Origin of the sequence: Wolbachia endosymbiont of Anurida maritima (genome assembly GCF_042182995.1) — a bacterium.
Taxonomy (GTDB): domain Bacteria; phylum Pseudomonadota; class Alphaproteobacteria; order Rickettsiales; family Anaplasmataceae; genus Wolbachia.
Genome location: NZ_CP102058.1, coordinates 1,268,770 through 1,326,440, shown reverse-complemented (window position 1 = coordinate 1,326,440; position 57,671 = coordinate 1,268,770). Strand labels below are relative to the sequence as shown.

The 57,671-nt window shown below is 34.6% G+C and carries 49 protein-coding genes, 2 tRNA genes, 1 other RNA gene and 10 pseudogenes (2 of these 62 only partly in view); 35 read left to right on the top strand and 27 right to left on the bottom strand.

Annotation, left to right across the window (positions count from 1 at the left end; genetic code table 11):
* The 15 genes and pseudogenes from NOX90_RS07100 to rnc form a co-directional block, all read left to right on the top strand.
* On the top strand, positions 1-90 hold the end of the coding sequence (locus NOX90_RS07100; protein WP_375604053.1) for a sugar phosphate nucleotidyltransferase. 351 nt of this gene lie to the left of the window's left edge; 90 of the gene's 441 nt are visible here — the last part of the coding sequence; its start codon lies beyond the left edge, outside the window; its stop codon occupies positions 88-90.
* Between the two features lie 20 nt (positions 91-110).
* A pseudogene (locus NOX90_RS07095) lies at positions 111-2,192 on the top strand (IS4 family transposase).
* A 133-nt stretch (positions 2,193-2,325) separates the two neighbouring features.
* A complete protein-coding gene (locus NOX90_RS07090; RefSeq protein WP_375604052.1) occupies positions 2,326-3,555 on the top strand; it encodes a lipoprotein-releasing ABC transporter permease subunit in 1,230 nt (409 codons plus the stop codon).
* Positions 3,548-4,279: a hypothetical protein gene (locus tag NOX90_RS07085; RefSeq protein ID WP_375604051.1), complete on the top strand. Its 732-nt coding sequence runs from the start codon at positions 3,548-3,550 to the stop codon at positions 4,277-4,279. The genes NOX90_RS07090 and NOX90_RS07085 overlap by 8 nt, the downstream gene beginning before the upstream one ends.
* On the top strand, positions 4,276-5,496 hold the full coding sequence (locus NOX90_RS07080; RefSeq protein ID WP_375604050.1) for a tetratricopeptide repeat protein: 1,221 nt from the start codon (positions 4,276-4,278) through the stop codon (positions 5,494-5,496). Before NOX90_RS07085 ends, NOX90_RS07080 begins: the two co-directional genes overlap by 4 nt.
* 209 nt (positions 5,497-5,705) lie before the next feature.
* On the top strand, positions 5,706-6,569 hold the full coding sequence (gene atpG / locus NOX90_RS07075; RefSeq protein WP_375604049.1) for an ATP synthase F1 subunit gamma: 864 nt from the start codon (positions 5,706-5,708) through the stop codon (positions 6,567-6,569).
* Between the two features lie 18 nt (positions 6,570-6,587).
* Positions 6,588-7,922, top strand: a complete 1,335-nt coding sequence (locus NOX90_RS07070) for a TldD/PmbA family protein (protein WP_375604048.1) — start codon at positions 6,588-6,590, stop codon at positions 7,920-7,922.
* A 174-nt stretch (positions 7,923-8,096) separates the two neighbouring features.
* Complete coding sequence (locus NOX90_RS07065) at positions 8,097-8,348, top strand: cold-shock protein (protein WP_006279919.1); 252 nt, start codon at positions 8,097-8,099, stop codon at positions 8,346-8,348.
* A 35-nt stretch (positions 8,349-8,383) separates the two neighbouring features.
* On the top strand, positions 8,384-9,640 hold the full coding sequence (locus tag NOX90_RS07060; protein ID WP_375604047.1) for a DEAD/DEAH box helicase: 1,257 nt from the start codon (positions 8,384-8,386) through the stop codon (positions 9,638-9,640).
* A 264-nt stretch (positions 9,641-9,904) separates the two neighbouring features.
* Positions 9,905-12,209, top strand: a pseudogene (locus NOX90_RS07055) (AAA family ATPase).
* Between the two features lie 64 nt (positions 12,210-12,273).
* Positions 12,274-13,170, top strand: coding sequence for a class I fructose-bisphosphate aldolase (locus tag NOX90_RS07050; RefSeq protein WP_375604635.1), 897 nt, complete (start codon positions 12,274-12,276; stop codon positions 13,168-13,170).
* A gap of 5 nt (positions 13,171-13,175) precedes the next feature.
* Positions 13,176-13,247, top strand: a tRNA-Cys gene (locus NOX90_RS07045).
* A 95-nt stretch (positions 13,248-13,342) separates the two neighbouring features.
* Positions 13,343-14,152, top strand: a complete 810-nt coding sequence (locus NOX90_RS07040; protein WP_375604046.1) for a hypothetical protein — start codon at positions 13,343-13,345, stop codon at positions 14,150-14,152.
* Positions 14,153-14,225: 73 nt separating this feature from the next.
* A complete protein-coding gene (locus NOX90_RS07035) occupies positions 14,226-15,293 on the top strand; it encodes a quinone-dependent dihydroorotate dehydrogenase (RefSeq protein ID WP_375604045.1) in 1,068 nt (355 codons plus the stop codon).
* A gap of 90 nt (positions 15,294-15,383) precedes the next feature.
* Complete coding sequence (rnc, locus tag NOX90_RS07030; protein WP_375604634.1) at positions 15,384-16,082, top strand: ribonuclease III; 699 nt, start codon at positions 15,384-15,386, stop codon at positions 16,080-16,082.
* 370 nt (positions 16,083-16,452) lie between these two features.
* Here the strand turns inward: rnc and ndk are convergent, their stop codons facing one another.
* Positions 16,453-16,872, bottom strand: coding sequence for a nucleoside-diphosphate kinase (gene ndk, locus NOX90_RS07025; RefSeq protein ID WP_375604044.1), 420 nt, complete (start codon positions 16,870-16,872; stop codon positions 16,453-16,455).
* Positions 16,873-16,985: 113 nt separating this feature from the next.
* On the opposite strand from ndk, the gene NOX90_RS07020 reads away from it, so the two are divergent.
* The 3 genes from NOX90_RS07020 (at position 16,986) to NOX90_RS07010 (ending at position 19,688) form a co-directional block, all read left to right on the top strand.
* Positions 16,986-17,777 (top strand): hypothetical protein, encoded by a 792-nt coding sequence (locus NOX90_RS07020; protein WP_375604043.1) that lies wholly within the window; start codon positions 16,986-16,988, stop codon positions 17,775-17,777.
* Positions 17,778-18,791, top strand: a complete 1,014-nt coding sequence (gene hemH, locus NOX90_RS07015) for a ferrochelatase (RefSeq protein WP_375604042.1) — start codon at positions 17,778-17,780, stop codon at positions 18,789-18,791.
* 78 nt (positions 18,792-18,869) lie between these two features.
* Positions 18,870-19,688, top strand: a complete 819-nt coding sequence (locus NOX90_RS07010) for a hypothetical protein (RefSeq protein ID WP_375604041.1) — start codon at positions 18,870-18,872, stop codon at positions 19,686-19,688.
* A gap of 3 nt (positions 19,689-19,691) precedes the next feature.
* Here NOX90_RS07010 and gshA read toward each other — a convergent pair whose 3' ends face one another.
* Positions 19,692-20,855, bottom strand: a complete 1,164-nt coding sequence (gene gshA / locus NOX90_RS07005; RefSeq protein WP_375604040.1) for a glutamate--cysteine ligase — start codon at positions 20,853-20,855, stop codon at positions 19,692-19,694.
* A gap of 115 nt (positions 20,856-20,970) precedes the next feature.
* On the opposite strand from gshA, the gene hslV reads away from it, so the two are divergent.
* A complete protein-coding gene (gene hslV, locus NOX90_RS07000; RefSeq protein ID WP_096617344.1) occupies positions 20,971-21,525 on the top strand; it encodes an ATP-dependent protease subunit HslV in 555 nt (184 codons plus the stop codon).
* 1 nt (position 21,526) lies between these two features.
* A complete protein-coding gene (gene hslU, locus NOX90_RS06995; protein ID WP_375604039.1) occupies positions 21,527-23,017 on the top strand; it encodes an ATP-dependent protease ATPase subunit HslU in 1,491 nt (496 codons plus the stop codon).
* 347 nt (positions 23,018-23,364) lie between these two features.
* Here hslU and NOX90_RS06990 read toward each other — a convergent pair whose 3' ends face one another.
* Positions 23,365-24,216, bottom strand: a complete 852-nt coding sequence (locus tag NOX90_RS06990) for an IS982 family transposase (RefSeq protein WP_375604633.1) — start codon at positions 24,214-24,216, stop codon at positions 23,365-23,367.
* Between the two features lie 41 nt (positions 24,217-24,257).
* Here NOX90_RS06990 and NOX90_RS06985 point away from each other — a divergent pair.
* Positions 24,258-25,139, top strand: a pseudogene (locus tag NOX90_RS06985) (aminoglycoside phosphotransferase family protein).
* 105 nt (positions 25,140-25,244) lie between these two features.
* Positions 25,245-25,517: pseudogene (locus NOX90_RS06980) on the top strand (hypothetical protein); the annotation flags it as partial.
* Here the strand turns inward: NOX90_RS06980 and NOX90_RS06975 are convergent.
* A pseudogene (locus tag NOX90_RS06975) lies at positions 25,474-25,989 on the bottom strand (integrase core domain-containing protein); the annotation flags it as partial. The pseudogenes NOX90_RS06980 and NOX90_RS06975 sit on opposite strands and share 44 nt — an antisense overlap.
* Before the next feature lies 1 nt (position 25,990).
* A pseudogene (locus NOX90_RS06970) lies at positions 25,991-26,254 on the bottom strand (helix-turn-helix domain-containing protein); the annotation flags it as partial.
* Between the two features lie 255 nt (positions 26,255-26,509).
* On the opposite strand from NOX90_RS06970, the gene NOX90_RS06965 reads away from it, so the two are divergent.
* Positions 26,510-26,752: a transposase gene (locus NOX90_RS06965; RefSeq protein WP_375603621.1), complete on the top strand. Its 243-nt coding sequence runs from the start codon at positions 26,510-26,512 to the stop codon at positions 26,750-26,752.
* A 64-nt stretch (positions 26,753-26,816) separates the two neighbouring features.
* On the top strand, positions 26,817-27,275 hold the full coding sequence (locus NOX90_RS06960) for a transposase (protein ID WP_375604575.1): 459 nt from the start codon (positions 26,817-26,819) through the stop codon (positions 27,273-27,275).
* A 356-nt stretch (positions 27,276-27,631) separates the two neighbouring features.
* Here NOX90_RS06960 and NOX90_RS06955 read toward each other — a convergent pair whose 3' ends face one another.
* Entirely contained in the window at positions 27,632-27,796 is a 165-nt protein-coding gene (locus NOX90_RS06955) for a hypothetical protein (RefSeq protein WP_375604038.1), read from the bottom strand.
* Between the two features lie 630 nt (positions 27,797-28,426).
* Between NOX90_RS06955 and NOX90_RS06950 the strand changes: the two genes are divergently transcribed.
* The 6 genes and pseudogenes from NOX90_RS06950 to NOX90_RS06925 all read left to right on the top strand — a co-directional run bounded on the left by NOX90_RS06950 (position 28,427) and on the right by NOX90_RS06925 (position 34,113).
* Positions 28,427-29,614: an MFS transporter gene (locus tag NOX90_RS06950; RefSeq protein ID WP_375604037.1), complete on the top strand. Its 1,188-nt coding sequence runs from the start codon at positions 28,427-28,429 to the stop codon at positions 29,612-29,614.
* A 60-nt stretch (positions 29,615-29,674) separates the two neighbouring features.
* A pseudogene (locus NOX90_RS06945) lies at positions 29,675-29,984 on the top strand (integration host factor subunit alpha).
* On the top strand, positions 29,981-30,307 hold the full coding sequence (locus NOX90_RS06940) for a MerR family transcriptional regulator (RefSeq protein ID WP_375604036.1): 327 nt from the start codon (positions 29,981-29,983) through the stop codon (positions 30,305-30,307). Before NOX90_RS06945 ends, NOX90_RS06940 begins: the two are co-directional and overlap by 4 nt.
* Positions 30,308-30,343: 36 nt before the next feature.
* Positions 30,344-30,949, top strand: coding sequence for a murein hydrolase activator EnvC family protein (locus NOX90_RS06935; protein WP_375604632.1), 606 nt, complete (start codon positions 30,344-30,346; stop codon positions 30,947-30,949).
* A 12-nt stretch (positions 30,950-30,961) separates the two neighbouring features.
* On the top strand, positions 30,962-33,412 hold the full coding sequence (gene leuS / locus NOX90_RS06930) for a leucine--tRNA ligase (RefSeq protein ID WP_375604035.1): 2,451 nt from the start codon (positions 30,962-30,964) through the stop codon (positions 33,410-33,412).
* Between the two features lie 128 nt (positions 33,413-33,540).
* The gene (locus tag NOX90_RS06925; protein ID WP_375604034.1) at positions 33,541-34,113 is read left to right on the top strand and encodes an outer membrane beta-barrel protein; all 573 of its coding nucleotides are present in this window, start codon (positions 33,541-33,543) and stop codon (positions 34,111-34,113) included.
* A 462-nt stretch (positions 34,114-34,575) separates the two neighbouring features.
* Here the strand turns inward: NOX90_RS06925 and NOX90_RS06920 are convergent, their stop codons facing one another.
* From NOX90_RS06920 to NOX90_RS06885, 8 genes and pseudogenes are all read right to left on the bottom strand, one after another.
* On the bottom strand, positions 34,576-35,466 hold the full coding sequence (locus tag NOX90_RS06920; protein ID WP_375604033.1) for a hypothetical protein: 891 nt from the start codon (positions 35,464-35,466) through the stop codon (positions 34,576-34,578).
* A gap of 23 nt (positions 35,467-35,489) precedes the next feature.
* A pseudogene (mdh, locus tag NOX90_RS06915) lies at positions 35,490-36,420 on the bottom strand (malate dehydrogenase).
* A gap of 23 nt (positions 36,421-36,443) precedes the next feature.
* A pseudogene (locus NOX90_RS06910) lies at positions 36,444-37,018 on the bottom strand (NADH-quinone oxidoreductase subunit C).
* Complete coding sequence (locus NOX90_RS06905; protein ID WP_375604032.1) at positions 37,011-37,526, bottom strand: NuoB/complex I 20 kDa subunit family protein; 516 nt, start codon at positions 37,524-37,526, stop codon at positions 37,011-37,013. Before NOX90_RS06905 ends, NOX90_RS06910 begins: the two are co-directional and overlap by 8 nt.
* Before the next feature lie 3 nt (positions 37,527-37,529).
* Positions 37,530-37,883, bottom strand: coding sequence for an NADH-quinone oxidoreductase subunit A (locus tag NOX90_RS06900; protein WP_375604031.1), 354 nt, complete (start codon positions 37,881-37,883; stop codon positions 37,530-37,532).
* Positions 37,884-37,904: 21 nt separating this feature from the next.
* Entirely contained in the window at positions 37,905-38,270 is a 366-nt protein-coding gene (locus tag NOX90_RS06895; protein ID WP_375604030.1) for an HIT domain-containing protein, read from the bottom strand.
* A gap of 3 nt (positions 38,271-38,273) precedes the next feature.
* Positions 38,274-38,528 carry a hypothetical protein gene (locus NOX90_RS06890; RefSeq protein ID WP_182367681.1) on the bottom strand — a complete coding sequence of 85 codons (255 nt, stop codon included), beginning with the start codon at positions 38,526-38,528 and terminating at the stop codon, positions 38,274-38,276.
* A gap of 90 nt (positions 38,529-38,618) precedes the next feature.
* Entirely contained in the window at positions 38,619-39,572 is a 954-nt protein-coding gene (locus NOX90_RS06885) for a hypothetical protein (protein WP_375604029.1), read from the bottom strand.
* Between the two features lie 192 nt (positions 39,573-39,764).
* On the opposite strand from NOX90_RS06885, the gene NOX90_RS06880 reads away from it, so the two are divergent.
* A complete protein-coding gene (locus NOX90_RS06880) occupies positions 39,765-41,141 on the top strand; it encodes a UDP-N-acetylmuramoyl-tripeptide--D-alanyl-D-alanine ligase (RefSeq protein ID WP_375604028.1) in 1,377 nt (458 codons plus the stop codon).
* 50 nt (positions 41,142-41,191) lie between these two features.
* Positions 41,192-42,142 (top strand): complex I NDUFA9 subunit family protein, encoded by a 951-nt coding sequence (locus tag NOX90_RS06875; RefSeq protein ID WP_375604027.1) that lies wholly within the window; start codon positions 41,192-41,194, stop codon positions 42,140-42,142.
* A gap of 8 nt (positions 42,143-42,150) precedes the next feature.
* Here the strand turns inward: NOX90_RS06875 and NOX90_RS06870 are convergent.
* The 4 genes and pseudogenes from NOX90_RS06870 to NOX90_RS06855 form a co-directional block, all read right to left on the bottom strand.
* Positions 42,151-42,224 (bottom strand) — tRNA-Arg (locus NOX90_RS06870).
* 270 nt (positions 42,225-42,494) lie between these two features.
* A pseudogene (locus NOX90_RS06865) lies at positions 42,495-42,750 on the bottom strand (transposase family protein); the annotation flags it as partial.
* Between the two features lie 16 nt (positions 42,751-42,766).
* Positions 42,767-43,150: a transposase gene (locus NOX90_RS06860; protein ID WP_375604573.1), complete on the bottom strand. Its 384-nt coding sequence runs from the start codon at positions 43,148-43,150 to the stop codon at positions 42,767-42,769.
* A gap of 17 nt (positions 43,151-43,167) precedes the next feature.
* Positions 43,168-43,533 (bottom strand): transposase, encoded by a 366-nt coding sequence (locus tag NOX90_RS06855; RefSeq protein WP_375603639.1) that lies wholly within the window; start codon positions 43,531-43,533, stop codon positions 43,168-43,170.
* A gap of 380 nt (positions 43,534-43,913) precedes the next feature.
* Here NOX90_RS06855 and NOX90_RS06850 point away from each other — a divergent pair, with 380 nt between their 5' ends.
* Positions 43,914-44,681 (top strand): IS5 family transposase, encoded by a 768-nt coding sequence (locus NOX90_RS06850; protein ID WP_375603768.1) that lies wholly within the window; start codon positions 43,914-43,916, stop codon positions 44,679-44,681.
* A gap of 36 nt (positions 44,682-44,717) precedes the next feature.
* Positions 44,718-45,566 (top strand): IS110 family transposase, encoded by an 849-nt coding sequence (locus NOX90_RS06845; protein ID WP_375604631.1) that lies wholly within the window; start codon positions 44,718-44,720, stop codon positions 45,564-45,566.
* 127 nt (positions 45,567-45,693) lie between these two features.
* Here NOX90_RS06845 and NOX90_RS06840 read toward each other — a convergent pair whose 3' ends face one another.
* From NOX90_RS06840 to NOX90_RS06800, 9 genes are all read right to left on the bottom strand, one after another.
* Positions 45,694-45,945 (bottom strand): hypothetical protein, encoded by a 252-nt coding sequence (locus tag NOX90_RS06840; RefSeq protein ID WP_375604026.1) that lies wholly within the window; start codon positions 45,943-45,945, stop codon positions 45,694-45,696.
* Positions 45,946-46,059: 114 nt separating this feature from the next.
* The gene (locus NOX90_RS06835; RefSeq protein WP_375604025.1) at positions 46,060-48,972 is read right to left on the bottom strand and encodes a hypothetical protein; all 2,913 of its coding nucleotides are present in this window, start codon (positions 48,970-48,972) and stop codon (positions 46,060-46,062) included.
* A gap of 27 nt (positions 48,973-48,999) precedes the next feature.
* Entirely contained in the window at positions 49,000-51,354 is a 2,355-nt protein-coding gene (locus NOX90_RS06830) for a type VI secretion protein (protein ID WP_375604024.1), read from the bottom strand.
* Positions 51,355-51,398: 44 nt separating this feature from the next.
* Entirely contained in the window at positions 51,399-51,764 is a 366-nt protein-coding gene (locus NOX90_RS06825; protein WP_375604023.1) for a hypothetical protein, read from the bottom strand.
* A gap of 101 nt (positions 51,765-51,865) precedes the next feature.
* On the bottom strand, positions 51,866-53,125 hold the full coding sequence (locus NOX90_RS06820; protein ID WP_375604022.1) for a DUF350 domain-containing protein: 1,260 nt from the start codon (positions 53,123-53,125) through the stop codon (positions 51,866-51,868).
* A gap of 89 nt (positions 53,126-53,214) precedes the next feature.
* Positions 53,215-54,249: an NAD(P)H-dependent flavin oxidoreductase gene (locus NOX90_RS06815; protein ID WP_375604021.1), complete on the bottom strand. Its 1,035-nt coding sequence runs from the start codon at positions 54,247-54,249 to the stop codon at positions 53,215-53,217.
* Positions 54,250-54,254: 5 nt separating this feature from the next.
* A complete protein-coding gene (locus tag NOX90_RS06810) occupies positions 54,255-54,776 on the bottom strand; it encodes a cytochrome b (RefSeq protein ID WP_375604020.1) in 522 nt (173 codons plus the stop codon).
* 826 nt (positions 54,777-55,602) lie between these two features.
* Positions 55,603-56,946 (bottom strand): bifunctional folylpolyglutamate synthase/dihydrofolate synthase, encoded by a 1,344-nt coding sequence (locus NOX90_RS06805; protein ID WP_375604019.1) that lies wholly within the window; start codon positions 56,944-56,946, stop codon positions 55,603-55,605.
* A complete protein-coding gene (locus tag NOX90_RS06800; protein ID WP_375604018.1) occupies positions 56,943-57,533 on the bottom strand; it encodes a phospholipid-binding protein MlaC in 591 nt (196 codons plus the stop codon). Before NOX90_RS06800 ends, NOX90_RS06805 begins: the two co-directional genes overlap by 4 nt.
* A 116-nt stretch (positions 57,534-57,649) precedes the next feature.
* Between NOX90_RS06800 and ssrS the strand changes: the two genes are divergently transcribed.
* Positions 57,650-57,671: non-coding RNA, 6S RNA (gene ssrS, locus NOX90_RS06795), on the top strand; it runs 139 nt beyond the window's last position.

Sequence of the window (57,671 nt, the reverse complement as noted above, 5' to 3'; positions counted from 1 at the left end):
AAAGCGTCTAAGTTAGCCTCTGAAACTAACTCTATAGTCACTTTTGGGGTTAAGCCCATAAGTGTTGAAAGTAACACAAAAAAGACATAAAGAACTATTATTGCAAGAAAATGGAGGCAATAATGGATCAAATAGAAAGAGTACTAAATTTAATAAAAGATGAGGATTTAGAAAGGCTAGGAAAATTAAGTGAAGTAGATAAATGTAATACTAAATTGTTGGGCAAGATTATATTTAAAGGTCTAATGAAGTTAATATTAATGGGGCAAAAAACAAGCCTAAGAGCGCTAGAAATGGTAATAAACAGGTGTATAATGGATAAGAATAGCGATAAAAGTACAGTAACATACAGTGGTTTGTCAAAAAGGTTAAAAGTTATAAATCCAGAATATTTTAAGGGAGTATATATTGATTTGATGAGCAAGATTAAAAAGCTATTACCCCAAAAAACATCAAATAACTTACATAAGTTTGATTCGACGATCATAAATTTATCGGGATATCTCATAAAAGATGGGCTAAAAATAGGCGGTAAAAGTAACGACAGTCAAGTTAAAGTGAGTGTAGGATTAAAGGATCAATTGCCGACAAGTATAAGATTTTGTAAAGGACAAGAAGAAAGTAGTGAAGATATAGCATTAGTGAGAGCAATTAATGAAGCTAAAGTTGAAAAAGAGGATATTTTATTATTTGATAGAGGAATCAGAAAAGTTGGAACTTTTGCCGAATTTGATGAAAAGGAGTACAAATTTATCACAAGAGTTAAAGTGGGAAGAAAACATGATGTTATAAGCAGGAACAAAGTTATAAGAGAACAAAAATCGGATGGATCAGAGATTTTAGAAGATATAATAGTTAATCTTTATCGTGCACGAGGTAAAGTGGCAGAAAAGCATGATCTACGGCTAATAAAAATCAGAAATAAAATTGGAGATGAAATATGGTTTTTGACAAACTTGTTTGAAATGCCAGCTTATGAAGTAACAGAGCTATATAGGCGCAGATGGGATATAGAAGTGTTCTTTAAATTTATAAAGCAAAATCTTGGATATAAGCACTTTTTAAGCCATACTATGAATGGCATGAAGGTGTATATTTACATGATTATTATTACGGCTTTGTTATTTCTTGTTTATAAAATCAAAAATAATCTACATGGGTTCAAAATAGCATTACTGCAATTCACATTGGATCTAAATGACTCTTTTATACGTTCGATTGTTTTACNNTGTCGGGAGGTAATTTACATGCCGTTGATCATCTCATATCACGTTATTTTTGATACTTTCAACACTTATGGGGTTAAGCCTCATGAATTCAATTCTGAATACGGTTATATAAATGCAGTTTATGATCAGAAAGAAAAATATCATATAGTGAAAGATTTTACAGAAAAACCCGAGCATAAGTTAAGCAACGATCATTATTGGAACTCTGGAATATTTGTGTTTAAAGCAAAACGCTACATAGATGAGATCAAAAAATCTGCCCCGAATCTTTACAATTCATGTTTTAAACATTTCACACCGCAAGAGAGATTTCTGTATTTAAAACAACGAGATTTTGCAGGAATTGAAGGCATATCTATTGATTACTTGGTAATGGAAAAAGCAAAAAACGTTGCAATGATAGAAGCTAACTTCGATTGGTTGGATGTTGGAACTTGGAATTCAGTTTTAGAATTGAGTGAGAAGTTTAGCAAAGAACCGGTGTCATTTCAGCATGTGATTAGAGAAAAAGAACCAGTTTCAACGACAGAAAGTAATAAAAATTTATTGGGTGGAGCTTATAAGCAACCAAACAAAAGCCTAATATCGTTTATTAATAAGGTTAAGAAAGCAAAAGCGATAAGAAGAGAAATCAAGCCATGGGGATTTTATAGTATAATTTTAATGAGCGAAAATTTTCTTATAAAATATCTTTTTATAAATCCATTAAGCTGCACTTCTAAGCAATTCCATCACTATAGAGATGAATACCATATAGTACTATAGGGAGTTGGGTATGTTAGTTTAGGCGACAAAGAATATGCTATAGTAAAAGACCATATGATAGAAATCCCAAGGGAAGTTTCCCATAGGATTGAAAATAGAAGCACAAGCTCTCCACTTGAGATAGTTGAATTTCAAATAGGAGAGCATTTATCTGATAATGATATAGTGAGATTGGATGATGTATATGGAAGATTTTGAAATTCTAATGTTAAAGATACTCTATAAGTCTGCTAAATTTAAAGGAGTAAAAATATCTAGTTTTCAAATAAAGAAAAGTCTACACTTATACGAAGTTTCAAGAATATAATGTTTAACCTCAAAATATTTTGTAATGTCCATTGCATTTGAAATTACTATGGCTGCTTGCTATTTGCGAGCGAAAAATGCCAGATTTTGCTCTATAATGACTTTGTTCTCTATTATCGGCATTGCCCTTGGAGTTGCAACACTAATAGTGGTGATGTCTGTGATGAACGGATTCAGAGCAAAGTTGCTTGACTCAATACTTGTCATTGATGGCCATATTAATGTTTATTTTGATAGGAACATAAATTCAGATTACTGCACAGTTTCGAAATCTATTGAGAAAATTCCTGGTATATTAAAAGCTACTCCTATGACCAATGATCAAGTTATTATTGTAGCAAATGGTAAAATTGCAGGTAGCGTAGTGCGAGGTGTGTCAACTAAAGATTTGCTTGATAGTACTACCATTATAAATAATGTAATTATAGGTGATGTAAAAAAATTTGATGAAGGGATAATAATAGGAGCACGATTGGCAGAAGCTTTGAACGTTGACTATGGCGACGAAATTACGTTTATATCATCTGAAGAATTTGATGCATTACTTGGTGAAATGCCGCGAATGAAAAAATATAAAGTTATAGCAATATTTGATATGGGTATGTTTGAGTATGATAATACCTTGATATATATGCCTCTAAAATCAGCACAAGCCTTTTTTAATTATAAAAATAGCATAAAAAATATAGAAGTACTTGTAGACGACGTTACTAGAGCTGATAAGCTGGCAGATGCTATAGAAAAAGAAATAGGAATGAAAGCTGAAAGTTGGCAATCACAGCAAAGCCATTATTTTAGTGCTTTAAGAACTGAAAGAAATGTAATGTTTTTAATTCTTACTTTGATTATAGTTGTAGCAGCGTTTAATATTATTTCAAATTTAATGATGATAGTGCAAGAAAAGAAATCAGCGATTGCAATTATGCGTACATTTGGTGCAACAAGTGGAAGCATTATGCGCATATTTTGCGCTTGTGGTCTATTAATTGGTTTTGCGGGAACTTGTCTTGGCTGTATTATAGGTGTCGTTTTTTCTCTCAATATCGAAAATATTAGAGTATTTTTAGAAAGCATTACTAACGTCAAGCTATTTGATCCTATGATATACTTTTTTTCAAGTTTGCCAGTGATACTATTACCCCAAGACGTAGTAAATATTTCTGCACTTGCATTATTCTTATCATTTTTAGCGACAATAGCTCCTGCATTGCAAGCAGCTACACAAGATCCTGCGGAGATACTACGTTATGAATGATACTCAGCAAAAGTACATAGGTTGGTTTTTAATTATATTATTGTTTGCCAGTTATATTACAATAAATAACATAGTATTTTTTAAAATAAGTCAGCAAGAAAGCGATGATAGTATAAAAGTTTTGACGGAAAACATAGATGAATTAAAAATGTTGCTTGAAGTTAATCAATCTAGAACGGAAAAAAGGATATTTGACTTAAAGAGAAGTCAGCATACTCAATGTGAGCAAGGTGATAATAACTCAAGATGTAAGAACCTTGCAAAATTGCTATTACTTGTGGTTAAAATGAAGGATTCGTTATTGCGAGAAGCAAAATTTGATAATCATATAAATTCAATAAAGCCTTTGATATCAGAGCTTGATGATCCAGAGATAGAAAATGCAATGAATGAATTAGAAAATTTGAAAGAGATAAATACTTTACATGAATTAAAATTATCTTTTGAAGAAACCATTGCTGTTATTAACTACAATAAAAGTACATTGTCTAAAAAAATCATTTCAAACTGGATAAAGGTAGACGACCGGAATGATCCATTAAGAGTAAAGTTTGCAGAAATTGAGGAGTCAATAAACGATAATGATTGGCAAAATATAACTGTTACAGTAAGCAATTTAACGCATTCAGAATTCAAGCTATGGCTGAATAAATTGAATGGTTTTATTGTAGCTTCTAAGAATATTTCAACAATATATCATCACTTATTACAATATATCTCATGATTTATTTTATAATTTTCGCTTTTTCGTTTTTATTTGGCATATGGATCAAGGTAAGTGGTGAAGTAATAAAATTGGAATTAGGCAATTACACTATAAGTATTGATCTATATTTCATTATTTTTACTTGTGTAGTTTTATTATTTTTATTAATTACACTTGTACGCTTTTTTTCCTCCATTTCATCAACATTTGCCAACATAAGAAATAGAAGAAGGGATAGGGAAGAATTGCTTCTCTTTGAAGCTTTCTTTAGCATAGACTTAGACAATATAGAGAATGCCCAAAAACTAGTTAAAAGTCTGAGTGAAGAGAGCGATAGGTTGTCTTTAATAAAGCTCTTTAACTCAGGTAAGACGGGAAATTACAGCTTTTTCAGTAACGGTTTAACAAATATTGCAAATAAAAATCGTAACTTAGCTCTACTTCTAGCCAATAAGCTGATTGTTTACCTCAAACAAGAAAAAGTAGTCTTTCAAAAATTTATAGAATATTGCTCTAGTTCAATTAATGATAAAATGCTATCTATTCTCTTTCAAATAGAGCATTACATATTGAAAGAAGATTGGATTAATGCAATTTTGAGGTTAAAGGAAGCAGTTAAGTTCAATATTTTTCTTCCCTTTGACCATAAAGAAATGTTTGCAGTTTTTTATTGTGCTTTGGCAAAACAATATGAAAGTAAAGGGGATTTTAAAGGGGCTATAAAGTCTTTATTCAGAGCACAAAGTTATTATGCAACTTTTCGGCCCATCAATTATTTAAAGGCAGAATTATATACTAAACTTGGAAAAATCAGAAAAGCTTCTGCAGTGCTAGAAGAAGAGTATACAGTAAATCCTACTCTTCAGTCAGCTAGAATGTACATCAATTTAAATAGTAAAGGTGCTGAAAGACTATATAACTTACGCCCTGATTATTATTTTAGTTACTGTTTACTTGCTTTGTCCTCAATGAGTTCAGGTAAATATGATCTTGCAAGTCAATATTTAGACACTGCTATCAAAAAAGCTAATTACATGTCAATCTACTTTATTGTAATACAGCTCAAGGTTACATTGCAAGAACACGACAAGGTAATTTATTGGCTAAACAAGATGAGCTCAGAAGCTTTGCCTGATCCAGGCTGGAAATGTAAAAATTGTAACAAAGAACTAAAGCAATGGGATCATAAGTGTTCAAGTTGTAATAGTTTTAATTGTGTTTATTATATATTATAAGATTCCACAAAGTGTGATGATAATAATATATGGGAAATTACCATCAAAGACCTCTATTGAACAATTTTTGGAGCAGATCTCTTAATATAACCCTTATTTCAAAATAATAAACCTGCAAGTTTTCTAGTTAGACTTGGTTCTAATGTCAAAAAAACTTGCTTTTAGACACTAACAATTATATATTTTAATAAATCAGGGTTGTATACAAAATGAAGAGCTTAAAGGAATTATCCTTAAAAATTAAGAATATTAAGTCTGTACAGAAAACCACGAAAATAATGCAAATGGTTTCTGCAGCAAAGTTATTACAAAGCCAAAAGAAATTATCAAATTCAAAATTATATATATCTAAGCTGCATAGCATTATTTCTTCATTAATGCTATCAGTTGATCAAGAATTACTGGCAAAAATTCTAAATGTCAGTAACGACGGTTCTTACCTAGTATTCATTGTTGCGTCTGATCGTGGCTTGTGCGGCAACTTTAACTCTTCTATTGTCAAATTTAGTCAAAATAAGTTAATCGCAAATGGCAAAAAAGTAGATATTGTATTTCTTGGTAAAAAAGCTTTTGATGTAGGTAAAAATAGATTTGACTCTAAAAGTATCTTAAAAATTGAAAATAGTAAGGGAATCACGTTAAAGCACGTAGAAGCTTTAGTTGATGGTATAGATTTAAGTAAATACGATAAGGTTAAAGTTTTTTATAGTAAATTCTATAATACCTTCACGCAAAAACCAATGTTGGAAACAATAAAACCATGGAGTGAAAACTCATCCTTGATTGACAATTCTCTGACTGGTCCAACAACAGATTACGGCTATGAGTATGAACCACAAAATATTGAATTTATTTTAAAATCTTTGGTTCAAGATTACGTTGTAATTGCTCTTTACTCTGCTTTACTTGAGAGTGCAACAAGTGAGAATAGTGCTAGGATGGTTGCTATGGAATCAGCAAACAGAAACACTAAAGAGATGCTGAACAAATTAGCATTGCTTTATAATCGTTCTCGTCAAGCAGCAATTACAACTGATTTAATTGAAGTTATAGGTGGTGCAGAGTCTTTATAAAAATCTAAGGAATAGAAAATGAATATATTAAATATTGCAGCAGATATCACTAAATTAATAAAAAAGCAGAATCAAGACGCAGAAGTTACAATATATGAAACTAATAAGACTTCAGTTTCTCAGCGTCTATCAAAAATTGAGCAAATATCACAATCTAAGAATTGCACTGTAGGAATCAGAGCTATAGCAGGTAAAAACAAAGCTGCGTATATTTCTACAAACGATTTGAATAATCTGAGTGATACGGTAAGTCAAGTGGTAGAAATGGCAAAGAATGCACCAGAAGATCCTCACATTAATTTTGCTGCAGATGGTGGTAATTATATCTCTTCTGCAGATTTAAGTATCTCAGATAATAATGTTGTAACCGTTGATAACCTAAAAGAAATTGCTGAAGCTGCAGAAAATTCGGCCCTTGCACATAAGAGTATCACTAATTCTGAAGGAGCCTCTTCTTCATACGCTTTAGTGAATACGGTATTATCAACTGTTTCTGGTTTTATTGGCTCGTTTAGTAAATCAACCTTTGCTAATTGGGTCTCTGTTGTTGCTGGAAGAGAAAGTGAAATGAGGGTTGGCTACGATTATGATATAGCATGTAATTTTAGTGATTTAAAGTCGCCAGAATTAACAGGGAAAGAGGCAGCAAAAAGAGCAGTTGATCAATTGAATTCACGTACAATTAAAACTGGTAAGTTTCCGGTTATTTTTGAAAAAAGAGCAGCAAAGGGGCTAGTAAAAAGTTTCGCTTCTGCTATAAATGGGAGCAGTATTATAAGCAACAGTTCTTTCTTGAGGGGTAGTTTAAATGCTCAGATTTTCAATGATAGAATTAACATTATCGATGATCCATTGTTGCCAAGAGGCATAGCATCGAGACCATTTGATGGAGAAGGGATAATTAGCAAGAAAAATATATTTGTAAAAAACGGAATATTACAAAATTGGATTTTAGACTTATACTCGGCTAAAAAATTAGACTCAGAAACAACCGGAAGTGCAACTCGTGCAAGTAATGCTGCAGTTATTCCTGCAGCTAGTAACCTCTACATTGAGAATGGTAATGTATCGTTTGAAGAATTAATTCAGGAAGTGAAAGAGGGAATATATGTAACTGATTTATTTGGTTTTGGTGTCAATTTAATCAATGGCGATTACAGCCAAGGCGCTTCCGGATTTTTTATAGAAAATGGAAAAATAACGTATCCAGTACATGAGATTACCATTGCTAGCAATTTGAAGGATATGTTTAGCAATTTAGTCGTTGCAGATGATCTAACTTTTTGTGGGCAATTTAATTCACCAACGATTAAAGTTAGCGAAATGACGGTTGCAGGTTCGCTTAACGATTAAAAAATTTATTTGCATCAAGTACAACAATTGTGTATTATTATCATGTAATGTTAAGAATAGACTATGAAGTATAAAGGTTTAGTTTCAATAGCTAAGCTTAAAACATTCTCAATCGTAATTTCAAAGTTTTTCATCACATTAGTAATATTAGTTAATAATTTAGGAGTTGTTTAAATGGAATTTGGTAATGTAAAATGGTTTAATGCCGAAAAAGGCTATGGTTTCATCAAGCCAGAAGGTAAAGGGGGTGACGTTTTTGTACATATTAGCACGTTGGAACGTTCAGGAATAAGGCCTGAGGCACTTAAAGGAGAGAATAAAGAGAAAGGAATAAAAGGGGAAAGGGTGAGTTATGAGGTTAAAGAGGAGCGCGGTAGAAACGGAGAAGATAAAAAATCTGCAATAAATTTAAGATTGGAAGATTAATCTATTATGAAGTCTTTTAATAGGATTAACGTATTGTGAATAATTTTCATGGGATGGGTCTCCCAGCTTCGCTTACACAAGCTCTAGATAAAAATAATCTTTTCGTTCCAACTCCGATTCAAGTACAAGCGATTCCCTTAGCGCTACAAGGTAAAGATATTCTCGGATCTGCTCAAACGGGAACTGGAAAAACTTTGGCATTTGCTATTCCGTTGGTTGCTAAGTTGCTGAATGAGCCTAACACTGGTTCAGCTTTAGTCATCGTGCCAACCAGGGAGCTTGCGCATCAGGTAACAAATGAGATAAGAAAACTCTTATCTCAAAATTCTGCACTAAGGGTCGCTTTGTTGATTGGTGGTGAGCCTATTTTTAGGCAGCTAAATCAGCTTCAGAAAAAACCACAAATTGTAATAGGTACTCCTGGTCGTATTATAGACCATATTGAGCGTAAAACTTTGATTACTCGCAATGTTAGCGTTCTTGTGCTTGATGAAACGGATCGTATGTTTGATATGGGCTTTGGAATTCAAATTGAAGGGATCATGAAATATCTGCCAAAAATACGGCAGACTCTTATGTTTTCTGCAACTCTTCCTAGTGATATAGTTAAACTTACTGAGAAGTACCTTAATCGACCAGAACGTATTTCTGTTGATTGTGAGACTACAACTTCTGTAAAAATTAAGCAAGAGATTGTTTATGCATCAGAATCAGAAAAATATGAAAAGCTTGTTACACAACTATGTCAGCGCGAAGGATCAATCATTATCTTTGTCAAAACAAAGCAAGGAGCGGATCAGCTAGCTAGCAGATTGCACAAAGATGACTATAGCGCTTTAGCAATTCATGGTGATTTAAGGCAGCACAAGCGCGAAAGGGTCATTAATTCTTTTCGTCGTGGCCGCAATCAAATTATGGTTGCAACAGATGTTGCTTCTCGCGGCCTTGATATTCCCCACATTCAACATGTTATCAATTATGATGCACCACAATCGCAAGCTGACTATATTCATCGTATAGGTAGAACTGCACGTGCTGGAGCTGAAGGGCATGCGCTATCTTTTGTTACACCTCAAGATAAGAGAAGATTACCTGCACTGGCAGACAAAGAAGGAGAGCCAAATTTTGATTGTAGTGTGCAATTAAAAAAACGTAACAGCAAAAAGGTCTTTAAAAGGCCAAGTACGTTAAAGACTAAATATGGTAGAAAAAAGATCAATGCATTTAAGAAGAAAAGCAGAGTACTAGAAAAAGCGTATTTAATATACTTTAACTATTCTTCCATTCTTTAAAAACTCCAATAGACTTGCTGCAAAGCAAAGTGATTGGGGAATGGTAGAAAAAATATATAGCTAATCCAAACTGGATTTACCTATAACTTGATAAGCATAAAACTCGTCATTCCGCTACTCATTAGCAGAATCTATCCGCGGCGGTATGACGTAGATCCATAGTGGGAATTCAAATTGGCTACAGCGAACTCCTGGATTTCAATTTTTTTAATAATTGTGTGCTATTGATTATATATGAGTTCCCACTTTTAAAGAGAATAGGAGATGATTTCCAAAAACTTAGAGGCAAGTTTGAATAGAGCACTATTCATTGCTTCTAATTTTAATCTTAAATATGCGAAAGTAGAACATTTATTGCTGGCGTTAACTAAAGACGTGGATGTAAATTACGTTTTATCAAGATGTAATATCAGAGCCGATGAAATCATCAATATGGATAACATTCTATCAAGATGCAATATTAAAGCTAATGATTATAATAAATATAAAAGGGTTTTTACAAAGCAGTTCTGAATTGATTATCAGTGGAGTTAAACCTAGCTCAATGTTTCAATGCATAATACACAGAGCAATAATACGGGCTCATAGCTTGGGGAAAAAAGAAATAAATGGAGCAAGTGTTCTAGTAGAAATTTTGTCTAGGCAAGATTTATACGTTGAAGATCTATTGCAGAAACAAAGTGCGAAAGATTCCAATTTGATTTACCACATATCTAACACGAAATACTCTAACGATATAGATGAATACACCACTAATCATAAAGTAAAACTTGATAAAAATAATGACGCTCCTACTACAGTAAATAAAGGTGAGCTACTAAAAGATGAAGAAATTCTACAAAGTTATTGTAAAAATTTAAATGACTATGCCAGAAGCAAAAAAATAGATTATGTTATTGGTCGTGATTATGAATTAAATCGCACTATAGAAATATTATTGAGGCGTAGAAAAAACAACCCTTTATATGTTGGAGACCCAGGTGTTGGCAAAACAACAATAGTTGAGGGTTTGGTATTAAAGATCATTGAAGGCAGTGTTCCGAGTGCACTCAGGTCCAGTATAATTTATGCTTTGGATTTAGGATCACTCCTTGCAGGGACACGCTACAGAGGTGATTTTGAAGAGAGAATAAAATCTATAATAAAAGCAATTGAGGCAAAACCAGGTGCTATCCTTTTTATTGACGAAATACACACTATCATTGGAGCAGGTTCTACAAGTGGTAGCTTTCTTGATGCAGGTAACCTACTCAAACCTGCGCTTGCAAGAGGTACACTGCGTTGTATAGGTGCAACCACATATAGAGAATACAGCGCTAGTTTTGAAAAAGATAAAGCACTAGCGAGAAGATTTCAAAAAATTAATGTTAAAGAATCTTCTGTTAATGAAACGATAAAGATACTAGATGGTATAAAGCACTACTATCAAGGGTATCATGGAGTATATTATACAAAGAATGCCATTAGGTCTGCGGCTGAACTTTCGCATAAGTATATTACTGGGCGAATATTACCTGATAAAGCGGTTGATGTTATTGATGAGGCAGGGGCATATTGTAAATTGCTAAGAAACAGGGGTAAAATTGTAAATAGTAGAGATATTAAGAATACCATTACTAGAATTACAAATGTGCCTTGCGGATCTGAATCTGATGATTTGCAGAAAGTAAAGTCTTTAAAAGCTAATCTAGAGAAGGTGGTTTTTGGACAAGAGCAGGCAATAGAATCTCTTGTTAGTTCTATTAAAATTGCTAAATCTGGGTTGAGAAATTACAATAAGCCTTTAGCAAATTATCTTTTTGCAGGACCAACTGGTGTTGGTAAAACCGAGCTAGCAAAACAATTAGCAGAAAGCATGGGCATGAATCTTATACGCTTTGATATGTCCGAATATATTGAATCTCATACGATATCAAGGATGATTGGTTCTCCTCCTGGATATGTAGGTTATGATCAGGGTGGATTACTCACAGAGTCTGTATCTAACAATCAATATAGTGTTGTGCTGCTTGATGAAATTGAAAAGGCTCATAGCGATATCTATAATATATTGCTACAAATTATGGATTATGGTTGTATTACAGACACTTACGGACGTAAAGTTAACTTTTCCAATATAATTTTAATTATGACAACTAATGCAGGAGCAGTTGAACGCAGCAAAAGTTTTGTTGGCTTTGGGCATAAAAATTTTAACATTGGTGATAGCGAAAAAGCAATAGAACAGGTTTTTAGCCCTGAATTTCGTAATCGTCTTGATGCGATTATTTCTTTTTCTGACTTAAGTACGGATGTGATTTTGCATATTGTGGATAAATTTGTCTTAGAACTGAAAAAGCAACTGACGCAAAAAGGCATAAACTGCTTAGTAGAGGATGAAGTGAAATCTTATCTTGTACAAATGGGTTATAGTAAGGAAATGGGAGCACGTCCGATAGAGAGACTTATTGAAAAAGAGATAAAAAGTTACTTAGCGGAAGAAATACTGAATCGTAAATTAATAAAAGGAAAGAAATTAAGAATCTATATGAATAAAGTAGAAAATAAAATTGCTTTTGATATAGTTTAAAATCCTTGTATTGAACTTCATCTTTGTTACAATTTATATCTTAAATTTAATTTGAATTATAGTGATAAGTGATAAAGTAAAACAAGTCCTAAGCTACTACGAAAGTGAAAACCCCGGGGTAAAAGCAAATCTTACTCGTATTCTCATGCATGGAAAGCTTGGCGGCACTGGCAAATTAGTAATTCTCCCTGTAGACCAAGGGTTTGAACACGGGCCAATAAAAAGTTTTGAAGTTAACCCTGATGCTTATGACCCACATTATCATTTTCAGCTTGCAGTTGATTCGGGAGTAAGTGCATATGCTGCTCCACTTGGTATGATTGAAGCTGGTGCTTCAACTTATGCTGGAATGCTCCCGCTTATTTTGAAACTTAATAGTTCCAACTCTTTACATTCAAAGAACCTAACCTCTGATCAAGCAATAACCTCTTCTGTGAAAGATGCGCTGCGTTTGGGCTGCTTGGCTGTTGGATTTACTATATATCCTGGTTCTGCTAAGTGTTTCGATATGATGGAAGAAGCCCGTGGAATCATAGCTGAAGCCAAATCTTATGGGCTTGCAGTAGTGCTATGGTCTTATCCACGTGGTGAAGGAATTTCCAAAGAAGGTGAAACAGCAGTTGATATTATTGCCTATGCTGCGCACATAGCAGCTTTACTTGGCGCTAATATAATCAAAGTAAAACTTCCAACTAAATATTTGGAAAGGGAGAGAATAGAAACAGAAAATATTGAATCATTATCTAAAAGAATTGAATATGTTAAAAGATCTTGTTTTGCAGGGAAAAGAATAGTAGTTTTTTCTGGTGGTGAATCGAAGGAAGTAGATGACATATGCAATGAAGCGAAAGAAATTAAGCAGGGTGGTGGTAATGGTTCAATCATTGGACGTAACACTTTTCAACGCAAAAGGGAGGAAGCTTTATCTATGCTAAAAGATATAATGGATATCTACACATAAAAAATGGCTGGGTGGCAGAATGGCTTATGCGGAGGACTGCAAATCCTTTTATACCGGTTCAATTCCGGTCCCGGCCTCTTACTTCAATTAGATCATTTTCTCTTCTGAAACTTTAGCAGGAGGTGCAGATTTTAATGAAATATTTAAGAAGATGAGATATTATATTTAAAATGTGAGTAATAAAATGCCAAGGGGATTAATAAGAGCTTTATTATTAATTAGTTTGCCCTTCTCGCTTACCAGCTGTACCTTCTATTATTTACTAAAGGGCTCATATACTCATCTTGCACCAGAAAAATATCCTTCATCCAACAAACAGCCAGTTTACGTTGGTACAGCTTACAGTGCCCAAACTATGCACGATACATTATTTAATGATTTCCTATTGATAGGCAAATCATCGTTTACAGCAGGACATGAGCGCGTTAGCGAATATATTAACTATGGAAAAGAAGTTGGAGCAGATGTGGTAGTCGTGTCGTTTCAAAATATACAAAAAGTTGAAGAGCATTTTAGCATCACAGAACGATTATTATGGGACACAAGCTTGACAACATTTCATACAAAGACCATTATAAATTTTGACCAGGATGTGCTTTTTCTGAAAAGAATAGGTAATGCAAGAGCTCCATGGGAATATGTCCAAGAGGAATTCGAGCTTGATGAAAAAAACGATACTGATCCATATTTAGGTAGTTGGGTGGGCTATAAAACATGTAAGGTCGAAATACATTCTGCAGAAGGTGAATATCTAGGATTTATAAACGAAGCTAATTGTAAGGAGAAATCTACAATAAATAAAATGCTTGCTTGGAAAAATGGAGATATAAAGTTGCGCATTAATAAACAATCAAAACAGGGGTTTTATTTAAATCGAAATAAGATCCCTATACTAATACGATCTCAAATTAACAAATTTGGCTACCTTGAATTAGTGGATAAAAATACTGATCAAGTTGCGGTTTCCCTTCAGAAAAATTAGTTTTTACTATTCATAGAAACTATATACTTATTATTTCCTCAGTTTAATCAGCTTTCTAAGTTATTCTTGTTGCATGGTAAAAAATAAACTAAAAATAAGCAAAGTGTTTTACAAAATGATATTACGTAATTTATTGTTTTTACTGCCGCCTGAAGTTGCTCACTCTTTGGCAATTATGGCATTAAAGAAAATACCTTATAAGAATCCTATAGAGCTACCAGAATCTTTGAGTGTGAATTTTTTTGGTAATAAGCTCAGAAGCCCCGTGGGCCTGGCTGCAGGTTTTGACAAGAATGCAGAAGTTATAAGGCCTATGCTTTCATTTGGTTTTGGGTTTATTGAAACTGGTACTGTAACTCGTAATCCACAATATGGAAACAAAAAACCAAGAATTTTTCGGTTAATTAAAGATCAAGGGGTAATTAACAGATTGGGATTTAACAATAAAGGAATAGACTATTTTCTTAAACAAATAGATGAAACCAAGCTTGATGACTGCATTTTTGGCATAAATATAGGAAAAAATAGTGCATCGAAAGACCAAATTAGTGATTATGTTGATTTAATAAAGATGGTATATGGAAAAAGCAATTATATAGTGCTGAACATCTCATCCCCAAACACGCCTAATTTACGCAATCTGCACAATAAGCAAGAATTATCGAAATTGTTGAAATCCATAACTCTAACCCGGAAATCAATTGATAATTCCGCAATAATATTAAAAATCTCACCAGATATAGATCAGCAAACGAAAGAAAATATCGCTGAGCTTGCATTGGAATATAAGATTGATGGATTAACAGTAAGCAACACTACGGTAAGTAGAGATAATCTTCATTCCCACCACAACGAGAGTGGTGGGTTGAGTGGCAAACCACTGTTTAAACTTTCAACCGAGTTATTGAGCGATATGTACAAACTTACTAAGGGCAAAATATTGTTGGTAGGATGCGGAGGAATTTCAAGTGGTGCTGATGCATATAAAAAAATAAAGGCAGGAGCCTCTTTGGTGCAGTTGTACACTGCTCTCATATACCACGGACCTCAAGTTGTAAACAAAATTAATCTAGAACTTGCAGAACTAATAAGGAGAGATGGATTTAGTAACATTAGTGAGGTGGTGGGTTGTATACATTAATTTTGGAAGTTGTTGGTATTATTTTAATAAAACAAAACTAATTTTTTGGTATAAAGGTGGTAGGAAGTGCTTTTCTTTTAAATAATGGGTATGAAGAGTTTGAATGATGCAATATCTAAGATCATTGATTATAAATTTACAAATTATGCAATATTAGAAGAGGCACTAACTCACCCAAGCGTAAATAAAAGGAATAGCAAAAACCAGATTGTAAGCTACGAAAGATTAGAGTTTTTGGGCGATAGTGTTTTGAATATGGTCGTATCTGCCATACTGTTTAAACTATTTCCTGAAGAAAAAGAAGGAGCATTGGCAAAAAGAAAGACGGATTTAGTTTGTGGCAACACCATTGCTAATGTTGCTAAAGAAATAAAATTAGGCAGTTTTATCATCATGAATAATAGTGAACGCTGCAATGGAGGAAGATGTAATCTAAAAAATTTAGAAAACTCGCTTGAAGCACTAATAGGTGCAATTTATATTGATGGCGGACTTGAAAATGTTGAAAAATTTATTACCCAATATTGGGAAAAGCTAGCTAAGCGCATGCTTGACCCCCCTCAAGATCCTAAAACCTCACTGCAAGAGTGGACTCAGAAAAACAAATTGCCTTTACCAGAGTATGAGCTTGTAAAACAAACTGGACCAGCGCACAATCCTGAATTTACTATATCAGTTTGCATAGAAGATTATGGTAAAGTTTCTGCATGCGCTTCTAGTAAAAAGATTGCTGAACAAAAAGCTGCTGAGTTGATGCTAGAAAAAATTGGAAAAGACGCTTCAGTTTAGGCAAAATAGGCATTAATGTAAGTTTTAAGGAAGCTAATAGCGTTTAGGGGAAATGGTCAATTTAAGGAGAAGCATAGTAACCAAATCTGTGATTTAAGATATTCTATAGCTAACACAGGTTATTGAAAGACCTCGTCATCCCGCTGCTTGTTAGCGGGATCTAGGCTGAGATACCGCGGCGGTATGACGTAGTTACTTATTATAGCTATAAGTTCCAGTGTGAGCTACTTGGTACAACCTTGTCATTGTCATTTTAATGTCACACTAGTTAAGATTACACCATTTACCATCTTAAAATTACAACGTTCGTACAGATGTATGCTTGACATAGGATCCAGAAAATTTTTATATATAGAAAAATCCGAGTGAACTACACCAACTCACATTCAGCAAAAAAGAAAGCTATTTCCTTACGAGCGTTTTCTGTGCTATCTGAGCCGTGAACTCTATTCTCACTTATGTCATCAGCAAAATCACCTCTGATTGTACCTTTATCTGCCTGCTTTGGATCGGTAGCTCCCATGATTTGTCTGTATTTACTTACTGCATTTTCACCAACTAAAACTTGAACTATCACAGAACCAGAAGTCATAAATTCCACTAACTCCCCAAAAAAAGGTCTATCTTTATGAATTTCATAAAACAGCTCTGCTTGTTTTTTTGTTAGTAACATCATTTTTTGTGCTATAATTTTCAGCCCAGAGCTTTCAATGTATGAATTTATCTTGCCTGTAATATTATTTTTTACTGCATCAGGTTTTAATATCGAAAGTGTCTTCTCAATTGCCATATTGTTTCCTTATATAAAATAGTATATTTATAGATTTATTTTATTGTAAATTTTGATTTGATAAAAGTAGTTTTTTATTTATAGTTAAGGATAAACCATCAAGGAGGTATTGTATGGGTGGCTGTTGTAAAAAGAACACTATCAAACAAGCTGAGCCTACCACTAAAAAACAAGCTGAATCTACTGCTAAAAAATTAGTAAGTAACTTTAAGTCATCACTTTTTTGTGGAACAAAAGGGTTTTTGACTTTTAGTTTGGCATTTTTAAGCTATTTGGAATATAGCTCACATCATAATACAGAATTAAAAAAAGGTGCTGCCTTTGCAATGAAAAGAAATACTATTCCGTTTCTTGAAATGGCTGTCATAGTACCGCTTGTTTGCCTTACATTCACTGGTCTTCTACAATGTGCACTCGTATGTGCTGCTTTAATGATTGCCACATGTTTTATTGTCAGAACTTTTAATCTACGTGAAAAATTATTAGAAAAACAAACAGGTTGCCCAAAAGAAACAGTGAATAAGGAATTTAAGAAAGATACTATAAAATTTCCTATTTTTGATCAAAATAGAAAACACATCGAGTATAATTCGCCTAACTCAGGGCGACCACTGGATGAAACAAGTAGCACCTCTTTTTTCGTTGCATTTTTAGTTTTTCCTCTGAAGATTCTTCAAAGTTGTATCATGCTATCTTTAGCTGCCGTTGAACTTCTTGAAGCAGTGCCAAGTTTTCTTGTTGATAAGGTTTTTGATAAAAGCCTTACATCTACCAAGAGTAACGTACAAAGATCTGGCCATTTATTGTATGCAAGTGTAAGAAATTTAGTGCCTATAACTAGATTTGATAAGTGTGTGGCTAATTTTATAGGCACCCCAGAAGTAACTTGTTGTAGTAGTGCGTAGGTGAAAAAGGCAGTTATCTTATTTAATCTTGGCGGGCCTGACTCACTCAGCGCAGTTCGTCCTTTTTTATTTAATCTCTTTTACGACAGAAGAATAATAAATTTACCAAACCCTTTTCGGTTTCTTTTAGCAAAGTTTATCTCCGCAAAACGAGAAAATACTGCACAAAAAATATACGAGGAAATTGGAGGTAAATCGCCAATTCTGGAGAATACAAAAATGCAAGCTGAAGCGCTTGAACAAGAACTTAACAAACCTGTCTTTTGTCATCCCAGTGCCCAGACACTGGGATTTAGAAAAAAAACTGGATTCCAGCGTCACGCGCTGCAAAACNTAACCAAAGTATTCATCTGCATGCGCTACTGGCACCCTTTTGCCGACGAAGTTGTTAAAAGTGTAAAACAATTTGATCCTGACGAAGTAATTCTGTTGCCACTGTATCCACAATATTCAACTACCACAACTCTGTCATCCATCGAGAATTGGCAAAAAAATGCTAAACGGTATGGCCTAAAATGCAATACAAAAATGATTCACCGTTATTATGATAACCAAGATTTTATTGAAGCTCACGCTAATTTAATAGCTAAGTATTACAAATTAGCCAGCAGAATCGATAAGCCAAGAGTCCTATTTTCAGCCCATAGCCTACCTCTCAGTGTTATTAAAAAAGGCGACCCTTACGCTTCACAGGTAGAAAGAAGCGTAGAGTTAATAGTAGAAAAGCTAGCTATCAATAACTTAGATTGGTCAATATGCTATCAGAGCAAAATTGGTCCCGTAAAATGGTTAGAGCCAAGCACTGAAAGTGAGCTATTACGCGCAAAAATTGATGGTGTACCTGTAGTTTTATCACCTATATCTTTTGTTTCTGAGCATTCAGAAACTCTAGTTGAACTTGATATAGAATATAAAGCAATTATCAAGGATGGATATTACTTTCGCGTGCCAACTCTCAGTACCGATCCCTTGTTTATAAAATGCTTAGCCGATTTGTGCATAAATCTCCCTTAAAGTCCTGATTTATAGGGCTTTTCTTTTAGGATTTTATGTGATATAATAACAGAGAGTTATTATTTTATTAACTATTTCATGCCAAGCAAGCTAAAAAAGGAATCCAACACGCCCGCACAAAAGGTGCATGATATTTATAATCATGATTTCAGGAAGGTAATCTGCATCACAACAGGTTTAACAGCCCTATTGTGTAAGATTTCACTGCAATTTTGTTGTGAGTTTATTGACAATAACAGATCCAATATCTCCCTTATAAAGAATGTTGCCCGATGGGTGAAATTTCCGACATCTACCCTATACATTGCCCATTCTGCATTCATCTTACGGGATTTGGTAAAAGATTATAAAGACCCTAAGGGTAAAAAAGAATTAGCAAAAATTTTGGGTAAATCGGCTAATCTTGCAAGCAGCACCATAGAAGCGTTGATGATGCTGAGAGTCATCCACTTTTGCACTGGAGGCAATGCAGATGTAATAAGTTATATTAGCTTAACATCAACGATCCTATTTCTGTTTATTTCGGAACCTATAAGCTATTATTATACATGCAAGAAATATCTGGATAATAAGGATCCTGAAAAGTCTGCTGAGTGTAAGAAGGACCTTATTATCAGCAGCACATTAATTTTGTCGTTAGGTTTATTAAACTTCACATTAAGAAGGATAGAGACTCCAACTATACCAATAAACTTGGGTAGTGGTATAATCTATAATTTCAACTTAAGTGTAACAGTCAGCATAATATATAGTGCAGTATTTCTTGCAGTTCAACTTGACAAGTTGTTTAATCAACCTGTCAATGACGATCCTTCCACTGAACTTGATGGCGCTAATCATATTAGGCACGATTATGATGGTAATGGTCTCCCCAATGGCGACGTTGTGGGAATGTAAGGGTTAGAGGTGAAAAGATTTTATTTCTACTGCCAACGCTAGTACTGCTAATTTGCTAACAATACTCCAAAGTGACAGAATTTTACCTTCCACAACCTGGCTAACATCATGAAACTCACAGTCAGTGGCATTCAAGCTAGAGTATTCATTTTTCCTGCTATTACATCGGTATAAGTAACATGTTGGAGTATTTCCTATATAGTATATTAGCGGTTCTGCAGAACTGCTTTTAAATACGTCAATGGTTGGTACACCTTCTTGTATAATAACGCTATTGATTGCTATTCCTTCTTTTATCTTTTTCATTTTATGACGCTTTTTTTTATTGAGGTTTAATATTTCCTCTCCACTTGTTACTGTTATAATGCCCATCCCATATGTGCCATTGCTTGCTTTGATAAAAACGTAAGGTTGTGTTTTTATTTCATATTCCTCATATTTTTTTTGCACTAGAGATAATATTTGGTCAACTTTAGTTGCTACTGCTCCTAGTGATGAATCATCATTAAAATTAACTCCATTGCAGTTTTCTGTAAGCACAGAAACAAGCCATGGATCCATTTTAAATTCGCCACAAAATTCGGACACTAATTCTTGATAGATTTCAAAATACTTAAATTTCTGTCTGCTATGCCAACCGTATAGTGGGCTTGGTACTATATCTTGCTTTACGTCTTTTAGCGTGTCTGGAATGTGGCTCGTCATATCACGGTTCAGTATAATAACATCAGGCACAAATCCTGAAGTTGTCTTTAATAGAGAGTTTTCTTTCACAATAGCTTCATACGGTTCTATTAAATTGTACGTTTCATTATGAAAAAGGCCAATCTTAGTTTCAAAACCTGCGAGTTGTAGTACTTTCTCTATAACAAATACGTTTTCTATATACATTTTATTGCGTGTATAATTTTCCGGTATTATAAGAACCTTTTTGTATTGATGTCTTTTAAAGTAGCTTTCTATCAATCTTGCTGCCATCGTTCTTGATTCTTCACTTAAGTTATTGAATCCTGCAGGAAATAAATTAGCGTCCACTGGGGCAATTTTGTAACCAGAGTTTCTAAGGNNATCTATAGAGCTATAAAATGGCAATATAAGGCCATTAAATTTTGCTTCGAACCAATTATTTATACTTTTTTCCAAATTTGGGTGAATTATGTTTTGCATCTGCACTTTAAATGTTATAAGGAAGGTACTATATTATAAGCTATAGTTAAACATATTTAGTAAATTTGACTAGCAGTTACAGTTTAATGAAATTACTATTTAAAGTGACGGAAAAATGATTCAACATGATAACAATAAAATGTACGGAACTACTATACTGTCAATTAGAAAAGATAAAAGCGTAGTAGTAATAGGTGATGGACAGGTTTCACTGGGCCACACTGTTATAAAATCTGGAGCAAAAAAAGTTAGGCGTCTCTCTGGTGATTCTGTAATTGCTGGGTTTGCTGGAGCAACAGCTGATGCATTTACTCTCTTTGAAAGACTAGAATCTAAACTTGATAAGCACCCAGGACAATTAATGAGAGCATGCGTTGAACTTGCAAAAGACTGGAGAATGGATAAATATCTGAGGAAATTAGAGGCTATGATGATCGTTGCAGATAAATCTATTTCATTAGTAATTACGGGAACAGGTGATGTTCTTGAACCTGAAGATGGAATCGCCGCTATTGGCTCTGGGGGAAATTTTGCTCTATCTGCAGCAAGAGCTTTAATTGACATTAAAGGAATATCAATAGAAGAGATTGCAAAAAAGGCTATGAAGATAGCTGGCGATATATGTGTTTATACAAATCATAATGTAGTTATTGAAAAGATAGAGGAGTGATATGTCTTCCAAGCAAAAAACTTTATGCACTAATTTTCCCAATCAGNCTATAACCCTTTCAGAAGGGCAGTCTTGTAGTAGTGACGCCTACGATGAAAAAAATGACCTCTATAAAGATACTAAGAGTGGTTTTGATTCAAATGAAAGCGATGTTCAAGTTAATGACAGTACTCAAGTTTTGTTAGATGAACTGCCGCCACAGAAGATAGTTAAAGAATTGGATAGATTCATAATCGGACAGGATGATGCAAAGCGTGCTGTTGCTATTGCGCTCAGAAATCGTTGGCGTCGCAATCAGGTCCCATTTCCATTGCGTGATGAAATCATACCTAAGAATATATTGATGATTGGTCATACAGGAGTTGGTAAAACTGAAATAGCTCGCCGCTTAGCAAAACTTGCCGGTGCACCGTTCATAAAAATTGAGGCAACAAAGTTTACTGAAATAGGATATGTTGGACGTGATGTTGATTCAATAATACGTGATTTGGTTGATGCAGCAATAGTTTTAGTTAAAGAGAAAGCCCGTAAAGCCTTAGCTGAAAAGGCTTTAAATTTAGCTGAGAAAATAATAGTAAACTCTATGGTAGGCGAAGATGCAACCGAAGAGAGTAAAAAAAGTTTTAGAGAAAAGTTGAGAAATAAAGAGTTCGAAGGCGGAGAAGTTTCTATTAACGTCAGAGAGAGCAAGAGTATGTTCCCTACTTTCGATATACCAGGCATGCCAGGTGGGCAAGTTGGTGTGATGAACGTAACAGAAATAATGGGCAAGATGTTTAATGGGAGCAAAAAATCAAAAATTATTACGGTGAAGGTAAAAGAAGCGCGTGAAATATTAATTAATGAAGAAAGTGAAAAGCTAATGGATGAAGATAAGATAATCAAAGAAGCCATTGATCTTGTTAGTAATGACGGTATAGTATTTTTGGATGAAATAGACAAAATTGCAGCGCGTACAGAAGTAAAAGGTGAAGTAAACAGAGAAGGAGTGCAACGCGATCTGTTACCATTACTTGAAGGAACAACTGTTACAACTAAGTATGGCCATGTAAAAACAGACTATATATTATTTATTGCATCTGGTGCTTTTCATCAGTCTAAACCATCTGACCTCTTACCGGAATTGCAGGGCAGATTACCGATCAGGGTAGAACTTAAGGCACTTACTCAAGAGGATTTAATAAGAATATTAAAGGAACCAGAATCTAGTTTGTTAAAGCAGTACATAGCTTTAATGAAAACAGAAAATGTGACACTTGAGTTCACTGATGATGGTATAAAAACCATAGCTGAAATAGCGTTTACAGTTAATAGGCAAGTGGAAAATATAGGCGCAAGAAGGCTTCACACTGTCATGGAGAAGCTTTTAGATGAAATAAGTTTCATTGCTTCTGAGAAAAATAGCGAAAAATTCATTATAGACAGCAAGTATGTAAAAGATAAACTTGAGTCAATTTCGAAGCAGTTGGATTTATCTAAGTTTATACTTTAGAAAAAACGAGAGTAATCGTTCACGGATCTTCCTCTTATTTCTGTGAACGGTATGCTATAGTGTTTTTAAAACCAAACGATAAACCTTGTCATTGAAAATGTTCTAGATCTCAGTGTTAGCTGCTGCTTGGATGACACCCTCCTTATATGTTGAAAGTATCTGTTCAGCAGAGTGGCAAAATAGTATCCGTTCAGCCAATGGCGTCAACTTAAGAGCCTCCATTAGCAAACTCTCCTAAAGACATGATGGCGTTTGGGCTTATCTACTTTATCACGGCTATACAATCTTCCTGGTCTGATTTTAACTTTAGCACGTATACTCACTCTATCAAAAACCCCAGTTGCGGATTAATCAATATAGTAAAATCTAGAAATAGAGGGCTTTTTAGGCTTCATGGAATATGAAACTAATGTAGAAAAGATGTGCACCAAAAAATTTATTGGAGACCTGTGCCTTGAATGCTCAAGCTCAAGTCTGTCTTTTAGGTAGCCAAAAACTGTTTCAATAATCGACCTTTTTCCTAAAAAAATCTTTTCTTCAAGCAGCATTAATGATNNACCTTTTTTTACTTTGGTAACGAGCNNTCTATCGAAGAGTTTTGCAAAGAGCTCTTTCTTTATATAGCCCTTATCACCAAACAAAAGACCAGTCAGTTTTTCAGTTAATTTTGGTACTGGTTTTCTGTCGTCAACGTTACCTTTAGTCATTGTAACTCGTTGAATTTCGCCAGTTTCATTGATTACCATATGCAATTTGAAACCAAAAAACCAGCCATATGTAGTCTTTCCAAGCTTTGCCAATCCTTTGAAAACTTTGTTTCTTGAGATTCTTTTTGGATGGCAAACAGCGATAGACGTTGCATCTATGTACGAAATTCCGGTCATTTTTGACTGCTCANNCTTTAACAAGAGCACTAAATACCATAAAATCCTCGATTTTAGCCTAATAAATCTACTATATGTTGGCAAATTTTGAAACTCAGATCCATATAGTGCTTTCAAATAATATGTATAGAAAGATTTAAAGTCCTCACATCTAGATTGTTGATAAAGTAAAATTATAGTAAGAATTTTAGAATGCGTAATCCCTGGCGTTCTGGTAGTTTTNTTACTGTTTGGCAGGAGTTTTTCTGCGAGATTTTTGTTTATAGCTTTGCAAAAATCATCTACAAAGCAAAATAATTCTGTTACATTATGGATGAATTTAAATCTCACCCTGTAACGGTGATGGAGGTGACGTTATGAACGAGAAATCAATTATTTTAAACCCCGATCTTGCACGCAAACTCATAGCCGAGCAATTTCCTGAATATGCTGAGTTACCTATAACCGATGTTGAAAAACAAGGACATGATAATCGAACATATAGGCTTGGGGATCACATGCTGATTCGTATGCCAACTGCTGCAGATTACGCTTTAAAAGTGCCTAAAGAACAAGAGCTGTTGCCGCAATTAGCAAAACGTTTAAGCATTAGTATTCCGGCTCCGATTAAAATGGGTAAACCTTCAGCAGATTATCCTTATCCATTTTCTATCTATAAATGGTTGCCTGGAAAAAGTATCAATTTGCTGATGTTAACCGATCAAGACAAAGAACAACTTGCCTTTGATCTGGCTAAATTCTTAAAAGAACTGCAGGCTATTACTGATGTGAAAGGCTCCCCGCCCGGTCAACATAACTGGTGGCGAGGTGATCATGTCAGTGTTTACGATAAAGGTGCCNAGATAGCAGAGGTGGCTGAAATTATAGACGCGGGGTAGCTACTTGCTTTATGGGATCGGGCGTGTGCGACGAGATGGAATAAACAGTCTGTATGGATTCATGGAGATTTTGCTATTGGCAATATGTTGATGGATGGCGGCAAACTTTCATCAGTCATTGATTTTGGCGGTGCTGCGGTTGGTGATCCTGCCTGCAATCTTGTTATCGCTTGGACGTATTTATCTGGCAAAGCTCGTGAGATTTTTATTTCTGAAATGGGTATGGAGCAAGATACGTGGCTTCGCGCACGCGCCTGGGCACTGTGGAAAGCGACATTTGAGTTGTGTCAGATAGCAGATAAGAACAGCTATGAAGCTTGCCTGCAGAAAAGAATTATTAATGAGGTGATGAATGCCTAAGAAAAAATCAGAAAACAGTGAATTAACATTAAGAGAACTGTTAATATCTACAAATCACGAAAAGCTTGTCGATATATTATATGTATAGTCCCAAAGTGTGATGGTATACTATCATCATCATTTAAGGAGTCATTATGGTTACATGGGTGCGCCAGAACAACAGAGACAATTCGTAGAGCAATACAAGATAGTAAAGAGAGCATAGCAAAGCTCGCTGAGCACTATAGCCTCAACCCAAAGACCATTGTGAAATGGAAAAAGCGCTCATTCACCCAAGACATAAAAATGGGTCCAAAGCAGCCAAAGTCAACGGTTTTAACTCAAGAGGAAGAGGCTATAATTGTTGCTTTTCGTAAGCACACGCTTCTTCCATTGGACTGTATGGTCCCAGAGAGTGATGGTGTGGATTTAGTATAAACAAATCAGGAGCANNCTGATAACATATAAATTCATAAGGGGTAAGACCATGAAGAGTTTTGAGACGTTTCGCATAATTGTAGGCCATAACAAAGCTGTAAAGATGTTCTCTAAGTTGCTGGTGGGATCGGTAGTAATACTTCTTAACTGTAGCATCCTTTAAAGTTTTGTTCATACGTTCAACTTGTCCATTTGTCCAAGGATGGCTAACTTTTGTCAAACGATGTTCAATGCCGTTATCTGTACAAACTCTATCAAATATGTGCTTGAAAGCATACTTATGACGCTTCTGGTTGGTAAATTGTATGCCGTTATCTGTTAAAATGGTATGTATTTTATATGGTAAGGTTTTAATCAAATTACGTAGAAACTCAGCAGCTATGGGTTTTGTAGCACTGTTGTGCAACTCAACATACGTAAATTTGGATGTCCTATAATGTATCTTCAATCGATTTTATTATTTTATAGGTCGTACTTTCGCTCATGCCATAACTTCGACCAATGTGGAAATATGTCCGATATTCACGTAAATATTCTAATGCCATAAGTAGCCTATCTTCTGTACAGAGCTTGCTTTTACGCCCACTCTTTGCTTTTTTTCGTCTATCTTCTTCATCCAAAATTTCTACCATTTTATTAAATGTTGATTTTTTTACTCCTGTTAGCCGACGAAATTCCTCTTCATTCAGCTCCTTCATACTTCATTTCTTCTTACCTCAAAACCACTGCTTTAACAGTTTTATTCTAGTTTCGAAAGAAGTCTATTCCTCGAACGGATAATTTCATTATACTTAACTTGGAAACAAAAGGCCTTTCCAAAACCTCTTATCTATTGTCTCTTAAACCACTCTGCTGAACGGATACTGTTGAAATTAAGTTTTTATGAGTACTAAGAGCATGTCTTCAAACTAAGTAGAAAGGAGTTAAGAAGTGTGTTATAAGATATATTTTAAATGTACCCAAGCGATATAAGTGACAAAGAATGGAAGATGATAGAGCAATATTTTGAACCTAAAAAGACCGGCAGACCAAGAAAACACAGTATCAGAACGATTATCGATGCAATAAGGTATGTGATGAGAACAGGCTGTCAATGGAGACAACTACCTAAGAATTTTCCACCATGGAAAACCGTGTATAGTTGTAATTCGCGTTTAAAAAAAGTGGAATATGGCAAGAAATTCATGATTTTCTAGTTAAAAAACTAAGAAAGATAATTGGTAAGAATGAAACTCCATCAGTAGGAATAATTGACAGTCAATCAGTAAAAACCACTCAAAAAGGGGATCCAGAGGATATGATGCTGGCAAGAAAGTAAAGGGTAGAAAACGCCACATCGTTGTAGATACTCTAGGTCTTGTAATTGCTGCTGAAGTACACAGTGCAAGCATTCAAGATCGTGATGGTGCACTAAATCTTTTTGTTCAAGCCAAATGCAAAGCTCCAACATTACGTAAGTTTTTTGCTGATCAAGGATATACAGGTAAATTGCAAAACCGCTGTTTATTGGAAACTGGATGTTTGTTGACGATTACCAAGAAAGTAGTTGATACAGGATTTCAGGTTATTCCTAAACGTTGGATTGTTGAGAGAACCTTTGCTTGGCTCTCCAATTTTAGACGTATGAGTAAGGATTATGAGCATTCTCCTCTCACTTCAAAAAATAACATCTTTTTTAATATGATCACTATTATGCTTCACAAATTAGCTCATTCTTGAGTTTGAAGACATGCTCTAAGAAGTAGTAATATAAAGATGTATAGAGAAGAAGAACCGTCGCCCTCCTGTGGAGATTGCTCTCAAACTACAATGTGTTTGTACAGCTGTATGTTGGAGCACTTGAATGACATCATTTGTTGTGCTTAACAAAAGCAAATGTTCGTACGATTGTGTATCACACTCTAAAGTCCTGGCTGTTGGCTTGCACCGTTACAGACAACAACTTCGTAGAGCTTGTTTGATGCATGTACCAACTCTAGCTATCAACAAGGTCTTTATTCTTATCTACCAACTCAAGTTGTGATACTCTTCGTTCAGCTCAAATAGAGTATGAAAAGAGTATCACTTTACATACATTAAGAAGAAAAACCTAACCAGCTCAGCATTCCTACTTTTGATGTATTTTGAACTGCTAGAGATGTATCAGGCAACTCTTCCTTATCTGGTACATCTTTCTTATCTACAAATTCGAAATCATCTTTTTCAGAAAACAACTCATTTGTTATTTTTGCAAGCACCATAAAATCTTCTTTTCTAGGGTAGTTGAAAAAAGCTGGACAATGTCCATCACGTTCAAGATTTTCATAATCATGAACAGATCCAATGAAATCAGATATTCTTTTTTCTAATTTTTTCTAATTTTCCACTAATTGCTTTTCCCCTGGTAACATTATGACGCACTCCTTGTGCTTTAACACCTCTTCTTCTGATATATTACCGGAGTCATTAATAAACTTCNNACGTGTTATTTGCTCTAGCTTTATTAAGTCTATTTCTGCCTCGTCTGAACACAAAGCTGGATATTGTCCATCATGTATAAGCTGATTATATTCATCAGAACGTTTAATAAACTTGTGTATTATCTCTTTTAATTTTTGTAGACCACTTATATTCATATTATGCATATTTACCTACTATATTTATTAATCTACTAGTATATCATATAATAATCTAATTGCTTCTTAAAAACTTTAGATTTGCTTTTAAGTTTATGTTGGAGTGAGTGTATGAAACCTTAAAATATGCAATAGCGACTTATGTTAATCGATATTTTCGTCCAAAGAGTAATACTTAAGTCTTACCAGAGAGTTATGGTTTTAAAAGAGACTTAGTGTTAAATTTCTAATAGATTACTTATAAAAATAAATCTTATGGAAAGCAGAGCTAAAGCTTGGTTCATTTGGCTGATTAGTAACTTGGTTGTTATATTCAGCAATATGCAGATAATTTATGCCTTTATAAGTGTGAATCTTGAAAAGGAACTTGGACTTACAATCGCGCAAGTTGCACTGGCTAATTCAGCATATACTTGGATTTTCGCCATCTTACAATTTTTTAGCGGGGCAACGTTTAATGTTTTTTCCAGTAAAAAAATTTATTTTTTCTCATTATTAACTATGATCTTTGGATTCTTTGTCCTTATTAATAGTGACAATTTTGCTCATTTGATTTTATCACAATTATTGATTGCAACTGGAGCATCATTTGGTTTTATTGGTGCTGCTCATATAAGTAGCATCTGTTTTCCCGTTGCCCAATTTGGACTTATGTTTTCACTAGTGCAGACAATTTCAAGTCTTTCTGCACTGGTAATTCAAATATTGTTCTCTAGCTTGCTTGCTGAAGGTGCAGATTGGAAGAATCTGGTTGTATGCATAATGCTGCTTGGTGTGTTGATATTTGTACTGATGTTTTTTTATCCAAGCATACTTTCAGAAAGCAGTTCAGAAGAATGCACAATAAAAAGCTCTATAAGAACAGTAATGTGCTCTGTACTCACAGTGCTGAAATTAAAAGATATCTGGATAACCTCAATAGTGGGTGCTATTACTTTTGGAACATTTTTAGCACTGAATACCTTGTGGGCTCCAAGGTTACTAAGCAACTCAGAACTCGGTGCAGTGGAGTCAGGTGTAGCAACCGCAATACTATGGCTTGGTCTTGCAGTTGGTGCTCCAATTGCAGATCGAATCTCAAATCTATTTAAAAATAGAAGGCATGTAATCTCTGCTTTTGCTCTGNTACAAGGTATTTCAATGATTACTTTGTTGTGCAGCCATTTAACAGCTCACATTGTGTACTTTTGTATGTTAATGTTCGGGTTTTTTGCGGGAGGACATATGCTTAATTTTACTGTCGGTAGCGAGATTGTGAAACGAAAATACATTAGCACATCATCATCCATTATCAATGGGTTTATTTTTATTGGCAGTGGAGTTATAGTGTCAATGTTAGCACTTCTTGCAGATTATCAAATGGCGCTTTTTGCAATATTTGCGATATTGATAACTGCCGGTATTTTAAATTATGCCACAAAAGAGACATACCCTAAAAAATAAAGTAGCTGAACCTTGAGTCGATTGCTATATTATATTTACATATTGTAATATTTATCAATAATGGATCACGTTACAACAAAAGACACAACAGTAACTAAGGCAACAATAGCTGAAAATATAAACCAAGAAATAGGATTATCAAAGGAAGACTCTGCTTCGATAATAGATGATATATTGGATGAAATAAAGACAAGCTTGGCAAAGGATGGAATAGTGAAAATATCGTCATTTGGAACATTCTTGGTCAAAAAAAAGAAGGAAAGGCCAGGAAATATACCAAATACATCAGAGAAAGTGGTGGTTCAANGCAAGAAACTCAGTTTCTTTCAGACCTTCAAAAACTATAAAAAAATCAATAAACAATCAATGAATAAGGTAAAATTATTTTACACAATTGGGGAAGTAGCTGAAGAGCTACGTTTGGAACAGCATGTTTTAAGATTTTGGGAAGGTCAGTTTCATCAAATTAAGCCTACAAAGCGTAAAGGAAGAAGGCTATATGATCGTAAGTGTATAGAGGCCATAAAGAAAGTGAAATACATGTTATATGATAAAGGATATACAATAAAAGGAGTGCAAAAGGAATTTGGTAGTGATATAAAAATCACAAAGGATTTGTTGCAAGAACTTACCGATTTAAGAGACTATTTAACTAGTAAAATAAATAATGAGGAAAGTAACGAACAAACATGAAACACTATAGGTTTTGTGAAAATTTGTATATCTAGAATGTGGCATATAGCCTCGTTTTTTATGTTATCGGCAATATTGGTAAGCTGTGGCCTGCAAAAACCTGCACCTGTGCTGCTTAAAGGCGAAGAATTTTACGGAAAAAGAGATCTGGAATATACAAGAGAGTACCATTTAATTAGGGAAGATGTTGATCCTTCAATAAAAAAAGAAAATAGAAAAGCCATCATAAATAGGATATACAGAGATAACAATAATGCACAAAACGTGGAGGTAAATTGTAAATTTGTAATGCCAGTTAAAGGTACAGCTACCTCTTCTGATGAAATGTGTAAGGATGGCATAAAAATTGCTGCTCAAAATGGAACGAACGTAGTTGCCTCTGCACCCGGCAAAGTGATATATGTAGGCAAAGGGCTGAGATGGTATGGAAATTTAATTATAGTAGAACACAAAGATAATTACATGACTGTGTACTCCTATTTAAAAAACATACATGTTGAAATTGGTGGTAAAGTAAAGCAAGGTCAAGTAATTGGATCTGCAGGTAAATCAAGCACACAAGATAAAGATCCGCAGATGTGTTTCACAATACGACATAACGGCCAAGCGGTTGATCCTTTAATGCATATGAACTGTGATTGAATTTGGATTTATATGAAATATGATTTTAAAAACGTCGAAAGGTTTTGTCAAGATAAATGGGATTTTTCTGTAAGCAAGAGTAGTAAACAAGAGAAATGTTACGTATTGGAGATGTTTCCATATCCATCTGGTAAAATTCATATGGGACACTTACGTAACTATGCAATAGGGGATGTGATAGCGCGTTACAAGAGAGCTAATGGATTTGAGGTTTTGCATCCAATTGGCTGGGATGCGTTTGGATTACCAGCTGAAAATGCAGCAAGGGACAATAATATCAACCCTGCGACGTGGACAAAAGAGAACATAGATAATATGCGTACGCAGTTAAAATCTATAGGTCTTTCCTATAACTGGGAGCGTGAACTCTCCACATGTGAGCCCGGTTATTACAAACACGAACAAAAATTTTTCCTGGATTTTTTAAAGCATGGACTTGCCTATCGAAAAGAATCGTGGGTTAACTGGGATCCAGTGGACCAAACAGTGCTTGCAAATGAACAGGTAGTCGATGGAAAAGGGTGGCGATCAGGTGCGGTTGTTGAAAAACGTAAGTTGTCCCAATGGTTTTTAAAGATTACTGATTTCGCTGAAGACTTACTCAAGTGCCTGCAAAGTTTGAAAAATTGGCCAGAAAAAGTCAAAACAATGCAGGAGCGTTGGATAGGAAAATCTGAAGGAGCAACTATAGAGTTTGAAATAGTTGGCTTAAATAAGAAATTGAAGGTTTTTACAACTTATCCTCATACTTTGTTTGGGGCTTCTTTTTGTGCAGTGGCAGCAGAGCACCCTATTGTGCAGGATTTAAAAAACAAAGAAATACAGGACTTTATCGATAACATAAAAACAAATGGGGAGAATGATGAAAAAATTGGAATTTACACCGGATTAAACGTCAAACATCCATTTCTTGATAAGGAATTGCCACTTTACATAGCGAATTTTGTGTTGATGGAATATGGAGAAGGCGCGATTTTTGGTTGCCCTGCACATGATCAGCGTGATTTTGAATTTGCGCAGAAATATAATTTGCCGATAATTCCCGTAGTTCGTGAAAAGGGTGCACAAACCATAGAGACTTTAAAAGAAGCGTATACTGGAGACGGGACAATGTTTAACTCCGAATTCTTAAACGGATTAATGGTTAGTGAAGCAAAGGAAATAATCGTTAAAGAGCTTGAAGAANAAAAAATAGGCAAAAAAACAATAAACTATCGTTTGCACGATTGGGGAGTTTCAAGGCAGCGTTATTGGGGATGCCCTATACCTATCATATATTGCAAAGACTGTGGAACCGTTCCAGTGCCAGAAAAAAACCTTCCTGTGGCTCTACCAACGGATATAAAATTTACAAGTGGTGGTAATCCACTTGATAAACACCCAACATGGAAATTTGTTGATTGTCCAAAGTGCGGAAAGCAAGCAGAGCGTGAAACTGATACATTCGACACCTTTTTTGAATCTTCCTGGTATTTTGCTGCATTCTGTAGTGAAGATAAATCAATAGACAAAGATGCATGTAATCGTTTTATGCCTGTTGATTATTATATAGGTGGAATAGAACATGCAATTCTGCATTTGCTTTATTCAAGATTTTTCTGCCGTGCTTTAACCAAATGTGGCTATTTTGATATTAAAGAGCCTTTCTCTACTTTAATCACTCAAGGAATGGTCTGCCATGCAACTTATAAAGACGAAAATGGTAAGTGGCTATTTCCCGAAGAAGCAAAAGAATTAATAGCGCAAGGTGCAAAAGTTCAAGTGGGCAAAGTTGAGAAAATGAGCAAATCGAAAAAGAATACAGTTGATCCAAATTTTATCATAGAAAAGTATGGTGCTGATACTGCCCGCTTGTTCGTGTTGTCTGATACTCCTCCGGAAAAAGATATGGAATGGTCTGATGATGGCGTGGAAGGCTATTCTCGCTATATAAACAAATTGTGGCGTATGATAATGCAGCTTAAGCCTGTGAGTATGCACTATGATAACAAAAGTGTTATGGGTGGACTTCTAGAGTACAGANAAAAAATTCATAAACTCTTACACGGACTTACAGATGACTTGGAAAACTGCAGATTAAACTGTGTAGTGGCAAAATTTCGTGAGATGACGAATTTAATAGCTGAAATAGACGTAAAAACTGGAAAATCTCTTATTGATGAAGGTATATGTATATTAATCAGAGTAATCGAACCATTCATACCACATCTAGCTGAAAGCCTATGGCAAGGAATAGGAGGTCAACCTTGGCCAAAAGCTGATGAATCATTATTAGTTGACGATACGGTAACTATAGCAGTGCAAATCAATGGAAAATTACGTACAACAATCAAGGTGGCAATTAACTTACCTCAAGAAGAATTGAAGAAAATAGCGATAGACTCTGTGTCCAGTAAGATCGATCAAAGCAAAGTTCGCACTGTATATGCTGTACCAAATAAGGTAGTAAACATAGTTATATAAAAGATTTGAGTAGTACGTTTTATATAATCTGATTTTATGGCTATACTTTTTTTGATATGTGGTTATATCTTTTTTAATATAAAGGATATATACTTATGCATTATATATTTTTTTGTATGAGGAGTTATATGAAAATAAAGAGATTGTGCGTTTTGGCTGTGTTGCTTACTTCATCTCTAACAGGTGCAGCTAATAATAGTGCAAGTAAGTCAGAAGATCAGTACTATGCAGGTTTAAACTTTGGTGCTGGATGGGGTGGTGGCTTAAAAATAAAACCTAGCGTTGTTTTTGGTTATCATTATGACAAAAGCTCTAAACTTGAACTTGAGGTTCTTACTGACATAAGTGATATGTTTGGAGGTAAGGATGCAGAGGGAAAGGACAAAGAAAAGAAAATGGGGGCTAGTTTATTAGTAAATTACCGTTATTATCCTGACGTTGACATTGATCCTGTGAAGCTATATGTCAGCGGAGGTTTAGGAGGACATGTACAAGTATATCCTTTTGGGATTGTTGGCACTGAAACACTAGATAAAATACTTGGTTCTATTTCCTATAAACTGAAGGTTGGTGTTGATTATGAAATTACTCCACAGATAGTTGGTACAGCTGGTATTGCTGCAGGCGGGCGATTAAGTGGTATAAAAGCAAAACAAATACTAGATGCAACTCTGGAGGTAGGAATACGTTATAATTTTTAGCTGCTACTTAGTTCATAAAGGTAGAGACAATGTTGAGGATGAAATAAACAGCATTAAAAAAATCCGGAAACATATGGGATACTTTTCGAATATGGTTTTGAACACTAACTATAGATTAGAAGAATAATAAGAGAGAGGGTGAACTCCAGGTATCCGTTCAGCCAATGGCGTCAACTTAAGGACACATTTTAGACTTCTTTGTTGAAATAAAACAGCAACAAAAGTGCTGTTTATTGCACTCTTTGGATAATTTAATGATAAAAAATTTAGAGATAAATTTTATACACAATCACTGATATTTTCCCTTAAGTTGACGCCATTGGCTGAACGAATACAATTGAGTTAATATTAAAAATTTTCTCAGCTTTTATAGCTAGTACCCATAAACTGATACCTAAAATTGTAAAAAATACAGAGTAATGAGTATTATTCCAAAAATATTCAAAAAACCTAGTATATAGGTTAATTATAAAAAAAAATTACCCCGATGTTACACATAACAGAATCATTATGTTTTATTCCATAATAAATTGTTCTAAGAGATGCTGCAGTAAAAATTAATAGCCAATGCAGTAGCTCAAATTGTTTAATCTCAAACTCTAAGTTGAGGTCGATGGAATTCCCAAATATTGACATACTCAATAAAGCAGTGAATACATAAAACAATCCAACAACTAACGTAACTCTATATAAAAATGTAACTTTTGAACATTGTCTTATCAAAAACTCAGATATACCAACCAAAATACTTCCAAACAATACAAATATTAATGGAAAACCAATATATGCGAGATAATAATCTATTTGAGTGCCTATCCAACATCCAAGAGCGACCAGCGCAAAACACAAAATTAATTCAGACTTCAGTAAAACACCTAATAAAGCATATAGTATACATGGGATTAAAATCACATTAGGAAAATAACTACCTATAACATCAAATTCAATTTCATTTCCATGTAGTGCAGCAAAAAATATCAGAATTGCACAAGGAGTAAACAAAACCCCTAAAAAAAGTAATCCATTATTGCTATAAAATTTTTCTGGCCACCTTACCTTACTATAGGCTCCAAGCGCATAAAACAAGATATCTAATGCTGCTACAATGAAGCTCACCATCATTTTATTATTTTCAAAGTACTTTATTAGCCCTTGTATAAAGCCAGTCGATGCGATAATAAAGAAAAGTATCGCGAAAGGGATAATAAAGATAGTAAACCTTTCCCAATTAAAACCTATGACCTTTAGGCTACCGTTTAATTCATCACACTGCTTTGCACTAATTAGATTTTCTCCTTTCCAAAAATTCAATGCTTCTTTTATTACAGATGCATTCTGCCTATAAACTTTCATTATAAATTTCTCTTAAACAATTATTAGAATTTTATTAGATTCACTAGCTCTTTTACTGCATTCACAGATTTATCGAACATTTCTCGTTCACTATCATTCATTTTAACTTCTAGGATCTTTTCAATTCCGTTTTTTCCAATAATTACAGGAACACCAATAAACAAATCTTTTACACCATATTCACCATTAAGGTAAGCAGCACATGGTAATATATGCCTTTTATCTTTTAAATATGACTCTAACATGCATATAGCTGAAGACGCAGGAGCGTAGTATGCAGATCCAGACTTAAGCAGATCAACTATTTCTTTACCGCCATTGCGAGTGCGCTTCACTATTTCATCAACTTTTTTCTGCGTAATGAGACCCATATCGATAATTTGAGTAAGTGGAATGCCAGCAACAGAGGCACAGTGAATGAGTGGTACCATAGTGTCGCCATGTCCACCGAGCACAAAAGCAGACACATCTTTAACTGAAATATTTAGTTCACTTGCAAGAAAATAACGAAAACGGGCAGAATCAAGCACTCCTGCCATTCCAACAACCATATTAGCTGGAAGGTTTGAAAATTTATGCACCACTGAAACCATGGCATCCAAAGGGTTGGTAACCACTATTACAAACGCGTTTGGAGAATATTTTTTAATATTTTCACCAACCTCTTTCATTACTTGAGCATTGGTTTGCAGGAGGTCATCTCTGCTCATTCCTGGTTTTCTAGCAATACCTGCTGTTATGATGATTGCATCAGAATTTTCTATATCTTTGTATTGATTAGTTCCAGTTAAACCAGAATTAAATCCATCAATAGGGGATGACTCTGCAATGTCGAGTGCCTTACCTTGTGGAATACCTTCGCTGATATCAAGTAAAACAACATCACCAAGCTCCCTTAGTACAATCATATGGGTGAGAGTTCCACCGATATTTCCNTGCACCGATCAAAGATATTTTTTTCTTTGTACTGTCATTTTCTACTCCTTTGTATTTACTTTTATGGTTTCGCCTTCCCAAGGCGATAGGCTATCAAACATACGAAAATCTTGTGGTAAATCTATAGGATTATATACAACTTTTTTTGCTGCTATATCATACCTTACTTCCTCATAACCAGTAAGAGGGAAATCTTTTAACATCGGATGACCTTTGAATCCATAGTCTGTTAGAATCCTACGCAAATCAGGGTGATCCGAGAATTCTATTCCATACATATCAAACACTTCACGCTCAAACCACGAAGCTGTGCTAAATATCTTCGCTACACTTGGAAGCATGTCGCTTTCACATAACTGAAGCTTTATATGTACTCTAATATTATGCACAATGCTGAGCAGATTGTATATTAGCTCGAAACGCTTCTCTCTATTTGGATAGTCAATTCCAAAAATATCAATTAATGATTCAAACCTGAATTTTTCATCATCACGTAGAAAGAGTAAGTGCTTTTCAATATCTCCTAAANNGCTGAATATATTACAATAGTACCGTCGTCTTTCTGAATACACTTGCATTTAAGCTTTTTTTGTATATATTTTCCAGTTTTATCCATGCTTTATATTTTGAGTTCGTTTTATTTTATTTTGTAGGCATAACATTCCATATAGCAACGCCTCAGCAGTTGGTGGGCATCCTGGGACATACACGTCAACTGGCACAATTCTATCACAGCCTCGGACTACTGAATAAGAGTAATGGTAATAACCACCACCATTTGCACAACTTCCCATAGAAACAACATACTTTGGGTCTGCCATTTGATCATAAACCTTGCGCAATGCTGCTGCCATTTTATTAGTTAGTGTGCCAGCAACAATCATCACATCTGATTGACGTGGGCTTGCACGAAACATTATGCCATATCTATCAAGATCATAACGGCTAGATGCGGTATGCATCATCTCAACTGCGCAACATGCAAGACCAAATGTCATTGGCCACAATGAGCCAGATCTTGCCCAATTCATTACATAATCTGTTAAATCACCAAATTTAGTGACAAGAAACCCTTCTTTTTTATAATGACCCCAGTCATCATTAGATAGAATTTGATTTGTCATAAACTACTCCCACTCTAATGCACCTTTACACCACTCATAGATAAAGCCTATAGTGAGTATTGCAAGAAATACCATCATAGACCAAAATCCACCATAGCTTATCTTAGATAAAGAAACAGCCCAAGGGAAAAGAAAAGCAATTTCTAAGTCAAATATTATAAATAATATTGAAACTAGGTAAAATTTAATGTCAAAATTTTTTCTTGCACTGGATAGTGGGTTGAAGCCACACTCATATGTGGAAAGTTTTTCACTATCTGGCTTACTCACTGCAAGAAACATAGGCAATATACCTAAAACAAAAGATACTACAATTGATATGCAGATAAAGATTACTATGGTTAAATATTCGCTCATTTAACAAAACATATAACACTATTAATTTACATGCTTTCCTAACTTTTTACCACCTAAAATATGCACGTGAAAGTGTGGTACAACCTGCTCTCCATTTTCACCGTAGTTAGTAACTAATCTATATCCTGTTTTTTCTAGATTATATTTGTGTGCTATTTCTCTAACAGTTTTGAAAAAACTTATTATCTCCTCTTCAGAAGCTTTTAGAATAAAATCATCGTATGAAATATATTGATTTTTGGGTATAGCTAAAATGTGAACTGGTGCATCAGGGTACTTATCGCGAAAAGCTAGTACATTTTCATTTTCATGTACCTTCTCACAAGGTAACTCATCTCTTAATATTTGAGCAAAGATGTTATTGCTATCATAAACTTCATTGCTCATATTTTAAGAGCGACCTTTCCCTCTTCCTTCGTTTTTCTCTACATTAGGTGTAGATAGTGGTTTTATCGTTTCACCAGAAGCATTTTCAAGATTTAAAGAGCTTACAAGTTCCCTTGCTTTTACCATGTTCTGCTGTTCTTTCAAAGAGGTTTCTATTCCATTTACCCTTTTTCCAGTAATAACTCCTGGTTGTAAGTAATACATATCCCCAGGAACAGTTAAACTATGATGTCTTTCCTCTATTTTAACTTCATTCATAATACTCCCCTTATAACTCATAACTTTACCCCCTACTCCTTATATTTTCAGAACCCTGCTCAACTTTATTCTGCCAATTTGCAGTTTCCTTTAATAACTCTCCTCTNNACTACTATCTACAAATGTTTCAGCAGCTTCCAATGCCTTACCCCTATCACTAGCAGATAAAGCCAGAGTTTCTGAAGGCTGATTAGACTTCACAACCTTTTCTAATGACTGCTTTTGATTATCATATTCCTTATACAATTTTTCTGCAATACCATACAGCAATTTTAAGTCTGTGTGAACTTTAAATTCTCCGCCAGTAATTTTTGCTAGCTTTTTAAGGTTGCCACCAACTCCTTCAGCTCCTTCAGCAATTTTTTCAAGAGCAAGCTCTTTTATTCTTTTCTCATCAATTCCTGGATTGTTCTTTTTGATGTCTTCAATTATTTTTTTAACATCAACTTCAATTACAACTTTGTTTTCTTCTTTAAAGATAGTTACATTTGGCAGGTTTTGCTTTATTTCACCTAATCGTTCTGGCGTCAAATAGGGTATATCCCCTGTCAGAGTCCTTGATGCTAAAAAAGTTACCTTTCCTGTTCCTTTCTTTTGCTCCATTATTTGGACACCAAGATCCTCACTAGCTTGTGTGGTTTCTATAGGTGGATCATATTCTTCAAGTGGGTTGCCAATAATAGAACGTCCGCCATTTTTTATGTCGTGCCGCATTTCATCCCAGGACTTAAACCAATTTGAAGGCTTTATAGGATATACTGGAAGCTTAACCGCGCCTATACCCACTCTATCCAAAAAAGAATCATCACCCTGACCAGTTACCACATGGCTCAAACCATTTTTGCAGTCATTCCATCTTTCATTCCAAGACTTACGCCAACTCGATGGCCTCATAGGATATATTACTGCGTTAAACGGCAGAGCAATAGCTCTACCAATAGTTTCCCTACCTTCTTCATAAAATGGTAGAGCAAGCACCCGACCTGTAGCCTTTACACCTGTTTTAACTGCTCCGCCTATCTTAGCCCAAATAGATTCTGCCATACATACCTCCAAGGTACTTTCTACAACCAGGTGCTACAACATACCTAATTATAGACGAAAATGTTTAAACTTATATATCTATTATAAGATGAAATTATAGAGATAGCAACCATTATTTGCACATTGTCTAAAACATGTAGTATTTTCGCTACTTTTATTGTTCAATTTATTATAAAGAATACTCTCTAAATTATGTTTAAATGGAATACAAATAATATCATTGACGCAACTGGCGGAACAGATGTAAATGGTTATAATTGGATACATAGCTCAAATATTTCAACGGACACAAGAAGCATAAAAAAAGGTGATTTATTTATTGCCCTCAAGGGAAAGAATTTTGATGGACATAATTTTTTGCATGAAGCGTTTTTAAAAGGGGCTGTCGCTGCAATAGTGAGTGAGGATAAATATAAAAATTTCCCTCTCATTATTGTACAAGATACCCTGAAAGCTTTGCACGGTATGGCATCATACTACATTAGAAATGTTCTTGTTGATGCTAAAGTTATTGCAATTACAGGCAGTGTTGGGAAAACCACTACAAAGGATATGCTGCACACTGTTTTATCGCAATATGGAGTGTCCCATGCAAACGAAGGTAACTTGAATAATAATATAGGATTGCCTTTGACAATTCTAAAAGCTCCAAAAAACTGCCAGTGCTTAATCCTTGAAATGGGAATGAATAAAGCTGGTGAAATAAAAGAATTATCAAAGATTAGTAATCCAAATATTGCAGTTATTACCAACATCGGACCTGCGCATGTTGAAAATTTTTCATCACTATTTGACGTTGCACAAACAAAATTAGAAGTTCTATATGGTATGAAAAATAACGGTACTTTGATTTTGAACAGAGATAATAAATATTACGATTATCTCTCATCACGCGCCAATAGAAATGTAATAAGCCTCGGTAAAGATAAAAATGCTGAAGTTTGCTTATTAGACATAATAAGAAACGATGACGGGTTAAATTTTAAAATAAGACTAAATAATAATCAAACTATAAACTGTAATTTACGTGTACAGGGTGAGCACTTTGCTTACTCGCTACTTGCTGTTGCAGCAGTTGTGCAAAGTCTAGGGCTTGATGTGTCAAAATTACCACTTGCACTTGAGAATTTTAGTGTAACGAAAGGTAGAGGTAATGTTAATAAAGTCAAATACAATGGAAAATACATACATTTAATTGATGACTCCTATAACGCCAGCCCTACTTCGATGAGAGCTGCAATAAAAACTTTGAGTGCATATTCTAATCAGAGAAAAGTAGCTTTGCTTGGTGATATGTTGGAACTTGGTGATGAAAGCATAAAATTTCATACAGATCTGGTTAAGGTTATCACAGAAAATAATGTAGATAAAGTTTATACAGTTGGTAAATTTATGTTAGAATTGCATGAGCTTTTGCCAGATAATATGAGAGGCGCACATTTTAATGATTCTAATCAATTGAAAAGTAATTTAGCTGACATTATTCAAGATAATGATGTAGTTCTAGTTAAAGGCTCACGAGGAATGAAAATGGATCTTATTGTACGGGAATTCATAATAGAATATTAAGCAAAATCATTGTATTAATTTACAGTAATAAATTGTTAGGAACTTTAATCGTGACAAAACGTGTAATTATTTTTGGTGGAACGGGGTTTATAGGGAAACACATCGTAAGACGCTTGGCAGCAGAAGGATATTTGATAAAGATATTCACTCGTAATCAGGAAAAAGCTGCTTGTTTAAAATTGTGTGGCAATTTAGGACAAATATCAATATTTAAAGGCGATTTTTTTGATGAAAAATCAGTTCTGGAGGGTATGGAAGAATGTGATGTAGCTATAAACTTAGTGGGAATATTATATGAAGCAAAAAAGCACGATTTTTACGCTGTTCACGTTAAAATAGCTGAAAGGATAGCAAAAGCTGCAAAAATGAAAAATGTACTTATGATGATACATTTTTCTGCTATGGGAGTAGAAAATAGTAAACTGTCAAAATATGCTCAAAGTAAATTAGAAGGTGAAAAAGCTGTAACTTCAGCATTTCAAGAAGCAATAATAATTAGGCCAAGTCTTGTATTTGGCAAAGAAGATAACTTCTTTAATAAGTTTGCAAGATTAGCAACTATTCTTCCTTTTTTGCCGTTGATCGGCAGTGGAATAACTAAATTTCAGCCAATATGTGTAACAGACTTAGCTGAAGTGGTATATCGTATTATCAGTTTTAATAAGCAAGACAGAAAAATTTATAATATAGGTGGACCAAAAATTTACTCTTTCAAAAGCTTATTAAAGTTTATTCTGAATGTTACTAACAGAAAGTGTTTATTGATCAATGTATCTTTTCCAATGGCAAAGTTGATAGCTTTCTTCTTAGAAAATAAAATTATTTCTATGCTGTTAAAACCAATAACCGGAGATACGAACCCTGTGCTTACTCAAGATCAGGTGAAAGTTATGATGAATAGTTCAATCGAAAGGTCAGCTGACCTTGAAACAATGAAGGTTCGACCATTAGCAATTGAAAATGTGGTACCAGAGTACTTAAAGATTTATAGAAAGTATTGATAAAAGAGTGTGCCCGGTGGGATTCGAACCTACGACCCACAGCTTAGAAGGCTGTTGCTCTATCCAGCTGAGCTACGGGCACACAACATATATAAAATGCTTCTTAGTACACGTGAAGTCAAGTATTTCGTGTGAATATGATGTTTATCTTGCAACACCTTGTCATTGCAGTTGTGTGTCACGCGCTGCTGAAATTGGATGCGAGAAGTCTATTTATTTTAGAAAATATTATATAGAAAGTTGCTTGACAAACTCCACCAGCGCCCTTATCATGAAACTGGAGCTATTGTATTTGCTTTCGCCAATCTGCAGATTAAAAGGTAAGGATTACTTAATAGACTTCTTTCAAAATTCATATCATTAACTCTAGATTGTAAATTCCAGCTATCAAATTGAACCTCAACCCGAAACGTTTTCGTCTATTTCGATATCGATCTGCGATAATTTTGAATCTTTTCAGCAAACCTATAACATTCTCAACCACAACTCTTTGATTTGCAAGCTCTTGATTTTCTTCCTTAGTTAGTGGCTTCTTTTTCGTCTTCCTGTGNCGGCAATTCAACATTTGCGTGAATTTTCTGCATTCCTCTATAGCCAGCATCAGCTAAGAGCATGTCTTCAAACTCAAGAATGAGCTAATTTGTGAAGCATAATAGTGATCATATTAAAAAAGATGTTATTTTTTGAAGTGAGAGGAGAATGCTCATAATCCTTACTCATACGTCTAAAATTGGAGAGCCAAGCAAAGGTTCTCTCAACAATCCAACGTTTAGGAATAACCTGAAATCCTGTATCAACTACTTTCTTGGTAATCGTCAACAAACATCCAGTTTCCAATAAACAGCGGTTTTGCAATTTACCTGTATATCCTTGATCAGCAAAAAACTTACGTAATGTTGGAGCTTTGCATTTGGCTTGAACAAAAAGATTTAGTGCACCATCACGATCTTGAATGCTTGCACTGTGTACTTCAGCAGCAATTACAAGACCTAGAGTATCTACAACGATGTGGCGTTTTCTACCCTTTACTTTCTTGCCAGCATCATATCCTCTGGATCCCCTTTTTGAGTGGTTTTTACTGATTGACTGTCAATTATTCCTACTGATGGAGTTTCATTCTTACCAATTATCTTTCTTAGTTTTTTAACTAGAAAATCATGAATTTCTTGCCATATTCCACTTTTTTTTAAACGCGAATTACAACTATACACGGTTTTCCATGGTGGAAAATTCTTAGGTAGTTGTCTCCATTGACAGCCTGTTCTCATCACATACCTTATTGCATCGATAATCGTTCTGATACTGTGTTTTCTTGGTCTGCCGGTCTTTTTAGGTTCAAAATATTGCTCTATCATCTTCCATTCTTTGTCACTTATATCGCTTGGGTACATTTAAAATATATCTTATAACACACTTCTTAACTCCTTTCTACTTAGTTTGAAGACATGCTCTAAGACCATTAATTTCCTCGGTAATATTGTAAGTTAAAAATATGTTATAAAACGAACAAGAGGGAAGATAACTCTACTCACTATAGGAGATAGGGCTATCACGGGCATTGCGACCGAGGAAAGTTGGTAATACCAATTTCCGTTGGTATCAAGGCACGCGATAGCCCTATCTCTCGATACGTTTGAATAGTTGTCTTGGGACATACCCGTTTTACAACATATTTTTAATTAAATAAATATCGAGGCTATTAATATGGTTAGAGCATGTCTTCAAACTAAGTAGAAAGGAGTTAAGAAGTGTGTTATAAGATATATTTTAAATGTACCCAAGCGATATAAGTGACAAAGAATGGAAGATGATAGAGCAATATTTTGAACCTAAAAAGACCGGCAGACCAAGAAAACACAGTATCAGAACGATTATCGATGCAATAAGGTATGTGATGAGAACAGGCTGTCAATGGAGACAACTACCTAAGAATTTTCCACCATGGAAAACCGTGTATAGTTGTAATTCGCGTTTAAAAAAAAGTGGAATATGGCAAGAAATTCATGATTTTCTAGTTAAAAAACTAAGAAAGATAATTGGTAAGAATGAAACTCCATCAGTAGGAATAATTGACAGTCAATCAGTAAAAACCACTCAAAAAGGGNGATCCAGAGGATATGATGCTGGCAAGAAAGTAAAGGGTAGAAAACGCCACATCGTTGTAGATACTCTAGGTCTTGTAATTGCTGCTGAAGTACACAGTGCAAGCATTCAAGATCGTGATGGTGCACTAAATCTTTTTGTTCAAGCCAAATGCAAAGCTCCAACATTACGTAAGTTTTTTGCTGATCAAGGATATACAGGTAAATTGCAAAACCGCTGTTTATTGGAAACTGGATGTTTGTTGACGATTACCAAGAAAGTAGTTGATACAGGATTTCAGGTTATTCCTAAACGTTGGATTGTTGAGAGAACCTTTGCTTGGCTCTCCAATTTTAGACGTATGAGTAAGGATTATGAGCATTCTCCTCTCACTTCAAAAAATAACATCTTTTTTAATATGATCACTATTATGCTTCACAAATTAGCTCATTCTTGAGTTTGAAGACATGCTCTTACATCTTATCAAAATTTTATTGGCATTGACATCGGAAAATTTAAAAATGTTGTTGCGATTTACAAACAGAAGAGTGTTGTTGAGTTTAATAATAATGCTTCTGGTTGGCAACAATTGTTTAAAAAGTTTTCAGACATTCTACCTAATTCTTTAGTAACTTTAGAAAATACAGGAANNATTGGCTTATCACATTTTCTTATTGACAAAAATATTGCCGTGCATCGAGCTAATACTCGTAAAGTAAAAAGCTTCATCTTGTCACACGGAACTTTAGCAAAGTCTANNGATGCAAGAGCTCTTGCTCAATATGCGNCCATAGAACTCTCTCTCCCTACTTCTGAAAAGCAATCAACCTTGTTTGCCAACGTCGTTACGCAAATGAGAGTTCAGGAAAAATGTAGACTGGAAGCACCGGNNCATATAAAAGAAAGCTGTCAAAAGACCATCGAGTTTTTCGATAGTCAAATAAACGAACTCAATAATACTATACAAAAGATTATTGACGAAAGCCGTGAATTACAACAACGTCAAAAAATCCTTAAAACAGTTCCTGGCAAAGTTATCACAAGATTTNTCTGTCCAGAGCTTGGTTGCTTAAGCAGAAAAGAAGTAGCAAGTCTTGCAGGCTNNCACCCTAAGGAAAGTGGTAAAGCTGTTGGTTATCGAAGAATAACAGGTGGTAGAAGTAATGTTCGTTCAAAGCTCTTTACAGCAGCCATGTCTGCTCNNAAATCTGTACTTGGTGCCTTTTATTCCAAGCTTGTTGAAAGTGGTAAGAAGAAAATGGTAANNGCTCTAATGCGAAAAATTATAGTAATTGCTAATGCAAGACTTAAAGAAGCAATTGATTTACACAGCAGTCACTGAAATGGGTTAATGAATATTGTGAATAAACACAGACTTAAAGCACATATTCATTGAGGCAGTAGCTGTTTGACATAAAATTCTATTTCTACGACAAACGGGTTTTTATTGCCCACATGATTGAACAAAGTTACACAAATAAAAAATTTTTAAAAAAACATAGTTGATTGCCTTGTTCAATTTCCTCTTTTGTTATGTTGAATGACTTTGCAACATCTTGATATCCAATCTTGCAATTTCCACAACCAATTATGCAAAAAGTAATAGAATCAGATATTTCGCTTGCAGCCCAATTATGTATAGTGTAAGCCAAATAATTGTCATGGTATTTAATGCTAAATTGTTGTTCTATTAACTCAGAAATTTTATTCTTTAGAGACATAAAGCACCCTCCTCTTACATTCGTTATACCTTTTTGTTAAGATACACCATTTACTACATGCTTTACTTTAATTAATTATTAAAACGAGAACATAATTCTCAGAGCTATATCTTTTTACCTTAACAATTCTTTTTTGAGTCCCTCTTCAATCATCTTAGTTAAACTCGTGTCAAACTCACTCCTCGAAAAATCCCTAACCTCCCCGGGATCATATCGGTTTCCTATTCTTTTTTCAATAGCATCATCTATTATGTTTTTGTCAAATCCCTTTATAATAGGCGTTACCTTCACCTGCCCTGCAGAGCCTTTACCATAAATTCCTTTGCTTTTATCAATGCAACCACCTGCACCAGGTTTACTGCTTCTAAAACCCTTTCTACACTCTACTGTTTCATACTTGATTTTACCATTTTCTATATATGCTATCCTATTATCTTCAGTATCCCGCAATCCTGTTATTGTGGTTTTTTCTTTTAATTTTACACTATCATCAATTATTGTTTCCATATAATCCCTATACCGACCTTTATACTCATACTCTTTATAGATACCTCCACCTCCCATAGTGATTAAATCCTTGCACTCTTGTTTGCCTACACGACACTTTCTTATAAAAATAGGACCCCCATCCTTATCTGTATATCTCTTTTCTCTGTTACCTCCTCCCTGTGAAGCTTCAATGTCAAAGATAGGATAATCAAGATCAATTTCCAATTCAGCTTTAATATAATCTCCTGGCATTCCTGCTCTAGTTTCAGTGGAACAGGCATTCTTCTTGGTGGCTGGATCTACATGAGACTCGCAGCGAATGGGTGTATCTTTTATGTGACCTGCTTCACCGCATCCCCACACTTCTATTTCAACATGGCTAGATGTTATTTGTGAGCCATCCACATCATGATTTCCACTTCCAAAATCATGGGACTTTNNTCGCTCTTTTTTTCCGGTTCTTGTTTCTCTTTTTTCAGTTGTTCCTCGATTCTCTCTTTTNAACTTCTCTTTTAAACCTTCCCAGTCAAGTCTACACAATTTATCAGCGTAAAAGACCTCTGTTCTATCTGCTTTAATCAGTTGATCCTTTAATTGTGTACACTTTTGTACTTCATTTTTTTCATCTCTTAATACTTTACCATCCTTATCTTTACAATCCACTTCCTCATACCTTAAGTAAAATGGCTTATCATCTTCATTTTTATTCAAATATTGTTTTGAGCGACTACACACCCCATTAAAACAGATGCAACCATCATCACCTTGCTTACATCCTTCTTTATGTTCTGTATCTATCAACTTATATACTACTTTGACTTTATTGTTTATAAATTTTTCATCTATGTCTTTATCGTGATCCACGCAGTAACTGCATTTTCCCTTTTCCTGTTTATTTTCGTCAGGGAAGAAAACATACCCTTGCTTATTAAATATTATTTGATCCAACTCATCTTGAGATCTGTTTAAGGGGTCAACTATTTCCTTGCTTGGAAGATAATAGAACCGATTTGATTCCTTGGAGTAAACAGCATTGTATTTAGTATATCTTGTTCCCTTTAATTTTAGTGGTATTATTTTATTTTCTCTTTTAAGAACAAACTCCTCTGGTTCTGGCTGCCATCCAGAAAGACAAAGCATTTTACTGTTAGAATTTGCTTGATCTCTTACTGTCATATATCTTACTTCTATTTTTGGTTGTCCCATATTATCTAATTCTAACTTAATGGATTTACACTTATTATCTTCCCTAGGATTTGTTAGACTGCAATCATCACCAGGAGGAGGAAGCTCAATCCCAATATTAGGAATGTAATTATGCCGTTTTAAAATTTCAAATCGAGAACTCTTGTTAAATATACCTTCTATAATATCGTTAATATTACTTCTATTGTTACTAGTTGTTCTTTGAACTATTCTCGGTTTCACTACTTTTAAAGATAGAGGGCCAATGTTTATAGGATGGTTGGTAACATGAAAAGTACATAAACCATCACTGTAGGTTCCTTGTGCTCTACAAGTGCTCTCGCTCATCTTCATTTCTATTTCTAATGTATTTGCATCCACTATCCTTAATATTTTAGGCTCTGGAGCAGGTGGTGCCGGGAAACAGCGGACGAACTGTGGATTTTTTTCATCTATACTTTGAGTTCCAAGGTATTCAGCGCAGAGCTGGCCCTTTTTTCTATAGGTTTTGAAGTAATAGTGAGTATCCTTATCTGTAACAGTATATGAGTAATTTGGAACATTCTTATTATTTGAAACAACGTGTGGAAAACCTAACCCTTTTCTTTCCTCCAGTCCGCTAATCATCACTCCAACTCTTGGATCAAAGTAATCATTATCTCCATTTGTTATAGGAACAATTCTAACTTGTGGAGGTGACATTGCAAGTTGCTCGCAAAATGGAGGGGGGGCCNNAGGTGCAAGTGGCACAGGGGCACATTTTACTTTTTCCTGATAGCAAGTATCACAGGTATTTGCCATATATCCAGGGCGAAAAATATTTGCTCCTTCACCTATTTTAGTAAAAAATGAGAAAAAATCTCCTATGCAGGCTGCTTTTTGACTGCAGGCGCATATCTTAGGAGAATTAGCAAATTTCCTTTTTTCTTCATCAGTAACATTATCTACCCACTCCCACTCGAGACCTTTCGCAATCCCTTCCTTAAATTTTCCATCATTTAAAACTGTATCTCCTTCCCAGTCGATAAAAACTGCTGCAGAAACTCCAGCTCCACTTGTCTGTGTTCCATATATTTGGCGGCAGGATGTTCCGTTACCTAATTGATAGCAGTTATCTTTTCCTTCGTAATCACAGACTTGAATCCTTGGATTGAAATAACCATTAATTCCTTGGTCTTTTATTGCTGTGACTTTGATATATTGCAATAATTTTTCATCAAAATCTAGATTGCTCCAATTAAAGGTAAAAAAATTTGCTAAGCCTTTTCCAGTTTTGTTAGCCGCAGCTTCAGCTTCAGTGTGAAAACGCATCTTTCCACAGGTATCAGAATATCCATTACTTGCAATTAGCAAAATTAATACTAGGAAAAAAAATTAGCTTTAAGCTTTACACTTCTCATAAAACACCGGTAACCACTCATTAACTTCTTCTCCTTTTTCCTTTATTGCCTCGTACATATACTTTATAGTCTCTTTGTTAGCTGAAAGTACGTGTATTTCCTGCATATTCTTCAAATCTAAATTTAAAGTTACTAACCCTTTGTACTGTTTTATCAAAAATAAACCTTCCTGTGTTGGCGTCTGCAGAATTATATTCAGCTCCTCTTTTGATAAAGAAAATGCCTTCATGTATAATCTATTTGCATTGATGTTCGGCATCAAGATTCTTGTATCAACATGCTTGTCTAAATATTGAGTAAATTTGCTAGCAAACGCGAGATTTAAATTTTCAGTACTTAGGATTACCACAACATTTAGTTCCGTCATTCTTTGCATCCAGTTATCAAACTCTTTCTCTGTAGGAAAGATATTACTTATCTCCCATGCTTCATCCAAAACAAGTATTGCAGGCGAGCCATCACATTTTGCCTCAAAAGAATATAAAAAATAGTAAAGTATCACGGACATACATTCTTTTCGTTTTGTGAGGTTTGCGGTGTTGAGAGATATAATTTTTGTTTCCCAGTCAATATCTGATTCATCACCATCTTGAAATAAGTAAGCAAAATCACCATCGTCACACCATCTACTTATCTTACCCCCAAGGAGCAAGAGCACCTCAGAAATTTGCGAAATAGAACGCGATTCCCTGGGTATAGCAAATATAGAATCCACAACTTTTCTTATCTTTTCTTCTACGTCCACCAAGCTCGTATCGGCTACCATTCTTTTGATCAGTTCAACCAGCATATTGCGATTGGAAGCACTGTCTTCAATGTTTAGTGGATTAAATTTTAGGCTTTTATCTTTATATTTTGGGTCAATTATGTAATATTTACCACTCACTGCTTTAGTAAAAATTATTGATTTTCCAGTGTTATCCAATATGACAATTCTTGGGTTAAACTTTCTTGATTCTGATAATAGGAAATTAATGAGTGAGGTTCTGCCTGAATTTGGAGCTCCAAGTATCGTAGTATGGCCATTATTTCTTTTTCCATGGAAATTAAAGAAGTAAGGATTTCCTTCTTTTGAGAAAAAAACTGTTACCGCTTCTTTCCACCTTCCTCCTTTTAATGTACCTGACGTAAAATCATGCAGCATAGCAAAACTGCAAGCATATTTTGCTAATATATCTTTCGGTTGCGTAATAAAAGTAAAATTGCCTGGAAGTTGTGCCCAAAAATGACTTTCCATATGTAGATCAGTTCTAAATATCATGAAGCCAATCAATGACATTATAGAAGATAAATCACCAATACTTTCAGCTAACTTATTCCTATCGTCTGCAAATATTGTAAAAATAATTTTCTGTTGGCAGAAGTCTATATTAGAGGTCTTTTCAAGTTCTATTATTTCTTCAATTCCTGAGCTTTTAAGTAAGGTATTATCCTCACTAATTTGTAGCATGTTAATTTGTTTATTAAATTCTTTTATTGCCTTACTATTACTAGTAAATATCATTATTTCTGTAATGATAAATTCAGATTCAAGCTGCAAGCATTTATCTATATTGCCTAAGGAGATTTCTTGGTATTCCTTTATGCTGAAAACAGAACCAAATTTCTGTTGATTTTCAAAGGTTGTTTGAAACGTATTGAAACCAAAGGCTATTTTAAAATTTCTAATATATTGCGACAGATCCCTTTCATATATTGGATAATCTTTGTGCGTTAATGTAACAATATAGTGGAGAAATTCTATCATTTCAGAATATATTTCACCTTCACTAAATCTTAGACCCAGTTTTTTAGCTCCAAAAGGTCCTAAATCATCGTGAATTAAGTCAGTTATCTTTTGCAACTCCTGGTGGCTTTCTTGTAAAGACAGCTTATGCTTATTCTTTATTCTATTAAAAAANAATGAATTATTAGTATGCTTACCAAAATCGCTAAACAATATTACAATATATAATTCATTTATATACTGTAATTTACTATCAGTAAGTTTATCAAACCGCGCTGAATGTAGCTTATCAGAGAAGTCTTCAGTTTTATTCCATTTTAAGCTCAATTTATTGCGCTTTCGGACAGTATGAATCCAAATGGTAAAATGTAGGCTATTAATATTTTTTGATATACTTTTTCTAATTTCAGTTCTAAGGTCGCTATAGTTATCAACAGAAGAATAATCTTCTAACTTGATTATTTTTAATAATTCTCCCTGTTTTGTTAGTATGGTTTCTTCATCGTAATGACAAGCATAAGGAATAAAATCTAAATCAATGCTTTCTAGTAATGCTAAGTTGTTCTTTTTCTCAAGCTTATGGTTAATTGTTGGTACTTTTAGCTGCATATGCGTATTCAATAAAGATAATTAAAAAAGATAAAAATACTATCTTAATTTTTATCTTTTTTTTCGCTATCGGATTGTAATTTTATATCTTTTGCAAAATTAAATTTTTCTTTTAAGTAGTCTGTTGCCTTTTCTGTACTACCAAACATCATGATCAGTACACCAAACATTATCATAAAAAAGATTAGACCTCTGAACACTACTGCAAGTATCACCGCAGCTATACACAACCCTATGATTGTTGAAGGACTCATATTTTCTACAGTATCTTTAATTGAAAATGAAGAAATAAAATCTTTTACCTTTTCTTGTACATCCTTTAATTCATCACTTGCTTCGCTAGAATATGATGCAAAAATGAAACTTAATAAAGCTATAAAAACCAAAACTTTATTCAATTGAACGTGCATAAACTAAACACCTTTTAAACACTCCTCAACTATAACAACTTTTACATCAACAGGCAAGAGCTGAATTCACTTATCCACTACAGGTAACACATATTTAATTTTTACAGATGTGAACATGCTGTAAGCTCCTTATCATTAACATGAGGTTCCACACTAATGGATGTTAATTTACTTGATAGGAAGTTTGAATGCAATTCAGCTACTGCTGCTATAGCAAACACTGCAGCCATAGCAAGTAGTCCTGCTCCTACCAGTCCTGATGTCATTGCCCCTGCAACAATGCACCCTATTGTAGAGAGAGCACAACCTGCTACAAGTGCAACGTGAAGATTTCTGTTATTGGGTTGTTTAACTTCACCCTTTTTCTCATTCACAGGAAGTTTCTGCGCAGTTGTAATGACATTTTTTTTGTCCTTTTTTTCTTCGGGTTGCATTGAATCTTTTGCCTGGCTGCCTGTCATCTGAGTAGTTTGACTATTTGTATCCATACTTTCTTTTTCTCTGGATCCCAGTGTCACGCACTGGGATGACACCTGTGGCTCTTCTTCTGCAGTCTGCTCTGGTTGCATTTGATTCCCAGTATCTTCTTTTTGTGGATCGTTATTTTCTCCAGCAGAGCTTAATATTGAGCTCATACTGCTCCTTCTACTACTTATTGGTGATTCTAAACTTTCTTCACTCTTTCTAGGTGAATCTATTCCACTATCTGAACCATTATCATTACTGAGTTTAGAAGTATTTGCACTTCTTGGCACTTCTACAGCATCCGCAATTGTACTAGGGTCCTCATTTTCTAAATCCTCACAAGGTTGGCTAAAGGAGCCATTCAATTGTGATTGTTCTAATGTAGGAAATGCTGAAGCACTATTATGGCCTGAACTTCTAAGGATCTTGTATGTTCCAGGGGTTCCTGTTCCACTGACACCCTTAGCTAAAGAACCCCTTTCCAGAGGATTAATACCTGAATTTTTGGGAATTTCAACTTTACCAGAAAGACTTTGTTCGTTAAATGGTTCCATAGCATTGCTCTTGTTAGTAATATCCAAAATTATTTCTACTATTATTGCCCTTTTTTTTGAGTCTAGTTTTTCTGAGTTTGTTATTTCTGTTTTCAACGCTGGGAGAAAGTTTTTGATATAATAACCATGATATTCTTCTTGTCCTTTCAGTGATTCTTCTAATTGAGTTAATACCTCAGAACTAGCTCCCTGCTTGAACAACTCTATGCATTTTTTGATAGTTCCATCTCCATTTTTTTTTGGGCTTTCATGATTATGTGTTTTTTTTGTTACCTTTTTGTATATAGTGTCGTGCAATTGTTGGTTGATATCTTTTTTAGAACTTGGCATAGACTTCTCCATACATAATAAAATGTATAGATACCTCTTTAGCGTTAATTTTACATTAAAACTGGGCAATTATGCCCTATAATGGGCTCTTTCAGAGATAATTATGACTTGCTTACTGGTTGCTTTGCTGCTTCTACAGATTTGCGTTCAGTATGATTGTTTGCTTGTTGAACTAATATATCTATCACTTCTTTCACAGGCTTTTCCCTATCAACCATGCCAACACTTTGACCGGCCATTAGAGATCCTGTTTCAACATCTCCATCAATTACTGCTCTTCTTAAAGCTCCAGCCCAGAACTTTTCTATTTCAAGTTGCCCATCTTCTTTTGAGATCTGTCCCTTTTGGTATTCATCAATAACTTCTTTTTGACGCTTCATAAAGTCATCGCTTGCTTTGTTGGCTATAGCTCTTACTGGAATTACAGGAAAATCAGCACTTATCTGTACAGAAGGTATTGCATTACGCGCAGCTGATTTAATAAACACTTCCTTAAAATTTTTGTGGGCAATTGACTCATTAGTGCAGACAAATAATGTGCCTATTTGACAGCCACTTGCCCCCATTTCCAGGTAATTAACTATCATTTCACCTCTTCCTATTCCACCTGCAACAAACACTGGTATTTGTTCATTTTTAAAATGAGGCAATATCTCTTGTGCAAGAACAGAAGTGCTAACTGGACCTATATGCCCACCTGCTTCCATTCCTTCTATTATTAATGCATCTACTCCCATTTTTACTAACCTTTTCGCAAGGCTTAATGCTGGTGCAAAGCACATAACTTTAATGCCCGCACCCTTGATTTTTTCTATATTAGGCTTTGTTGGCAGTCCACCGGCAAGCACTATATGGCTCACTTTCGTTTCAATGCACACATCTATCAACTCACTCAACTTTGGGTGCATAGTAATTAGATTCACACCAAATGGCTTGTTAGTTAATTGCTGCGTCTCTATGATTTCTTTTTTTAGCAAGTCTGGAAACATTGCACCACATGCAATCACACCAAAACCACCAGCGTTTGAGATTGCCGAAACCAAGTTTCTCTCCGAAACCCAGCTCATAGCACCACCCATTATAGCAAACTCACTACCAAGAAAATCTGTTCCTTTTTTCCAGAGGCTACTTAACATATAACCTATATCATACGTTTAAAAATATTTTGTTTATCTATAAATGTGTGTTTCAAAGCGCCAAGTATATGTAAGATTATAAAGAGTACCATAAACCATGCAAGCGTCGAATGTAGCTGATTAGCCGTGTTAGCTAGGTCTTTGTTTTGATTAATCAACAAAGGGATATGAAAAAAATACTTGATCTGTTTGCCAGAAGCAGAAGACATAACATAACCAGATAGTGGCATTAGCAACATCAAAGAATATAAACCAAAGTGTACTGTTTTACTTGCATTGATTACAAATCGAGAGAAATTTGCTGGAAGTGGTGGAACATAAGTAAAAACGCGAAAAAATATGCGTACAACAATCAACCCGAGAATAGTGATCCCGCAAGCCTTATGAATAGCGTATATGTTGAACTTAATTTCATTGCTAAGTGGTAAGCTTTTCATATAAAGTCCAGAACAAAGCATACCGATAATAAAAACAGCCATCAACCAATGGATAACTCTTAAACCTAAGCTATATTTATCGCCTTCCATTTTGATTACTCTAAAGTAGCATTTATATAATAGAAAAACTATTTTTCAATCAAAATTATTAAAGCAATTTAGATTTACCGACAATGTAGCTATACAAATTCAACCCAGCCGGAAGTCAAGGGCACCTAAGCCAAGAAACGGATTAAACGAAAAAACTTACTTGACAAACTTCGCCAGTCCTCTTATCATGAAAATGAAGCTATTTATTTATCTTCTCTGTACAGATTAAATGACAAAAAAAACTCACGTATCTGGCGTCTCATGTTTAATTTTTTGCACTATGTGCACTCTATGTCTTTATCAAATTTCTAGGTTTTTACCTATACAAGCTGAAATACGCTTATAAAGCATTTAAAACATTAAAAAACGCCAACTTAAAAAATGGATAGTGAATAATTAGCTACCCTAGGGTTTCTTTTGCCTTTTTTTCTGTTTAGTAAATTTCTTAAACATTTATGACTAAAGGTTAGTTGCATTAAAAAGCAGCTAAATCGCGGTTATTAAGCGTTTAGAATAAAAAAACGCCATACTTGAAAGTATAATGTAAGTAATTAGCCAACCACGGGATTTCTTTTGCCTTTTTTTCTGCTTAGTAAATTTCTTAAACATTTAAACTAAGGTGAGTTGCATTTAAAAGCAGCTAAATTGCAGTGTTTAAGACTTAAAAAACGCCAATACTGAAAATAGACAATAACTAGGTCTTCTTTTGCCTTTTTTTCATTTGGTAAATTTCTTAACATTTATAGCTAAACGACAACCGTCATCCCGCTACGTGTTAGCGCCGCGGCAGTATGACGTATTGCTTGGGTCAGCTATATCATTAAAGTTAGCTATTCTCCATAGCAAGGTCTCTGGCTAGAAATAACGAGCCACAGATTAGTATGGTTTTGACGTTTTGGATAGAGGCTTTTAATATGTGATTTGATATTGCATCGCCAATTGATTCACATTCAACTGCTTTTATTCCTATGTTATTGGCTTTTTCCCTAATCAAATTTGTATTTGTTGCTTTAGGTTCAGACTTAACACAAACCGCACATAATAACTTGATATATGGTTTCAAGTGTTCTAAGAACTCTTCCACATTTCTGTTACGAGTAACACCAAAAATTATATAGATACCTTCAGCAAAATTATCTTTTACCCACTGAGATAGCACTCTAGCACCGTCATTATTGTGCGCACCATCTAAAAATAATTGCCAATCTTTTGGTAATAAAGAAATTAAATTGCCCTCTTTTATACGCTCCAGTCGTGCAGGCCAATAAGTGCACTGTAAACCTGAAGTGATATCCTCTTCTCCAATATCAAATCCATATTTTCCACTCAAAATGCTACATGCTGCAATAGCATTGCCTGCATTAATCACCTGATGATCACCCTTTAAAGATGGCAAAGAAAATTCTATTGATTGAATAGCTGATTGAAAAATCATTCGAGCTCCAGCACGTGACCTCTCATTTTTTTGTTTCTGGATCCCAGTTTGGATGACAGATAGTCGTTTTTTGCAATTCCATTCAAGGCCTCCTCTATACAGAGGAGATTTCTTATTTATTGCGTGGTGTTCTAGCGTGTTCATTATAGATTTTTCTTGTGGTGCTATTACGCAAGGAACATTAGGTTTCATTATTCCAGCCTTTTCACCTGCTATAATTTCTATAGTAGGGCCAAGATATTCTGTATGATCAAGGGCAATGGAAGTAATGATTGTTAAAATCGGACTATCTATAACATTTGTTGCATCAAGTCTTCCACCCATACCCACTTCAACTAAAGTTATATCGGCTTTATGACGAGAAAAAGCTAAAAAAGCTGCAATAGTTGCAGCTTCAAACAGAGTGATAGGTTGTTCTGCAATTACGGCACGGCATTCTTCTAACAAGCTATATAATTCATTATCGTCGATATAACTGCCTGCAATAACTATTCTTTCATTAAAATTCACCAAATGTGGAGAAGTGTATGCGTGTACCTTATACCCTGCTGCTTGCATTATATATCTTATAAATGCTAGTGTTGAGCCTTTCCCGTTAGTTCCAGATATATGAATTACGGGAGGCACTTTTTTCTCGGGGTTATCTAGTTTGCTAAGAAAGCCTTTTATGCGATCAAGAGAAAAATCCTTTGGTCTACTACCAAGCGGTTTAGGCCAATGAGGCATATATATCATGGATTGTTATTGTATTTTAATTCAGCTATAACGCTTGCTATGCCATGCGTGTCGATTTTTTCACTAAATTGAGAACGTTGATTAATAGCAATACTTATTCCACTCATTACAACATCACTTATCAAGAAAGAACTGTTATTTTTAGTAACTTTAAAATCAATATTTGTAAATTCTTCATCACCGTAAGAAAATCTTGTACCAATTAAGCAAGTTTCATCGTCAACTGCTTTTGTACTCATTATGATCATTTCACTATCATGCATGTATTTATATAAAATTTTAACGCACAAACGCGTAAGATACACTTCATACTCTCTTAAAAAATCTTCTTTTTCTTTTTGTTTAACTAAAGCCCAATGTTTTCCTATAACGAATTGCGATATTCCTTTGAGGTTAACATTGTTTTGAATGACCTCCTGAAGCTTTTTTTGCACACATTCCCGGTTTTTTTTATTCTCCTTTGTAGATATACCATCCACTTGTTGCTTCATAGTATGCACAAAAATTTTGTGATCTATACAATTAGTGTAAGCACTTGAAGAAATTACAATAAAAACAATAATAGTTAAAACTTTAGTAATGTTCATAAGATATATTTATTAGCTATGATACTTAGAATGCAAAGTTTAATAAAGATTAAATAATAATCGCTAGCTTTAATATATCTATAGACACACCTTGTATAAATCATCTACAATTAATTAAGGGTCTGTTCTATGCGTTAT

Coding starts and splice junctions, on each gene's coding strand:
- NOX90_RS07020 (WP_375604043.1), top strand. CDS start 16,986: ATGGGTGGCTGTTGTAAAAAGAACACTATCAAACAAGCTGAGCCTACC.
- NOX90_RS06905 (WP_375604032.1), bottom strand. CDS start 37,526: ATGACAAATCAAATTCTATCTAATGATGACTGGGGTCATTATAAAAAA.
- NOX90_RS07090 (WP_375604052.1), top strand. CDS start 2,326: ATGTCCATTGCATTTGAAATTACTATGGCTGCTTGCTATTTGCGAGCG.
- NOX90_RS07010 (WP_375604041.1), top strand. CDS start 18,870: ATGCCAAGCAAGCTAAAAAAGGAATCCAACACGCCCGCACAAAAGGTG.
- ndk (WP_375604044.1), bottom strand. CDS start 16,872: ATGGCAATTGAGAAGACACTTTCGATATTAAAACCTGATGCAGTAAAA.
- NOX90_RS06825 (WP_375604023.1), bottom strand. CDS start 51,764: ATGCACGTTCAATTGAATAAAGTTTTGGTTTTTATAGCTTTATTAAGT.
- NOX90_RS06935 (WP_375604632.1), top strand. CDS start 30,344: ATGTGGCATATAGCCTCGTTTTTTATGTTATCGGCAATATTGGTAAGC.
- NOX90_RS07070 (WP_375604048.1), top strand. CDS start 6,588: ATGAATATATTAAATATTGCAGCAGATATCACTAAATTAATAAAAAAG.
- NOX90_RS06955 (WP_375604038.1), bottom strand. CDS start 27,796: ATGGTGCTTGCAAAAATAACAAATGAGTTGTTTTCTGAAAAAGATGAT.
- NOX90_RS06840 (WP_375604026.1), bottom strand. CDS start 45,945: ATGTCTCTAAAGAATAAAATTTCTGAGTTAATAGAACAACAATTTAGC.
- NOX90_RS06800 (WP_375604018.1), bottom strand. CDS start 57,533: ATGAACATTACTAAAGTTTTAACTATTATTGTTTTTATTGTAATTTCT.
- NOX90_RS07065 (WP_006279919.1), top strand. CDS start 8,097: ATGGAATTTGGTAATGTAAAATGGTTTAATGCCGAAAAAGGCTATGGT.
- NOX90_RS06855 (WP_375603639.1), bottom strand. CDS start 43,533: ATGTACCCAAGCGATATAAGTGACAAAGAATGGAAGATGATAGAGCAA.
- NOX90_RS07035 (WP_375604045.1), top strand. CDS start 14,226: ATGGTAAAAAATAAACTAAAAATAAGCAAAGTGTTTTACAAAATGATA.
- NOX90_RS06820 (WP_375604022.1), bottom strand. CDS start 53,125: ATGGAGAAGTCTATGCCAAGTTCTAAAAAAGATATCAACCAACAATTG.
- NOX90_RS06815 (WP_375604021.1), bottom strand. CDS start 54,249: ATGTTAAGTAGCCTCTGGAAAAAAGGAACAGATTTTCTTGGTAGTGAG.
- NOX90_RS06810 (WP_375604020.1), bottom strand. CDS start 54,776: ATGGAAGGCGATAAATATAGCTTAGGTTTAAGAGTTATCCATTGGTTG.
- NOX90_RS06805 (WP_375604019.1), bottom strand. CDS start 56,946: ATGATATATATGCCTCATTGGCCTAAACCGCTTGGTAGTAGACCAAAG.
- NOX90_RS06895 (WP_375604030.1), bottom strand. CDS start 38,270: ATGAGCAATGAAGTTTATGATAGCAATAACATCTTTGCTCAAATATTA.
- NOX90_RS06890 (WP_182367681.1), bottom strand. CDS start 38,528: ATGAATGAAGTTAAAATAGAGGAAAGACATCATAGTTTAACTGTTCCT.
- NOX90_RS06920 (WP_375604033.1), bottom strand. CDS start 35,466: ATGAAAGTTTATAGGCAGAATGCATCTGTAATAAAAGAAGCATTGAAT.
- NOX90_RS07085 (WP_375604051.1), top strand. CDS start 3,548: ATGAATGATACTCAGCAAAAGTACATAGGTTGGTTTTTAATTATATTA.
- hslV (WP_096617344.1), top strand. CDS start 20,971: ATGATTCAACATGATAACAATAAAATGTACGGAACTACTATACTGTCA.
- NOX90_RS06940 (WP_375604036.1), top strand. CDS start 29,981: ATGAATAAGGTAAAATTATTTTACACAATTGGGGAAGTAGCTGAAGAG.
- NOX90_RS06900 (WP_375604031.1), bottom strand. CDS start 37,883: ATGAGCGAATATTTAACCATAGTAATCTTTATCTGCATATCAATTGTA.
- rnc (WP_375604634.1), top strand. CDS start 15,384: ATGAAGAGTTTGAATGATGCAATATCTAAGATCATTGATTATAAATTT.
- NOX90_RS06925 (WP_375604034.1), top strand. CDS start 33,541: ATGAAAATAAAGAGATTGTGCGTTTTGGCTGTGTTGCTTACTTCATCT.
- NOX90_RS06965 (WP_375603621.1), top strand. CDS start 26,510: ATGTACCCAAGCGATATAAGTGACAAAGAATGGAAGATGATAGAGCAA.
- NOX90_RS06880 (WP_375604028.1), top strand. CDS start 39,765: ATGTTTAAATGGAATACAAATAATATCATTGACGCAACTGGCGGAACA.
- atpG (WP_375604049.1), top strand. CDS start 5,706: ATGAAGAGCTTAAAGGAATTATCCTTAAAAATTAAGAATATTAAGTCT.
- NOX90_RS07080 (WP_375604050.1), top strand. CDS start 4,276: ATGATTTATTTTATAATTTTCGCTTTTTCGTTTTTATTTGGCATATGG.